We start from the raw sequence: 57,535 nt of genomic DNA, 5'->3' as shown, positions 1-57,535 counted from the left end.
TTCATCGAGCCAGGTGCGCGCCTTTTTCATGGTGTCGCAGGCTTTGATACCGAAAAGGTGCAACGTTTTACTTGAAACGGCCAAGGAATCGCCCCCTTTACAGGTGCTGGAAAAAAATGGTGACGGATTATGCCATGACCGGACGGTTTCGTCGGCCACGGTTGTCGTAACGCTGAAAAACCCTGTGGGAGCGAGCTTGCTCGCGAAGGGGGCCTGACAGTCAATTTCTATGCTGAATGACACTCCGCATTCGCGAGCAAGCTCGCTCCCACATTCGGTCCCGGTGTCCAGGCGTGCGACATAGGTGCAACGGTCAGCCACAGCCTAAGGCGCTAATATGGCAGTTCAACGCTGTCGATCGCCTGAGATTTCCGTTTTATGCAAACTGCTTACACCGTCCTGATCCTGCTGATGCTGGTCAGCGTCTCGCGCCTGGTCGGGCGGGTCATCCCGCTGCCATTGCCGCTGGTGCAAATCGCCGCCGGTGCCGTGCTCGCCTGGCCGAACCTGGGCCTGCACGTCGCCCTCGATCCCGAGCTGTTCCTGTTTCTGTTCCTGCCGCCGTTGCTGTTTTCCGATGGCTGGCGCATGCCCAAACGCGCGCTCTGGCAATTGCGCGGACCGATCCTGACTCTGGCCGTCGGCCTTGTTCTGTTCACCGTGGTCGGTGCGGGCTATTTCATTCATTGGCTGTTGCCGACGATTCCGCTGCCCGTGGCCTTCGCCCTGGCGGCGGTTCTGTCGCCGACCGACGCCGTAGCCGTTTCAGCGATTTCGCAGAACCGCTTGCCGACGCCGCTGATGCACATGCTGCAGGGCGAGGCGCTGATGAACGACGCCTCGGGTCTGGTGACGTTCAAGTTCGCCCTCGCTGCCGCGGTCACGGGGGTGTTCTCGTTGACCAATGCCAGTCTGACTTTTGTTGCGGTGGCGCTCGGTGGTCTGGCCGTTGGCGTTGCGCTGAGCTGGCTGGTCGGTCGCCTGCGGGCGTGGATGATCGCGCGTGGCTGGGACGACCCGGCGACCCACGTGGTGTTCATGTTGCTGCTGCCGTTCGCCGCTTACGTGTTGGCGGAACGTTTGGGCGCTTCAGGGATTCTTTCAGCGGTGGCGGCGGGGATGATGCAGAGCTGGCTCGATCTGTTGCCACGCCAGACCAGTACACGATTGCTCAACCGCAGCGTTTGGTCGCTGCTCGAATTTGCTTTCAACGGCTTGATCTTCTTGCTGCTCGGCCTGCAATTGCCGGACATCATCAAAGCGGTGGTCAGCCATGAACCGACGTTGTGGCCTACCCTGTTTTACCGTTGCCTGGATGTACTGGCGATTTTCATTGCGCTGGTCCTGCTGCGGTTTGTCTGGGTGCAAAGCATCTGGCGTTTGTCGGTGTTGTTGCGACGATTGCGCGGCAAGGGTGAGCTGACGCAGGTGCCGACGGCCCGCTCTTGCTGGTTGCTCACGGTGGGCGGCGTACGCGGGGCGGTGACGCTGGCGGGCGTGATGTCGGTGCCGATGCTGATCGGCACCGAGGCTTTTCCTGAACGCGACTTGCTGATCTTCATCGCTGCCGGAGTGATCCTGCTGTCGCTGGTCTCGGCCTGCATTGCACTGCCGTTGTTGCTGCGCGGTATCGAAAAAAGCCCCGACGACAAGCGTCGTCAGGAAGTGCGTGATGCCTGGCGCAAGACTGCCGAGGCGGCGATCCATTCGCTGGAAACTGAAGAGGTTGTGCCACAGGATGCTGCGCAAGCGGCGTTGGCAGCGGAGCTCAAGGCACGGATCATGTCCGAATATCGCCATCAACTCGACGTCTTCAATGATTCCGCCGAAGCCCAGGCGCTGGCGTTCCAGATGGATCTGCTTGAACGGCGTTTGCGGTTGAAAGCACTGCGCGCGCAGCGTCTTGAGCTTTACAGCCTGAGCCGTCAGCACCAGATCGGCGATGACGTGTTGCGAGAAGTGCTCGGGGAGCTGGATTTGAGCGAGGCCAATCTGGGGCAGGTCAAATAGCCGTTTGAACGCTTGCAGCAGGGCCGCTGCTGCAAGCGTTCGCTGATCACTGCTGTCGGGTGATGAAGTCGCGAATGCGTTCAGCCGCTTCGACACATTCGGCCAATGGCGCAACCAACGCCATGCGCACGCGGCCTGCTCCCGGATTGACGCCATCGACATCGCGAGACAGATACGAGCCCGGCACCACGGTCACGTGCTCCTGCTCGAACAGATCCCGGCAGAACGCCGCGTCATCGCCTTTTACATTCGGCCACAGATAGAAGCTGCCATCCGGGCGCTGCACGTCCAGCACCGGGCTGAGGATCTCCAGCACCGCATCGAACTTCTCGCGATACAGCGCGCGGTTGGCGCGCACGTGCTCTTCGTCATTCCATGCAGCGACGCTGGCCAGTTGGGTTTGCACCGGCATCGCGCAACCGTGGTAGGTGCGATAGAGCAGGAAGCCTTTGAGGATGTCGGCATCGCCGGCAACGAAGCCTGAACGCAGGCCCGGCAGGTTGGAGCGCTTGGACAGGCTGTGAAACACCACGCAGCGCTTGAAATCCTTGCGGCCCAGTTCGACACAGGCGCTGAGCAAGCCCGGCGGCGGGGTTTGCTCGTCGAAGTACAGTTCGCTGTAGCACTCGTCGGCGGCGATCACGAAGTCGTACTGATCGGCGAGGGCGATCAGCTTCTTCAGGGTTTCCACCGGAATCAGTGCGCCGGTCGGGTTGCCGGGCGAGCACAGGAACAGTATCTGGCAGCGCTTCCAGATGTCTGGCGAAACGGCATCGAAGTCCGGGTTGAAGCCATTTTCATCAAGGCACGGCAGATAGTGCGGTTTGGCCCCGGCGAGAAACGCCGCGCCTTCGTAGATCTGATAAAACGGGTTGGGGCTGACCACCAGCGCATCGTCGCCACGGTTGACCACGGTCTGGGTGAAGGCGAACAGCGCTTCACGTGTGCCGTTGACCGGCAGCACATTGCGCGCCGGATCGATCCAGCCGCTCGGCACGCCGAAACGTCGCTCGCACCAGCCGGCGATGGCTTCGCGCAGGGCCGGGATGCCGAGGGTGGTCGGGTACACCGCCATCTGATCCAGATTGTTGGCCAGGGCTTCGGCGACAAAACCCGGCGAACGGTGTTTCGGCTCGCCGATCGACAGGGCGATCGGGCGTTTGTCCGGGTTCGGCGTGACGCTGCCGAGCAGGGCGCGGAGCTTTTCGAACGGGTAAGGCTGGAGCTGGTTCAGAGCGTTGTTCATGGGGGCCTCGGTCAATGTCGGATGGCCAGGCGCAATATCAGGCTGGAACGAGCCCTGTGGGAGCGAGCCTGCTCGCGAAGAGGGTGGTCCATCCAACATTGGTGTGCTGAATGACCGCTTCGCGAGCAGGCTCGCTCCCACAGGGTTTCATTGTCAGGCTGTCATTGGCGCTGGTCGCTCCGACAGGGAAAATTCATTGATTCAAATACTGATCCGCGAAAGCTTGATGTCCGGTTCCTGACTGACGCTCAGCTGTTCGACGATCGCATCCTGCAAGCGGCTGCACAGCAGCGGATCGGACAGCGGCTGGTTGTGCGCGTCGGTGATGAAGAACACGTCTTCCACGCGCTCGCCCAGGGTCGCAATCTTGGCGTTCTGCAGCGACAGGTCGAACTCGAGGAAAATCCCCCCGACCCGCGCCAGCAGGCCCGGCCGGTCGGGGGCCGTCAGTTCCAGCACGGTCACCGGACGCTGGGCGTCGTTGTGGATCGTCACTTGCGGCGCAAAGGCGAAATGCTTGAGCTGGCGCGGTACGCGGCGCTGGATGATCGTCGGGTAATCGTCCGGATTGCGCAGGGCCTCGGTGAGGCCTTCACGGATCTGCTTGATCCGCGCCGGGTTGTCGCCGATCGATTCGCCTTCGTTGTCGAGCACGATGTAGGTGTCGAGGGTGAACTGGCTGCTCGAGGTGATCACCCGGGCGTCATGAATGTTCAGGTTGAGCTGGTCCATCGCCGCCACGGTCACGGCGAAGAAGTCATGTTGGTCCGGGGCATAAATGAAGATTTGCGTGCCGCCCTCGAACTCGCGCTGGGTGGTTTCCTTGATCAGCACCAGCGGCCCGCCATCGACCGGTTGCTGCAGGATCGCGTCGCTATGCCAGGCGACGTCGCCGGCGGTATGACGCAGGAAATAGTCATCGCCCAGTTGCGCCCACAGTTGCTCGACATCATCCGGGTCGGTGCCGCCACGCACCAGAATGTCCAGCGCGGCGCTTTGCGTCTGACGGATCTGCTCTTCGCGATCCACCGGATTTTCCAGACCCCGGCGCAGGGCTCGTTTGGTTTCGGTGTAGAGCTGGCGCAACAGGCTGGCGCGCCATGAATTCCACAGTGTCGGGTTGGTCGCGTTGATGTCGGCCACGGTCAGCACATAGAGGTAGTCGAGGCGGGTTTCGTCGCCGACCGCCTGGGCGAAATCGTGGATCACCTGCGGGTCGGACAGATCCTTGCGCTGTGCAGTGGTCGACATCACCAGGTGGTTCTGCACCAGCCAGACGATCAGGCGGCTGTCCCACACCGGCAACTGGTGGCGCTGGCAGAACGCTTCGGCATCGACCGCGCCGATCTCCGAGTGATCGCCATGCCGACCCTTGCCGATGTCGTGGTACAGGCCGGCCATGTAGATCAGTTCGGGCTTGGGCAACTTGGCCATGAGTTTGGCAGCCAGCGGAAATTTCTCCGAGACCTGGGTGTACTGAAGTTTGCGCAGGTGCTTGATCAGATTCAGCGTGTGCGCATCGACCGTATAGATGTGGAACAGGTCATGCTGCATCTGCCCGACGATAAAGCCGAATTCCGGCAGATAACGGCCGAGAATGCCGTAACGGTTCATCCGCCGCAGATTGCGGTGGATGCCGATCTTGCACTTGAACAGCTCGATGAACAGGCTGGTGTTGCGGATATCGTTGCGGAAGTTGTCGTCGATCAGGTGACGATGTTCACGCAGCAGACGAATGGTGTCGGCGCGCACGCCTTTGATTTCCGGCTGCTGGGCCATCAGCACGAAAATCTCCAGCATGGCGAACGGCGTGCGGCGGAACACGTTGTCGTTACGCGCTTCGATGTAGCCGTCGTGCAGCTGGAAGCGTGAGTTGATCGGTTGCGGCGGTGCTTCATCTTCCGGGGCGAGGATGACTTCCTCGAAATGCTGAATGATCAGGTCGCTGAGTTGGGCGATGCTCATCACCGTGCGGAAGTACTGCTGCATGAAGTTTTCGACGGCCTGTTTGGCGTCGTCACCTTCGAAACCGAGCAGGCCGGCAATGGTGCGCTGGTGATCGAACAGCAAACGGTCTTCCGAGCGCCCGGCGAGCATGTGCAAGGCATAACGCACCTTCCAGAGGAATTCCTGGGAGGAAGCGAGCAGGGCGTTTTCGCTCTCGACCAGAAAGCCTTCGCCAGCGAGGGCGCGCAGGTTCAAAGTGCCGTACTGACGGCGGGCCACCCACAGAATTGTCTGAATATCGCGCAGGCCACCGGGCGAACCTTTGACGTTCGGTTCGAGGTTGTATTCGGTGTCGTTGTATTTGTGGTGACGGGCCTTTTGCTCGGCACGTTTGGCCAGGAAGAATTCCTTGGCCGGCCACATGTGCGCGGTACTGGTCACCTCGATCATGCGCTGGCGCAGACGCTCGGGGCCGCAGATGGTGCGACTTTCCATCAGGTTGGTGACAACGGTCAGGTCGGCGCGGGCCTCTTCGGCACATTCGTCGACCGAGCGTACGCTCTGACCGACTTCCAGGCCGATGTCCCACAGCAGCGTAAGAAAACGCTCGATGGAATCGCGGAAAACTTCGTGGTCAGCGCTGTCGAGCAGTATCAGCAGATCAATGTCGGAGTAGGGATGCAGCTCGCCGCGCCCATAGCCGCCTACTGCCACCAGGGCGATGTCGGCGTCTTCGCTCCAGTTGAAATGCTCCCAGGCCTTTTGCAGGATGTTGTCGACAAACCAGGCGCGGTCCTCGATCAGGCGGCGGATGTCGCGGCCATTGCGAAAACGCGTATCGAGGACCTCGCGGGCCTGGCGGATCGCCTTCTTGAACGCCGCGATGGGACTCGCTTTGAGGGCCAGTTCAGCCTGGAACTGGCCGCGGTCGAAGAGTTCGGGATCCACCTGCGGCATCGATTGGCTTTCCTTCTATAGGCTGGGAGCGTTTTGTGAATCAGGCCGAGACGCGCGGGATGGTGTCATCGCTGCGCAAAGTGAAGATCTCGTAGCCGGTATCGGTGACCAGCAGGGTATGTTCCCACTGGGCCGAGAGCTTGCGGTCCTTGGTGATTGCAGTCCAGCCGTCGCCCAGTACCTTGGTGTCGGCCTTGCCCTGGTTGATCATCGGCTCGATGGTGAAGGTCATGCCGGCCTTCAGTTCCATGCCGGTGCCGGCGCGACCGTAGTGCAGGATCTGCGGTTCTTCGTGGAAGACCTTGCCGATACCGTGGCCACAGAACTCGCGCACCACCGAAAAACCATTCTTTTCTGCATGCTTCTGGATCACTTCACCGATGTCACCGAGGCGGCAGCCGGGTTTGACGATCTCGATGGCCTTGTACATGCATTCCTGGGTGACTTGCGACAGGCGCTCGGCCCAGACTGGCACTTCGCCGACGTGGAACATGCGGCTGGTGTCGCCGTGGTAGCCGTCTTTGATCACGGTAACGTCGATGTTCAGGGTGTCGCCGTTTTTCAGCGGCTTGTCATTCGGGATGCCGTGACAGACCACATGGTTGATCGACGTGCAAATCGACTTCGGGTAACCCTTGTAGTTGAGCGGGGCAGGGATGGCTTGCTGCACATTGACGATGTAATCGTGGCAGATCTGATTGAGCTGATCGGTGGTCACGCCCGGTTTGACATGTTCGGCAATCATTTCCAGCACATCGGCGGCCAGTTTGCCGGCGACACGCATGCCAGCGATGTCCTCGGGGGTTTTGAGGTTGACGGTCATACAGGCTCTCTCTGCGCTCGGCGGCGCTTACGGATACGAAACGGGTGGCAGGTGTATATTTGCGACCCTGAAAAACGCGATTCTAACAGACGGGAGGCGCAAATCCGCGCCTGCATGTCTGGCTTCTCTCTATACAATGGAGTCCGTCAGGCCGATTCCAAGGGGGCCGCGCCCATGTCGCGGGTGCGAATACAGATTCCGGGTTCCGTTTCTGCGCACCCTGTGGTATAAAATGCGCCGCTTTCCGGGGATGCCCCGAAAAGCTTAAATCCACACACGTGTCGACACGATGACCTGGGTGCCTTGGGCTTTATGCCTCTGGTTGGTCATTGGGATACGTGGAGGCCAAACCCGACTTATCAAGGAACTATCATGTCCCAAGTCAACATGCGCGATATGCTGAAGGCCGGTGTGCACTTCGGTCACCAAACCCGTTACTGGAATCCGAAAATGGGCAAGTACATTTTCGGCGCGCGTAACAAGATTCACATCATCAACCTTGAAAAAACCCTGCCAATGTTCAACGAAGCTCTGACTTTCGTAGAGCGTCTGGCCCAGGGCAAAAACAAGATTCTGTTCGTCGGCACCAAGCGTTCCGCTGGCAAGATCGTTGCTGAAGAAGCAGCACGTTGCGGTTCGCCGTACGTCGATCACCGCTGGTTGGGCGGCATGCTGACCAACTTCAAGACCATTCGTGCTTCCATCAAGCGTCTGCGTGACCTTGAAGTCCAAGCCGAAGACGGTACTTTCGCCAAGCTGACCAAGAAAGAAGCGCTGATGCGCTCCCGTGATCTTGAGAAGCTGGATCGTTCGCTGGGCGGCATCAAGGACATGGGCGGTCTGCCAGACGCACTGTTCGTGATCGACGTTGACCACGAGCGCATCGCGATCACCGAAGCCAACAAGCTGGGCATCCCGGTCATCGGCGTTGTCGATACCAACAGCAGCCCGGAAGGCGTTGACTACATCATCCCAGGCAACGATGACGCAATCCGCGCTATCCAGCTGTACATGGGTTCGATGGCTGACGCAGTGATCCGTGGTCGCAACAATGTTGCTGGCGGTACTGTTGAATTCGCAGCTGAAGAAACTCAGGCTGCAGCTGAGTAATCGACGCCCCTGGCGTTGACTCAGTAAGCAAAAAGGGGGCTTGGCCCCCTTTTTGCCACCTCGAAAACCATTTGTCGGCGCCCACGTCCGTATTTGTAATGTGCGGCAGCCAACATGGGTGGTTCGGGAAGAATTGAGCGCCCGTTCAATCGGGTGGAATGGTTGAAAACCTATCCAAGAGGAATTTGAAAATGGCAGCAATTACTGCAGCGTTGGTCAAAGAACTGCGCGAGCGTACCGGCGAAGGCATGATGGATTGCAAGAAAGCCCTGGAAAAGGCTGACGGCGACATCGAAAAAGCCATTGATGACATGCGTGCTTCGGGCGCGATCAAGGCTGCGAAAAAAGCCGGCAACGTTGCCGCTGAAGGCGCAATCGCCATCAAATCGAATGACAAGGCAGCCGTGCTGCTGGAAGTCAACTCGCAGACCGACTTCCTGGCCCTGCAAGACGACTTCAAGAACTTCGTTGCTGCCAGCGTAGAAAAAGCTTTCGACGAAAAACTGACCGACGCAGCTCCGCTGATCGCCGCTCAGGAATCGGCTCGTGAAGCTCTGGTTGCCAAAGTCGGCGAGAACGTCAACATCCGTCGTCTGGTTCGCGTAGAGGGTGACGTTGTCGGCACCTACCTGCACGGTAACAAGATCGGTGTTGCTGTTGTCCTGAAAGGCGGTGACGTCGAGCTGGCCAAAGACATCGCTATGCACGTTGCTGCAAGCAACCCTGAGTTCCTGCTGCCTTCGCAAGTCTCCGACGAAGCGATCGAGCGTGAGAAAGCTGTGTTCCTGCAGCTGAACGAAGAGAAGATCAAAGGCAAGCCGGAAAACATTGTTGAGAACATGGTCAAGGGCCGTATCAGCAAGTTCCTGGCAGAAGCAAGCCTGGTCGAGCAGGCCTTCGTCAAGAACCCTGAAGTCAAGGTTGGCGAGCTGGCCAAGAAAGCCGGTGCTGAAATCGTTTCCTTCACTTACTTCAAAGTAGGCGAAGGCATCGAGAAGCCGGTCGACAACTTCGCGGAAGAAGTTGCTGCCCAGCTGGCTGCCGCCAAGCAATAAGACGGTTTTTCAACTGTCGCCCGAAAGAGGCTGCCCGCTTACGCGCGCAGCCTCTTTTCAGATGGGTTACCAATTTTTATTTGGTTTCCACCCGGAACTGACTTACAAAGCCATGTTCCGATGGCGCTGCAGCAGCGCCAAGCTAGAGTGAACGCCAGCTGTAAACAGCTCGCAAAGAATTTTAAATACGCCGCAGGAGAGATTCGCAATGGCTCAGCAGGGCAGTGGTTATCAGGCTCGCTATAAACGCATTCTACTCAAGCTTAGCGGCGAGGCCCTGATGGGCTCGGAAGAGTTCGGGATCGATCCTAAAGTGCTGGACCGCATGGCGCTGGAAGTCGGCCAACTCGTGGGTATCGGCGTCCAGGTCGGTCTGGTGATCGGCGGTGGCAACCTGTTCCGTGGCGAGGCCCTGAGCAAAGCCGGTATGGATCGGGTCACGGGCGACCACATGGGCATGCTGGCCACTGTGATGAACGCTCTGGCCATGCGCGATGCGCTGGAACGTGCCAATATCTCGGCCATCGTCATGTCGGCCATTTCCATGGTTGGTGTGACCGATCACTACGATCGCCGCAAAGCCATGCGCCACCTGAACTCCAAAGACGTCGTGATCTTCGCCGCCGGTACCGGCAATCCGTTCTTCACCACGGATTCGGCAGCCTGCCTGCGTGCAATCGAAATCGACGCCGACGTTGTGCTCAAGGCCACCAAGGTTGATGGCGTCTACACCGCAGACCCGTTCAAAGACCCGCATGCCGAGAAGTTCGATCATCTGACTTATGATGAAGTACTGGATCGCAAGCTGGGTGTAATGGATCTGACTGCTATCTGCCTGTGCCGCGATCACAAGATGCCGCTGCGCGTATTCAACATGAACAAGCCCGGCGCCCTGCTGAACATTGTGCACGGCGGCGCTGAAGGAACCCTGATCGAGGAAGTTCAACAATGATCAACGAAATCAAGAAAGACGCTGAGCAGCGCATGCAGAAGTCGGTTGAGTCCCTGACTCACAACTTCGGCCGTATTCGCACCGGCCAAGCGCACCCAAGCATCCTGGAAGGCGTGATGGTGCCGTATTACGGCGCTGACACTCCGATCAAGCAAGTCGCCAACATCACCGTCAAAGACGCCCGCACCCTGCAGGTTGTCGCGTTCGAGCGCAACATGCTCGGTGCTGTCGACAAAGCGATCGGCAGTGCAGGTCTGAACTTGAACCCGACCAACCTGGGTGAACTGTTGCTGATCAGCATGCCGGCCCTGACCGAAGAAACCCGTCGCGGCTTCACCAAACAGGCGCGTGATGTGGCTGAAGATGCTCGTGTTGCCGTGCGCAATATTCGTCGCGATGCCAACAGCTCGCTGAAGGATCTGGTTAAAGAGAAAGAAATCAGCGAAGACGAAGAGCGTCGCGCTACTGGCGAAATCGACGATCTGACCAAGAAGTACGTGGCTCAAATCGACGCGAACCTGGCGCAAAAAGAAAAAGACCTGATGGCCGTATAAGGGTCGAGCTTTAAATGGACAAGACCAAGCAGACTGCGCCGTCCGCGGTGCCGCGCCATGTCGCGATCATCATGGATGGCAATAATCGCTGGGCGAAAAAACGCTTCATGCCGGGTGTCGCCGGGCATAAAGCGGGCGTGGATGCTGTGCGGGCGGTGATCGAGGTGTGCGCTGAGGCCAAGGTCGAAGTCCTGACCCTGTTCGCCTTCTCCAGTGAAAACTGGCAGCGCCCCGCCGATGAGGTCAGTGCCTTGATGGATCTGTTCTTCAAGGCGCTGCGTCGTGAGGCCAAGCGTCTCAACGACAACAACATCAGCCTGCGCATCATTGGCGATCGCTCGCGCTTCCATCCTGAGCTTCAGGCGGCGATGCGCGAAGCCGAAGCCATGACTGTCGGCGCCAACCGCTTTGTCCTGCAGATCGCCGCCAATTATGGCGGCCAGTGGGATATCGCCCAGGCCGCGCAACGTCTCGCACGGGAAGTCCAGGCCGGGCACCTGCGCCCGGAGGACATAACCCCGGATCTGCTGCAGACCTGTCTGGCCACCGGCGATCTGCCGTTGCCCGATCTGTGCATCCGCACCGGTGGCGAGCATCGCATCAGCAACTTCCTGCTGTGGCAGCTGGCCTACGCCGAGCTGTACTTCTCCGACCTGTTCTGGCCGGACTTCAAACACGAAGCCATGCGCACCGCGCTGGCCGATTTCGCTTCACGCCAGCGTCGTTTCGGTAAAACGAGCGAACAGGTCGAAGCTGGAGCCCGGGTTTAATGCTTAAACAACGAATCATCACCGCACTGATCCTGCTGCCGATTGCCTTGTGCGGGTTTTTCTTGCTCAAGGGTGCAGGCTTCGCGCTGTTCATTGGTCTGGTAGTCAGCCTTGGTGCCTGGGAATGGGCGCGTCTGGCGGGCTTTACCGCGCAATCGTTCCGTGTCGGTTTTGCTGCTGTAGTCGCCCTGATGCTGTTCGTCATGTATGTGCTGCCGGGGCTTGCTCCCTGGGTGCTCGGTGCATCGGTGATCTGGTGGGCGATTGCCACATATCTGGTGCTGACGTATCCACGCTCCAGCGCGCATTGGTCCACGGCGGCGACCAAGCTGCTCATTGGTCTGCTGATCCTGCTGCCTGCGTGGCAGGGCCTGGTGCAGATCAAACAGTATCCGCTGGGTAACTGGTTGATCATGGCGGTGATGGTGCTGGTCTGGGGCGCGGACATCGGCGCTTATTTCTCCGGGCGCAAATTCGGCAAGCGCAAGCTCGCGCCGCAAGTCAGCCCGGGTAAAAGCTGGGAAGGCGTCTACGGCGGTCTGGCGCTGAGTCTGGTGATTACCGCGATTGTCGGCCTGGTGCGCGACTGGACCGTGGCCGAACTGCTCAAAGGCTTGATCGGCGCTGCTGTGATCGTCTTCATTTCCGTGGTCGGTGACCTCACCGAAAGCATGTTCAAGCGCCAATCCGGCATCAAGGACAGCAGTAACCTGCTACCCGGCCATGGCGGTGTGCTGGATCGCATCGACAGTCTGACCGCCGCCATTCCGGTATTCGCTGTATTGCTCTGGATGGCCGCACCGTGAGCCGTCCCCAGCAGATTACGGTGTTGGGTGCGACCGGTTCGATCGGTCTGAGCACCCTGGATGTGATTGCCCGTCATCCTGAGCGTTATCAGGTTTTCGCCTTGAGTGGCTTCTCTCGGCTCAGCGAATTGCTCGCATTGTGCGTGCGGCATGTGCCGCAATTTGCCGTGGTACCCGAAGGTGCCGCAGCGCGCGGGTTGCAGGATGACCTGCGTGCAGCCGGCTTGCCGACTCGCGTGCTGGTAGGTGAGGAGGGCCTGTGTCAGGTTGCCTCCGCGCCTGAAGTCGATGCGGTGATGGCGGCCATTGTCGGTGCGGCCGGGCTGCGTCCGACACTGGCGGCGGTCGAGGCGGGCAAGAAGATACTGCTGGCGAACAAGGAAGCGCTGGTGATGTCCGGCGCTCTGTTCATGCAGGCCGTGCGCAAAAGCGGCTCGGTGCTGCTGCCGATCGACAGTGAGCACAACGCTATTTTTCAATGCATGCCCGCAGACTTCGCGCGCGGCTTGAGCTCGGTGGGTGTGCGGCGGATTTTGCTGACAGCCTCTGGCGGCCCATTCCGGCAGACGCCGCTGGCCGAACTGGCGCATGTTTCGCCGGAACAGGCGTGCGCGCATCCGAACTGGTCCATGGGGCGCAAGATCTCCGTGGATTCGGCGAGCATGATGAACAAGGGGCTGGAGCTGATCGAGGCCTGCTGGTTGTTCGATGCCAAACCGGCTCAGGTCGAAGTGGTGATTCATCCGCAGAGTGTGATCCACTCTCTGGTCGATTACGTCGATGGCTCGGTGCTGGCGCAGTTGGGTAACCCGGACATGCGCACGCCGATCGCCAACGCCCTGGCCTGGCCGGAGCGCATCGATTCCGGCGTACCGCCACTGGATCTGTTTGCCATTGCGCGACTGGATTTCGAGGCGCCCGATGAAAGTCGCTTCCCCTGCCTGCGTTTGGCCCGGCAGGCGGCGGAAGCCGGTGACAGCGCGCCGGCGATGCTCAACGCGGCCAATGAAGTGGCCGTGGCAGCCTTTCTCGACGGACGGGTTCGCTACCTGGAAATCGCGAGTATCATCGAGGAAGTCCTGAATCTGGAGCCGGTGGTCGCGCTGAACGATCTCGACGCCGTGTTTACGGCGGACGCGAAAGCACGAATGCTGGCCGAGCAATGGTTGAGTCGGCACGGCCGATAGTTTTGCAACACAATGGCGACACGCGACACTGAACAGGATTGCGGAGAAAGTAGATGAGCGCGCTCTATATGATTGCCGGCACCCTGATCGCTTTGGGTGTGCTGGTCACCTTCCATGAATTCGGCCACTTCTGGGTCGCGCGTCGTTGTGGCGTCAAGGTTCTGCGTTTTTCCGTAGGCTTCGGCATGCCGCTGCTGCGCTGGCATGACAGGCAAGGCACCGAGTTCGTAGTCGCCGCGATTCCGCTGGGCGGCTACGTCAAGATGCTCGACGAGCGCGAAGGCGAAGTGCCGGTCGATCAGCTGGATCAGTCGTTCAACCGCAAGTCGGTGCGCCAGCGTATCGCTATTGTCGCTGCCGGCCCGATTGCCAACTTCCTGTTGGCGCTGGTGTTCTTCTGGGTGTTGGCGATGCTCGGCAGCGAGCAGGTGCGCCCGGTCATCGGCGCGGTCGAGTCTGGCAGCATTGCTGCAAAGGCTGGTCTGAATGCTGGTCAGGAGATTGTTTCGATCGATGGTGAACCCACGTCGGGCTGGGCTGCAGTCAATTTGCAGCTGGTTCGTCGTCTTGGTGAAAGCGGCGCCATTCAATTGGTGGTGCGCGACCAGGGCTCGAGCGCTGAGTCGCCGCGCACGCTGGCACTGGATAACTGGCTCAAAGGTGCCGACGAGCCGGATCCGATTCGCTCGCTGGGTATTCGTCCGTGGCGTCCGGCCTTGCCGCCGGTGCTTGCCGAGCTCGACCCGAAAGGCCCGGCCCAGGCAGCCGGGCTGAAAACCGGCGATCGCTTGCTGGCGCTGGATGGTCAGCCGCTGAGTGACTGGCAGCAAGTGGTCGATACCGTTCGTACGCGTCCTGATACCAAAATCATGCTGCGTATCGAGCGCGACAGTGCTCAAATCGACGTGCCTGTGACCCTGGCGGCGCGCGGTGAGAGCAAGTCGCCAAGCGGTTATCTGGGCGCTGGCGTCAAAGCCATCGACTGGCCGCCGGAAATGATCCGCGAAGTCAGTTATGGTCCGCTGGCCGCGATTGGCGAGGGTGCCCGTCGCACTTGGACCATGAGCATTCTGACCCTCGATTCACTGAAGAAAATGCTGTTCGGCGAGCTCTCGGTAAAAAACTTGAGTGGACCGATAACCATTGCTAAAGTGGCGGGCGCTTCTGCCCAGTCGGGCGTCGCTGATTTCCTGAATTTCCTTGCTTATCTGAGTATTAGCCTGGGCGTTCTGAATTTGCTGCCCATTCCTGTACTGGATGGGGGGCATTTGTTGTTTTATCTGATCGAGTGGGTGCGTGGTCGCCCCTTGTCGGATCGGGTGCAAGGTTGGGGGATACAGATCGGTATCAGTTTGGTGGTCGGGGTGATGTTGCTTGCTCTGGTCAACGATCTGGGTCGACTGTAACGCTTCGCTGAATTGCGAATCTGCCGCATTTTGCGGCAGTTTGTTTATTGCCAGTTGGAATAAGAAAGGACTTCATGAAACGTCTGCTGCTAACTGCGGTTCTCACCGTATTGATGATCGCCGAAGTTCACGCCGAGTCCTTCACTATCTCTGATATTCGCGTCAATGGCCTCCAGCGGGTCTCCGCGGGTAGCGTCTTTGGTGCCTTGCCGTTGAACGTCGGCGAGCAGGCGGATGATCGTCGCCTGGTGGAATCCACTCGTGCGTTGTTCAAAACCGGTTTCTTTCAAGATATCCAGCTGGGCCGCGAAGGCAACGTTCTGGTCATCACTGTGGTTGAGCGTCCATCGGTCGCCAGTATCGAAATCGAGGGCAACAAAGCGATTTCCACAGAAGACCTGATGAAAGGCCTCAAGCAATCCGGTCTGGCCGAAGGCGAAATCTTCCAGCGCGCTACCCTCGAGGGTGTGCGTAACGAACTGCAGCGTCAGTACGTCGCCCAGGGTCGCTACTCGGCTACCGTCGATACCGAAGTGGTCTCGCAGCCACGTAACCGCGTGGGTCTGAAGGTGAAGATCAACGAAGGTACGGTTGCCGCCATTCAGCACATCAACGTGGTAGGTAATACGGTTTTCCCTGAGGAAGACCTGACCGACCTGTTCGAACTGAAAACCACCAACTGGCTGTCGTTCTTCAAGAACGATGACAAATATGCCCGTGAAAAACTCTCCGGTGACCTGGAGCGTCTGCGTTCCTACTACCTGGACCGTGGCTACATCAACATGGACATCGCTTCGACCCAGGTGTCCATCACCCCGGACAAGAAGCACGTCTACATCACCGTCAATGTCACCGAAGGCGAGAAGTACACCGTTCGCGATGTCAAACTCAGCGGTGACCTGAAGGTTCCTGAAGACCAGATCAAGTCGCTGTTGCTGGTGCAGAAAGGCCAGGTGTTCTCGCGCAAGTTGATGACCACTACTTCCGAGCTGATCACCCGTCGTCTGGGTAACGAGGGTTACACCTTCGCCAACGTCAACGGCGTGCCTCAGCCGCACGATGACGACCACACCGTGGACATCCTCTTCGCTGTCGACCCGGGCAAGCGCGCCTACGTCAACCGCATCAACTTCCGTGGCAACACCAAGTCCGAGGACGAAGTACTGCGTCGTGAGATGCGCCAGATGGAAGGCGGCTGGGCTTCGACCTACCTGATCGACCAGTCCAAGACCCGTCTGGAACGTCTGGGCTTCTTCAAGGAAGTCAACGTTGAAACCCCGGCCGTGCCAGGTGTCGACGATCAGGTTGACGTGAACTACGCCGTTGAAGAACAGGCTTCCGGTTCGATCACTGCCAGCGTCGGTTTCGCCCAGAGTGCCGGTCTGATCCTCGGTGGCTCGATCACCCAGAACAACTTCCTCGGTACCGGTAACCGTGTCAGCATCGGCCTGACCCGCAGCGAATACCAGAGCCGCTACAACTTCGGCTACGTTGACCCCTACTGGACCGCCGATGGCGTGAGCCTGGGTTACAACGCGTTCTATCGCACCACCGACTACGATGAGCTCGATGCCGATATTTCCAGCTATGCGGTAGACAGTCTCGGTGCAGGCGTGAACGTCGGGTACCCGATCAGCGAGACTTCGCGTCTGACCTTCGGTGCCTCGGTTCAGCAGGACAAGATCAATACCGGTCGCTATACCGTTGACGAGATTTTCGACTTCGTTAAAAAGGAAGGCGATAACTACCTGAACTTCAAGGCATCTGCCGGCTGGTCCGAGTCGACCCTGAACAAGGGTGTATTGCCAACCCGTGGCCGTTCCCAGAGCCTGACCCTGGAAACCACCATTCCAGGCAGCGACCTGTCGTTCTTCAAACTTGATTACCGTGGTCAGTTGTTCCAGCCGATTACTGAGAATTACACCATGCGCCTGCACACCGAGCTCGGTTATGGCGACGGTTACGGTTCGACCGACGGCTTGCCGTTCTATGAAAACTACTATGCAGGTGGTTTCAACTCGGTACGCGGCTTCAAGGACAGCACCCTTGGCCCGCGCAGTACGCCGAGTCGTGGTACCAACCCGGGCACTATCGCGGACCCGGATCAGGATCCACTGCCGTTCGGTGGTAACGTCCTGATCCAGGGCGGTGTGGAAGTTCTGTTCCCGCTGCCATTCGTCAAGGATCAGCGTTCCCTGCGTACTTCGGTCTTCTGGGATGTCGGTAACGTGTTTGACTCGCAGTGCAAGGACACTACGAACGCCAACGGTTCCTCCTCCAACACCAAGTGCAACGACATCAGTCTGAGCAACATGGCCAGTTCCGTAGGTGTGGGTGTGACCTGGGTCACCGCACTGGGTCCTTTGAGCTTTGCGCTGGCGATGCCGATCAAGAAGCCGGATGAAGCTGAAACTCAAGTGTTCCAATTCTCCCTCGGCCAGACCTTCTAAGCGTCTGACCCAAGATAACGACAATGGATTTTGTAGGAGTGCATCGTGCGTAAGTTGACTCAATTGGTTCTCCTGGCCTCCGTACTGGTGGCAGGTCCGGCGTTCGCCGACATGAAAATTGCTGTTCTGAACTATCAGATGGCTTTGCTCGAATCTGATGCGGCGAAGAAGTACGCCGTTGACGCCGAGAAGAAGTTCGGTCCGCAGCTGACCAAGCTGAAAACCCTGGAGAGCAGCGCCAAGGGCATTCAGGACCGTCTGATGGCCGGTGGCGACAAGATGCAGCAGGGCGAGCGTGAGCGTCTGGAGCTGGAATTCAAGCAAAAGGCCCGCGACTTCCAGTTCCAGTCCAAGGAGCTGAACGAAGCCAAAGCCGTTGCTGACCGCGAAATGCTCAAGCAGCTGAAGCCGAAGCTGGACAGCGCTGTGGAAGAAGTCATCAAGAAAGGTGGTTTTGACCTGGTGTTCGAGCGTGGCGCAGTCATCGATGTCAAACCTCAGTACGACATCACGCGCCAGGTAATCGAGCGCATGAATCAGCTGAAGTAACCCATGACCGTGACTATCAGGCTCGGCCAGTTGGCCGAGCACCTCGGCGCCACCCTGCGTGGCGACCCCGAGAGGCAAATTACTGGGCTAGCCACTTTGCAAGAGGCTGGCCCAGCTCAGTTGAGCTTTCTGGCAAATCCCCAATACCGCAAATACCTGGCCGGTTCGCAGGCGGCTGCGTTACTGCTCAAAGAAGCCGATGCCGAAGGTTTTGCCGGTAACGCGCTGGTGGTGGCGGATCCTTACCTGGCGTATGCGCGTCTTTCGCACCTGTTCGATCCAAAGCCAAAAGCCGCTGCGGGTATTCATCCGACGGCAGTGATTGCGGCGGATGCGTTGGTTGATCCAACCGCCAGCATCGGCCCGTTCGTGGTGATCGAAACCGGTGCACGTGTTGCTGCACAGGTGACGCTGGGCGCGCATTGCGTGGTCGGCGCTCGTAGCGAGATCGGTGAGGGCGGCTGGCTGGCTCCTCGCGTGACGCTGTATCACGACGTACGCATCGGCAAGCGCGTAGTCATTCAGTCCGGTGCGGTGATTGGCGGTGAGGGCTTCGGCTTCGCCAACGAAAAAGGTATCTGGCAGAAAATCGCCCAGATCGGTGGCGTGACCATTGGCGACGATGTCGAGATCGGTGTGAACACCGCCATCGACCGTGGCGCTCTGGCGGACACCGTGATCGGCAATGGTGTGAAGCTCGACAACCAGATTCAGATCGCACACAACGTTCAGGTCGGTGATCACACCGCCATGGCCGCGTGTGTCGGCATTTCCGGCAGCACCAAAATCGGCAAGCACTGCATGCTCGCCGGCGGTGTCGGTCTGGTCGGCCACATTGATATCTGCGACAACGTTTTCCTGACCGGGATGACCATGGTGACCCACTCGATTACCGAGCCGGGTGCCTATTCTTCCGGCACAGCCATGCAACCGGCGGCCGAATGGCGCAAAAGCGCGGCCCGCATCCGTCAGCTCGATGACATCGCGCGACGGTTGAAACAGCTGGAAAAGCGCGTAGGGGAAGTGACCCCTGACGGCAATGCTTCATCTGATGGCTGATACCATTTCCATATCAAGTGTGCACAGCCTCTAGACTGCCTCCTTGATTTGCTAGAGGAGTGCGCGTCAGTCGCGCTCCCAATCTTTACATAGGCTTTCCCCTGAAATGATGGACATCAACGAGATTCGCGAATACCTGCCTCACCGTTACCCGTTCCTGCTGGTGGACCGGGTGGTGGAACTGGACACTGAAGGCAAGCGAATTCGCGCCTACAAGAATGTCAGCATCAATGAACCGTTCTTCAATGGTCACTTCCCTGCGCATCCGATCATGCCGGGCGTGCTGATCATCGAAGCGATGGCTCAGGCTGCCGGGATCCTCGGTTTCAAGATGCTCGACGTCAAACCGGCCGACGGCACCCTGTATTACTTCGTCGGTTCCGACAAGCTGCGCTTCCGCCAGCCAGTCAAGCCGGGCGACCAGTTGATCCTCGAAGCGACCTTCATCAGCTGCAAGCGCAAGATCTGGAAATTCGAGTGCCAGGCTTCGGTCGATGGCAAGCCGGTCTGCTCGGCGGAAATCATCTGCGCGGAACAAAAAGTATGAGTTTGATTGACCCTCGCGCAATCATCGATCCGTCCGCCGTTCTGGCTGACGGCGTCGAGGTCGGCCCGTGGTCGATCATCGGCGCAGGTGTGGAAATCGGCGAGGGTACCGTGATCGGGCCGCATGTGATCCTCAAGGGGCCGACCCGCATTGGTAAGCACAATCGCATCTACCAGTTTTCTTCGGTAGGCGAAGACACCCCGGATCTGAAATACAAAGGCGAGGAAACCCGCCTGGTGATCGGTGACCACAACGTCATCCGCGAAGGCGTGACCATTCACCGTGGCACCGTTCAGGATCGTTCGGAAACCACCCTGGGTGATCACAACCTGATCATGGCCTATGCCCACATCGGTCACGACAGTGTCATCGGCAATCACTGCATTCTGGTCAACAACACCGCGCTGGCCGGGCATGTACACGTTGACGACTGGGCGATCCTCTCCGGTTTTACCCTGGTGCATCAGTACTGCCACATCGGCGCCCACAGCTTTTCCGGCATGGGCACGGCAATTGGCAAGGACGTACCAGCGTTCGTCACCGTATTCGGCAACCCTGCCGAAGCGCGCAGCATGAACTTCGAAGGCATGCGCCGTCGCGGTTTCAGTGAAGATGCGATCCACGCCTTGCGCCGTGCCTACAAGACCGTCTACCGCCAGGGCCTGACGGTCGAGCAGGCGCTGGCCGAGCTGGTCGAGCCGTCTGCGCAGTTCCCGGAAGTCGCCGTGTTCCGCGATTCGATCCAGGCCTCGACCCGCGGCATCACCCGCTGATCATGGCCAGTCTGCGTATTGCGCTGGTGGCGGGTGAGGCTTCCGGTGACATTCTCGGCGCCGACCTCATGCGCGCGCTCAAGGCACAACATCCGGCGATCGAGTTCATCGGTGTCGGCGGGCCGCTGATGCAGGCCGAAGGCCTGACCTCGTACTTTCCCATGGAGCGCCTGTCGGTCATGGGCCTGGTGGAAGTGCTCGGTCGGCTGCGTGAATTGCTCAAGCGCCGCAAGGACTTGATTGCCACGCTGATCGCCGCCAGGCCGGACGTGTTCATCGGCATCGACGCGCCGGATTTCAACCTCAACATCGAACTCAAGCTGCGTCAGGCCGGGATCAAGACCGTGCATTACGTCAGCCCGTCGGTGTGGGCATGGCGGCAGAAACGGGTACTGAAGATCCGCGAAGGCTGCGATCTGATGCTGACCCTGTTGCCGTTCGAAGCGAAGTTCTACGAAGAAAAAGGCGTGCCGGTACGTTTCGTTGGCCATACCCTGGCCGATACCATTCCGCTGGAGGCTGACCGCGCGGCTGCACGGGCCGAGTTGGGTTTGCCTGACGGTCCGCTGGTGGCACTGATGCCGGGCAGCCGTGGCGGTGAAGTCAGTCGCCTCGGCGCGCTGTTTCTTGATACTGCCGAACGCCTGCGAGGCATGCGTCCGGGCGTGCGTTTTGTCATTCCCTGTGCCAACCCGGAACGCCGCGGGCAACTTGAAGCGCTGCTGGTCGGCCGCGATTTGCCGGTGACATTGCTCGATGGTCAATCGCATCTGGCCCTCGCCGCCTGCAACGCGGTGTTGATCGCGTCAGGCACTGCTACCCTTGAAGCGCTGCTGTACAAGCGGCCGATGGTGGTGGCGTATCGGTTGGCGCCGCTGACGTTCTGGATTCTCAAGCGCATGGTCAAGAGCCCGTACGTGTCGCTGCCCAATTTGCTCGCCCAGCGCTTGCTGGTGCCGGAGTTGTTGCAGGATGATGCGACTGTCGAGGCATTGGCGCAGACTCTGTCGCCATTGATCGAAGGCGGAGAGGAACAGACCCGCGGTTTCGACGAGATCCACCGCACGCTGCGGCGCGATGCTTCCAATCAGGCGGCGGACGCCATCCTTAACCTGATCGGCAAACCACAATGAGCAAGACAAGCATGCAGATGGGCCTGGACTTCACTCTGGTCGCCGAAGTCGAAGAACTGGTCGCCGGTGTCGATGAGGTCGGTCGTGGCCCCTTGTGTGGCGCGGTGGTGACGGCGGCGGTGATCCTCGACCCGAACCGGCCAATCCTCGGCCTCGACGATTCGAAAAAGCTCACCGAAGCCAAGCGTGAAAAACTCTACGACGAGATCTGCGAAAAGGCCCTGAGCTGGTGCATTGCCCGCGCCGAGGTCGAAGAAATCGATGACCTGAACATTCTCCACGCCACCATGTTGGCGATGCAGCGTGCGGTCGCTGGCCTGCACGTTCAGCCGAAACTGGCGATGATCGACGGCAACCGCTGCCCGCATTTGCCGATGCGCGCCGAAGCGGTGATTCAGGGTGACGGCAAGGTTCCGGCCATCGCGGCGGCATCGATTCTCGCCAAGGTCAGCCGCGATCGCGAGATGGCGGCATTCGAATTGATCTACCCGGGCTACGGCATCGGCGGCCATAAAGGCTATCCGACGCCCGTTCATCTGGAAGCGCTGGCGCGGCTCGGCCCGACGCCGATTCATCGCCGGTCGTTCGCCCCGGTCCGCCTGGCTTACGAGGCGCGGGAAAGCCTGACGCAGGTTTAGGCGCAAGGCTGATGTTTTATTCGAGGCCCGGTACAATCCGGGCCTCGTTGTCTCTATGTAACTGGACAGGATCACTATGCCGGCTTCATTCGTTCATCTACGCCTGCACACTGAATACTCCCTGGTCGACGGGCTGGTGCGGATCAAGCCCCTGGTCAAGGCGCTGACCGCCATGAACATGCCGGCGGTCGCGGTCACCGACCAGAACAACATGTGTTCCCTGGTCAAGTTCTATAAAAACGCTATGGGCGCCGGCATCAAGCCGATCTGCGGTGCCGACCTGTGGCTGGCGAACAAGGACCCGGATGCGCCGCTGAGCCGCCTCAGCCTGCTGGTGATGAACGCTCAGGGTTATCGCAATCTCACCGAATTGATCTCCCGCGGCTTCATCGAAGGCCAGCGCAACGGCATGGTCATCGTCGAGCGCGAATGGGTGGCCGAGGCCAACGAAGGCCTGATCATGCTGTCCGCCGCCAAAGAGGGCGAGATCGGCATGGCGATGATCGGCGGCAATCCGGCGGAAGCCGAAGCGCTGGCGCGCGAGTGGATGGCGGTGTTCCCGGATCGCTTCTATCTGGAAATCCAGCGCACCAACCGCCCCAATGACGAAGAGCAACTGCACGGTGCAGTGGCGCTGGCTGACAAGCTTGGCGCACCTCTGGTGGCGACCAACGATGTGCGCTTCATCAAGCAGGAAGACTTCGCCGCCCACGAAACCCGCGTGTGCATCGGTGAAGGCCGCGCACTCGACGATCCGCGCCGCTCAAAGAATTACAGCGATCAGCAATACCTGAAAAGCGCCGAGGAAATGCTCGAGCTGTTCAGCGATATTCCCGACGCCATCGAAAACACCGTCGAGATCGCCAAGCGCTGCAACATCGAAGTGAAGCTGGGCACGCACTTCCTGCCCAACTTCCCGATCCCCGATGGCATGACCATCGACGAATATTTCCGCAAGGTGTCCTTCGAAGGTCTCGAAGAACGCCTGGCGGTGCTGCTGCCCAAGGACACCACCGAAGACTATGAAGCCAAGCGTCAGGTGTATGTCGACCGCTTGAATTTCGAGCTGGATATCATTATCCAGATGGGCTTCCCCGGTTACTTCCTGATCGTGATGGACTTTATCCAGTGGGCCAAGAACAACGGCGTACCGGTAGGTCCGGGCCGTGGGTCGGGTGCCGGTTCGCTGGTGGCTTACGTACAGAAGATCACCGACCTCGATCCGCTGGAATATGACCTGCTGTTCGAACGTTTCCTCAACCCGGAACGGGTCTCCATGCCCGACTTCGACGTCGACTTCTGCATGGACGGTCGTGACCGCGTGATCGATTACGTGGCCGAGAAATATGGTCGCAACGCGGTAAGCCAGATCATCACCTTCGGTTCCATGGCCGCCAAGGCTGTGGTGCGTGACGTGGCGCGGGTGCAGGGCAAGTCCTACGGCCTGGCGGATCGTCTGTCGAAGATGATTCCGTTCGAAGTCGGCATGACTTTGGAAAAAGCCTACGAGCAGGAAGAAATCCTCCGTGACTTCATCAAGGTCGATGAAGAAGCGGCGGAAATCTGGGAGATGGCGCGCAAGCTCGAGGGCGTGGTGCGTAACGTCGGCAAACACGCCGGTGGTGTGGTGATCGCGCCGACCAAGTTGACCGACTTCTCGCCGATCTATTGCGACGAGGCCGGCGACGGTCTGGTAACCCAGTTCGACAAGGACGACGTTGAGGCTGCCGGTCTGGTGAAGTTCGACTTCCTCGGCCTGCGTACGCTGACGATCATCGACTGGGCGCTGAAAACCATCAACCGCGACCGCGCCAAGGTCAACGAGCCACCGCTGGATATCGCCTTTATCCCGCTGGACGACAAACCGACCTACCAGTTGCTGCAAAAAGCCGAAACCACGGCGGTGTTCCAGCTTGAATCCCGCGGCATGAAAGAGCTGATCAAAAAGCTCAAGCCCGACTGCCTGGAAGATTTGATCGCACTGGTTGCTTTGTTCCGCCCAGGGCCGCTGCAATCGGGCATGGTGGACGACTTCATCAACCGTAAGCACGGGCGCGCCGAGCTGGCCTATCCGCATTCGGATTACCAGTACGACGGCCTCAAGCCGGTACTGGCGCCGACTTACGGGATCATCCTGTATCAGGAACAGGTGATGCAGATTGCCCAGGTCATGGCCGGTTACACCCTCGGCGGTGCGGACATGCTCCGTCGAGCGATGGGTAAGAAAAAGCCCGAGGAAATGGCCAAGCAGCGCGGCGGTTTCATTGAAGGTTGCGCGACCAACGGCATTGACGCCGACCTTGCCGGTAACATTTTCGACCTGGTGGAAAAATTCGCCGGTTACGGCTTCAACAAATCCCACTCCGCCGCCTATGGCCTGGTTTCGTACCAGACTGCCTGGCTGAAAGCTCACTACCCGGCGCCGTTCATGGCCGCGGTACTTTCGGCGGATATGCACAACACCGACAAGGTCGTGACCTTGATCGAGGAAGTGCGGACGATGAAGCTGCGCCTCGACGCGCCGGACGTGAACACTTCGGAGTTCAAGTTCACGGTGAACGACGACGGCCGCATCGTCTATGGCCTCGGCGCGATCAAGGGCGTCGGTGAAGGCCCGGTGGAAGCGATCACCGAAGCGCGTCAGGCCGGTCCGTTCAAGGATCTGTTCGATTTCTGCGCGCGGGTCGACCTCAAACGCATCAACAAACGCACCCTTGATGGCCTGATTCGCAGCGGTGCGCTGGATCGCCTCGGCCCGTATTTCCATGACGAGCAGAAAGCCTATCAAGCCAACATCGACCGTAACCGCGCGGTGCTACTGGCGGCGATGGAAGAAGCGATCAAAGCGGCCGAGCAGACCGCGCGTACCCACGACAGTGGTCACGCCGATCTGTTTGGCGGCTTGTTCGTCGAAGAAGATGCCGACGTATACGCGTCCCATCGCAAGGCCAAGGAGCTGACCCTCAAGGAACGACTCAAGGGTGAAAAAGATACCCTGGGCCTGTACCTGACCGGTCACCCGATCGACGAATACGAAGGCGAGATCCGCCGTTTCGCCCGTCAGCGCATCATCGACCTGAAACCGGCGCGCGATACGCAGACCGTGGCGGGGATGATCATTGCCCTGCGGGTGATGAAGAACAAGAAGGGCGACAAAATGGGCTTCATCACCCTTGATGACCGCTCCGGGCGGATCGAGGCGTCGCTGTTTGCCGATGCGTTCCATTCGGCGCAGTCACTGCTGCAGACCGACGCGATGGTGGTGGTCGAGGGCGAAGTCAGTAATGACGACTTCTCCGGCGGCCTGCGCCTGCGGGTCAAGCGGGTGATGAGCATGGAAGATGCGCGGACCAATCTGGCCGAAAGCCTGCGCCTGAAGCTGCATACTCAGGACCTGAAAGGCGATCAGCTACGCTGGTTGGGCGAACTGCTCAAGCGTCATCGCGGCGCGTGCCCGGTGACCATGGAGTACACCAGCCCGGATGCGAAGACCTTGCTGCAGTTCGGCGAGACCTGGCGGATCGACCCGGCGGATGCCTTGATTCAAGCCCTGCGTGACCAGTTCGGGCGAGACAACGTCTTCCTCCAATACCGTTGACCGGCAAGTGCCATCATTGCGCTCGCCCGCAACCTGAATTTTTAATCTCGACCTCAGCGCGCCTCTCCCTTAAGGTAGGGCGCGAATAGACAACCGGCCGGCCCAAGCTCACTTTGGACACGACCCAAGACGGACGCCTATGAACCCGAATTTTCTAGATTTCGAACAGCCGATCGCCGACCTGCAAGCCAAGATCGAAGAGTTGCGCTTGGTCGGTAATGACAATTCGCTGAATATCGGCGATGAGATCTCCCGCCTGCAGGACAAGAGCAAGACGCTGACCGAAGACATCTTCGGCAAGCTGACCAGTTGGCAGATCGCACGCCTGGCGCGTCACCCGAAACGCCCGTACACCCTCGACTACATCGAGCACATCTTCACCGAGTTCGACGAATTGCACGGCGACCGTCACTTCTCCGACGACGCTGCCATCGTTGGCGGTATCGCCCGTCTGGAAGACCAGCCGGTGATGATCATCGGTCACCAGAAAGGTCGGGAAGTGCGCGAGAAAGTCCGCCGCAACTTCGGCATGCCGCGTCCGGAAGGCTACCGCAAGGCCTGCCGTCTGATGGAGATGGCCGAACGCTTCAAGATGCCGATCCTGACCTTCATCGACACCCCGGGTGCTTACCCTGGTATCGACGCTGAAGAGCGCAACCAGAGCGAAGCGATTGCCTGGAACCTGCGCGTGATGGCGCGTCTGAAGACCCCGATCATCGCCACTGTAATTGGTGAAGGTGGTTCCGGCGGCGCACTGGCCATCGGCGTCTGCGATCAACTGAACATGCTGCAATATTCGACCTACGCGGTGATCTCGCCGGAAGGTTGCGCATCGATCCTGTGGAAAACCGCCGAGAAAGCGCCGGATGCCGCTGAAGCAATGGGCATCACCGCCGAGCGTCTGAAAGGCCTGGGCATCGTCGACAAAGTGATCAACGAGCCACTGGGCGGCGCCCACCGTGATCCGGCGGCTGCCGCCGCTTCGATCCGCGCCGAGCTGAGCTCGCAACTGGCGATGCTCAAGCAGTTCGATAACGAAGCGCTGCTCAAGCGCCGTTACGATCGCCTGATGAGCTACGGTCTCTAAAGCCGAGCGCTACCTCTTGTAGGAGCTGCCGAAGGCTGCGATCTTTTGATCTTGCTTTCCAGAATCAAAAGATCGCAGCCTTCGGCAGCTCCTACAGGGATCTCAGAGAAGCGGCCCTCTCTATGAAGTCTTCGAAGCGTGATTTGCCGTCGCAGCTTCGGCTGAACCTTGAGCCTTGGCGCAATGCCGCTCACTGGCGCGTCGCCTTTTCCGGCGGCCTCGATTCCACCGTCCTCCTGCATCTGCTCGCCACCCTGGCGAACACTGAATCCCTCCCTGCGCTCAGCGCCATTCATATCCACCACGGGCTTCAGGCTGCGGCCGATGCGTGGCCGCAACATTGCCAGGCCGTTTGCGATGCGCTGGGCGTGCCGTTGCAAGTGAAGCGGCTAACCGTAAAGGCCGGGGCGAGCCTGGAGCGGGCGGCGCGGGATGCGCGTTACGCGGCGTTCAGTTCGCTGACGCAAGCCGATGACGTACTGCTGACCGGCCAACACCGTGACGACCAAGCGGAAACGCTGCTGTTTCGGCTGTTGCGCGGAGCTGGAGTGCGTGGGCTTGGCGCAATGCCACAGCAGCGCCCGATGGGGCAGGGCACACTGGTTCGACCGTTGCTGGATGTCAGCCGCGCTGAGCTGGAAAGTTATGCACAGGCACATCAGTTGCGCTGGATCGAGGATCCGTCAAACCAGGATCGGCAGTTTTCGCGCAACTACCTGCGTCATCAAGTCATGCCGGTACTGACCGAGCGCTGGCCGCAAGCGCAGGCGAGCATGGCGCGCACGGCTGCGCATCTGCGTGAGGCGCAGGGCTTGCTCGATGAGCTGGCGCAGATCGATCTGGCACAAGCCGAAACTGCCCATGGATTCGATTGGCTCGGTCTGCCATCGCTGGCGCTGGCGCCGTTGGCTGCATTGTCTGACGCGCGCCAGCGTAATGCCCTCAGCCACTGGCTCGAACCGTTGACCCCGCTGCCAGACGCTGACCATTGGTCGGGTTGGGTCGACCTGCGCGATGCCAGCGCCGACGCTTCACCGGTCTGGCGTCTGGCCGATGGCGAGTTGCACCGCAGCGCCGGTCGCGTCTGGTGGCTCAGCGGTAAGTGGCTGCACACGCCGGTGATCGGCGCCGACTGGCAGACCCCAGCGTCAGCGCTACGCTTGGCCGATAACGGACGCGTCATGTTCAACGGTCAGGCTCCATTCGGGCCTTTGCGCATTGCCTATCGGCAGGGCGGTGAAATCATGCAACTGGCCGAGCGCGGCAGCCGTGACCTCAAGCGCCTGCTCAACGAGCGCGCAGTGCCGGCGTTCGTGCGTGGCAGATTGCCGCTGCTGTTTCGTGGCGAAGAATTGCTCGCCGTGGCGAACCTGTCGGGTCTTGATGGTCAGATGCACGAAGGCTGGGCATTGCACTGGCAGCCAACAGACGAAGATCAAGGTTTGAGCTGAAAGGAGCATTCCGGTAGACTACGCTCCCTTCTTGATACAACTTCTGTGGATTCGCCTGAATTGCAGGAGTTGCCGATTACCAAGCAGTCTTTGCTGGGCGATTCCAAAAAATGTGTAGCGAGCAACGTACCGGTGTTTCATCTGCCGGTCTGTCACAACGCGGCGGTTTTTTCGAAAGGTGCACTGTGATTAATGCAGGTGATCGGGGGCTTCGGCCTTCCTTCGCTTTCCCCGGCGGCTCGTTCCGCTTTAACGCAGACTTCTAGGGTTTTTCATGACGCGCTACATATTCGTCACGGGCGGTGTTGTTTCTTCATTGGGGAAAGGCATTGCCTCGGCTTCATTGGCGGCTATCCTGGAGGCGCGGGGGCTTAAGGTCACCATGCTGAAGCTGGATCCGTACATCAACGTCGATCCAGGCACCATGAGTCCGTTCCAGCACGGTGAAGTGTTCGTCACCCACGACGGCGCCGAGACCGATCTGGATCTGGGGCATTACGAGCGGTTCATCCGCACGACCATGACCCAGAACAACAACTTCACCACCGGCCGCGTCTACGAGCACGTGCTGCGCAAAGAGCGCCGTGGCGACTACCTGGGTGCAACCATCCAGGTGATCCCGCACATCACCGATGAAATCAAGCGCCGCATCATCAAGGGTGCCGGTGACGCTGACGTGGCGATGGTCGAAATCGGTGGCACCGTCGGTGACATCGAGTCGCAACCGTTCCTCGAAGCCATCCGCCAGTTGCGTTTCGAAGTCGGCGCCAAGCGCGCGATGCTGATGCACCTGACGCTGGTGCCGTACATCGCCACCGCTGGCGAGACCAAGACCAAACCGACCCAGCATTCCGTCAAGGAGCTGCGTTCGATCGGCCTGCAGCCAGACGTGCTGGTGTGCCGTTCCGATCACCCGATCGACGTGTCCTCGCGTCGCAAGATCGCCCAGTTCACCAACGTTGAAGAACGTGCGGTGATTGCCCTGGAAGACGCCGATACCATCTACAAGATCCCGGGCATCCTGCACTCGCAGGGTCTGGACGATTTCGTCGTCGAGCGTTTCGGTCTGCAGTGCGGCAGCGCCGACTTGTCCGAGTGGGACGCAGTGGTCGATGCCAAGCTGAACCCGGAACACGAAGTGACCATCGCCATGGTCGGCAAGTACATGGAATTGCTCGACGCCTACAAGTCGCTGATCGAAGCGATGAGTCACGCCGGCATCAGCAATCGCACCAAGGTCAACCTGCGCTACATCGATTCCGAAGACATCGAAAACCAGGGCACTGCGCTGCTCGAAGGTGTCGATGCGATTCTGGTGCCGGGCGGCTTCGGTCTGCGCGGTGTGGAAGGTAAGATCACTGCCGTTCAGTACGCTCGCGAAAACAAGGTTCCGTACCTCGGCATCTGCCTCGGCATGCAAGTGGCGGTCATCGAATTCGCCCGGAACGTGCTGGGCTGGAAAGACGCCAACTCCACCGAGTTCGATCGCGCCAGCGGCCATCCGGTTGTCGGCCTGATCACCGAGTGGGAAGACGCTACCGGCGCGGTCGAAGTGCGTACCGAAGCGTCCGATTTGGGCGGCACCATGCGCCTCGGCGCACAGGATTGCCTGCTCGAGCCGGGCTCCAAAGTGCACGATTGCTACGGTAAAGACGTGATTGTCGAGCGTCACCGTCACCGTTACGAAGTGAACAACAACCTGCTGCCGCAGATCATCGAAGCCGGCCTGAAAATCTCCGGTCGCTCCGCCGATGCTGCGCTGGTCGAAGTGGTTGAAGCGCCGGATCATCCGTGGTTCGTCGCCTGCCAGTTCCACCCTGAGTTCACCTCGACCCCACGCGACGGCCACCCGCTGTTCAGCGGTTTCGTCAAAGCCGCGTTGGCTCAACACCAGAAGAAGGCGTAACCCGATGGCACAGAAGATTATCCGCGTCGGCGACATCGAGATTGCCAACGACAAACCCATGGTGCTGTTCGGCGGCATGAACGTGCTGGAAAGCCGTGACATGGCCATGCAGGTTTGCGAAGAGTACGTGAAGGTCACCGAGAAACTCGGCATCCCATACGTGTTCAAGGCCAGCTTCGACAAGGCCAACCGGTCTTCTGTGACCTCGTATCGCGGTCCTGGCCTGGAAGAGGGCATGCGCATCTTCCAGGACATCAAACAGGCCTTCGGCGTGCCGATCATCACCGACGTCCACGAGCCGGATCAGGCCGCGGTCGTCGCTGAAGTCTGCGACATCATCCAGCTGCCGGCCTTCCTTTCGCGCCAGACCGATCTGGTCGTCGCGATGGCCAGGACCAACGCCGTGATCAACATCAAGAAAGCCCAGTTTCTCGCGCCTCAGGAAATGAAACACATCCTGAACAAGTGCGTGGAAGCCGGTAACGATCAGTTGATCCTCTGCGAGCGCGGTTCGAGCTTCGGCTACAACAACCTCGTGGTCGACATGCTCGGCTTCGGCATCATGAAGCAGTTCGAATATCCGGTATTCTTCGACGTGACCCACGCGCTGCAAATGCCTGGTGGTCGTGCCGACTCCGCCGGTGGTCGTCGTGCCCAGGTTCTGGATCTGGCCAAGGCCGGCATGAGCCAGTCGCTGGCGGGTCTGTTCCTCGAAGCGCACCCGGATCCGGACAACGCCAAATGCGACGGCCCTTGCGCCTTGCGTCTGGACAAACTGGAGCCATTCCTGGCCCAGCTCAAAGCTCTGGACGAACTGGTGAAGAGTTTTCCGACGGTAGAAACCGCGTAACGCTCGATTCTCCGGTAAAGTACCGCACGATTTGTCGCTCAGGCCCTCGGGCGTGAGCGCTGTCGTCTGCAAGTCTGCCCGCTGTACTTCGCTTGCCGACGATAAAGATTTCCTCTAGCTGCGTCGTTTTCGTCAACTTTGGAGTGTTTACAACAATGGCAAAAATCGTCGACATCAAAGGTCGTGAAGTTCTCGACTCCCGTGGCAATCCCACCGTGGAAGCGGACGTGCTTCTCGACAACGGCATCATCGGCAGCGCCTGCGCGCCGTCCGGTGCATCCACTGGCTCGCGTGAAGCACTCGAGCTGCGTGATGGCGACAAGAGCCGTTACCTGGGCAAGGGCGTGCTCAAGGCGGTAGCCAACATCAACGGTCCGATCCGCGATCTGCTGCTGGGCACTGACCCAAGCGACCAGAAAGCCCTCGACCAGGCGATGATCAAGCTCGACGGTACCGAAAACAAAGCGACCCTGGGCGCCAACGCCATCCTCGCCGTGTCCCTGGCGGCGGCCAAGGCGGCTGCGCAGGATCAGGACCTGCCGCTGTACGCGCACATTGCCAACCTCAACGGCACCCCGGGTGTGTACTCGATGCCGGTCCCGATGATGAACATCATCAACGGTGGCGAGCACGCCGATAACAACGTCGACATCCAGGAATTCATGGTGCAGCCAGTCGGCGCCAAGTCGTTCTCGGAAGGTCTGCGCATGGGCACCGAGATTTTCCACCACTTGAAAGCCGTGCTGAAGGCCCGTGGCCTGAGCACCGCCGTTGGCGACGAAGGCGGTTTCGCACCGAACCTGGCGTCCAACGAAGACGCGCTGAAAGTGATCTCCGAAGCCGTGGCCAACGCCGGTTACAAGCTGGGCACCGACGTGACTCTGGCGCTGGACTGCGCCGCGAGCGAGTTCTACGAAGACGGCAAGTACAACCTGTCCGGCGAAGGTCAGGTGTTCACCGCTGAAGGTTTCGCCGACTACCTCAAAGGTCTGACCGAGCGTTACCCGATCATCTCCATCGAAGACGGTCTGGACGAGTCCGACTGGGCTGGCTGGAAAATCCTCACCGACAAGATCGGCGAGAAGACCCAACTGGTGGGCGACGACCTGTTCGTGACCAATACCAAGATCCTGAAAGAAGGCATTGATAAAAAGATCGCCAACTCGATCCTGATCAAGTTCAACCAGATCGGCACCCTGACCGAAACCCTGGAAGCCATCCAGATGGCCAAGGCTGCCGGGTACACCGCAGTGATCTCGCACCGTTCCGGCGAAACCGAAGATTCGACCATTGCCGACCTGGCCGTGGGCACCTCGGCTGGCCAGATCAAGACCGGTTCGCTGTGCCGTTCCGACCGCGTTTCCAAGTACAACCAACTGCTGCGTATCGAAGAGCAGTTGAACGGCAAGGCCAAGTACAACGGCCGCGCCGAGTTCCGCGGTTAAGCGCAACCTGATCAAAGGACACCGGATTGTGTCGGAAAAGTCGTGACAGCGATGGATTTGCCACTAATCTGATGTCTCAAGCACAAGCCTGGATCTTTCCAGGCTTGTGCTATCAGATGCAGCAACATGATGCGTGGCTGTCTTTTTTCACTGGATACCTGATATTCGATGCGCAGTCCTTACTGGTTGTTTCTTGTTTTGCTCTTGCTGCTGGCCGGTCTGCAGTACCGCCTGTGGGTGGGCAATGGCAGTCTGGCGCAGGTCGCCGAGCTGAAACAGCAGATCGCCGATCAACATGCCGAGAACGAAGGCCTGCTGGAGCGCAACCGGGTGATGGACGCTGAGGTCAGCGAATTGAAAAAAGGCATGGAGACCGTTGAAGAGCGGGCTCGTCACGAACTGGGCATGGTCAAGGACGGCGAAACCCTTTACCAGTTGGCCCAATGATCGATTCCCTGCCGGCCTTCTGGGCCGTGATTCCTGCCGCGGGCGTCGGTGCCCGAATGGCCGCGGACCGTCCCAAGCAATATCTGCAACTGGGCGGGCGCACAATTCTCGAACACAGCCTCGGCTGTTTCCTCGATCACCCGAGCCTCAAGGGGCTGGTGGTCAGTCTTGCTGTCGATGATCCTTACTGGCCGAACCTGGCGTGTGTCAACGATCTACGCATTCAGCGGGTCGACGGCGGAGCGGAGCGTTCCGCTTCGGTGCTTAACGCCTTGCTGCATCTGCATGCGCAAGGTGCCGACGATGACGATTGGGTGCTGGTGCACGATGCGGCCCGGCCGAATCTGAGTCGCGACGATCTCGACAAGTTGCTCGCTGAACTGGCGGATGACCCGGTTGGAGGTCTATTGGCGGTTCCCGCCCGCGACACGCTTAAACGCGTTGATAAAAACGGGCGTGTGGTTGAAACGGTGGATCGCAGTGTGATCTGGCAGGCGTATACACCACAGATGTTTCGCCTCGGGGCTTTGCATCGGGCGTTGGCGGACAGTCTGGTCGCTGATGCGATTGTTACCGATGAAGCTTCGGCGATGGAGTGGGCCGGTCTGGCGCCGCGTCTGATCGAAGGGCGGGCGGATAATCTCAAAGTCACCCGACCGGAAGATCTGGAGTGGTTGCGCCAGCGTTGGGCGAATCGCCGCTGATTGCTGTGGCGCCTATTGCGCCGCCTTCGCGAGCAAGCTCGCTCCCACATTTGATTTGCGCCTGACACCAGATTTGCAGTTACTGCACGTCCACTGTGGGAGCGAGCTTGCTCGCGAAGGCGGCCGCACGAACAACCCATCACTCAGCTTCGATATTCCGGACGCTCCGCTAGCCCCACCTTCAAATAATCCACCAACTTGCGCACCTTCGGCGACAGATGCCGCTGCTGCGGATACAGCGCCCACACGGCCGTATTCGGCGGCTGATGCGCCTCCAGCAAGGACATCAGCGCGCCGCTGTGCAAATGCTCGAGCACGTAATAATCCGGCAACTGACACAACCCGACCCCCTGCAGTGCCGCATCCAGCACCGCCTGCCCACTGTTGCAACGCCAGTTTCCCTGCACCCGCTGGGAAAATTCCCGGCCGTTCTGTTCCAGTTGCCAGATATCCGAACTGCCGATCAGGCAATTGTGCCGACTCAACTCCGACAAACTGTGTGGGCGCCCGTACCGTTCAAGGTAGGAAGGCGACGCGCACAGATACATGCGCCGTGGCGCAAGGCGTGTCGCGACCAACCGGGAATCCTGCAGCCGACCGAGGCGAATCGCCAGGTCCAGTCCTTCATGCACCAGATCCAGCTGGCGATTGCTCAGCTCGATGTCGATGCGCAGCTGCGGATACAGCCCCATGAAGCGCGTCACCAGCGGCACGATGAACCGTTCGCCATAGGCTACGGCGCAGGTCATGCGCAGCATGCCTTTCGGTTCGCTGGTCAGATCGCCCACCGCGCGCAAGGCTTCCTCGCGGCCGTCCTGCAGGCGCTGGCAATGTTGCAGGAAAGTCTGCCCGGCTTCGGTCAGCGTTACGCGACGGGTGCTGCGGTAGAGCAGACGCGTCTGCAAACGCTCTTCGAGCCGTACGATTTGTCGACTGATGTGTGAGGAAGAAACCCCAAGACGCTCCGCAGCGGCGGTGAATTGGTTGCATTCGGCGACGGCGACGAACTCGTCGATGCCTTCCCAGCGGTTTTCCGACACTTGGATTATCCCTGTATGGCAATAATGTTTTGCTTTCGTCTGGATTATTCCTCAGGACGCGCTGAACTACACTGTCTGTCTGCTTTTTTATTCACTGGATTTACTGGAGAGTCAGCATGATCAAGTCGCGCGCCGCCGTTGCCTTCGAGGCCAAGAAGCCGCTGGAAATCGTAGAAGTCGATGTCGCCATGCCCAAGGCCGGTGAAGTGCTGCTGCGCGTCGTCGCTTCCGGCGTCTGCCATACGGACGCGTACACCTTGTCCGGCGCAGATCCGGAAGGCATCTTCCCGTCGATCCTCGGTCACGAAGGCGGCGCCATCGTTGAAGCGATCGGTGAGGGCGTGACTTCGGTTGCCGTCGGCGATCACGTCATCCCGCTGTACACCCCGGAATGCGGCCAGTGCAAATTCTGCAAATCGGGCAAGACCAACCTGTGCCAGGCGATTCGTGCGACTCAGGGCAAAGGCCTGATGCCGGACGGCACTTCGCGTTTTTCCTACAAGGGCGAAACGATTTTCCACTACATGGGCACGTCGACCTTCTCTGAATACACCGTGCTCCCGGAAATCTCCGTGGCGAAGATTTCCAAAGACGCGCCGCTGGAAAAGGTCTGCCTGCTCGGTTGCGGCGTCACCACCGGCATCGGCGCCGTGCTCAACACCGCCAAAGTGAAACCGGGTGACACCGTGGCTATCTTCGGTCTCGGTGGTATCGGCTTGTCGGCAGTGATCGGTGCGGTGAAAGCCAAGGCTGCGCGCATCATCGCCATCGACATCAACCCGGCCAAATTCGAAATCGCCAAGCAATTGGGTGCCACCGACTGCGTGAACCCGAAAGACTACGATCGTCCGATTCAGGAAGTGATCGTCGACATGACCGATGGCGGCGTCGACTTCTCCTTCGAGTGCATCGGCAATGTGCAACTGATGCGCGCCGCGCTTGAGTGCTGCCACAAAGGCTGGGGCGAGTCGGTCATCATCGGTGTGGCCGGTGCCGGTCAGGAAATCGCTACTCGTCCATTCCAGCTGGTCACCGGTCGCGTCTGGCGCGGTTCGGCGTTCGGCGGCGTGCGTGGCCGTACTGAATTGCCAAGCTACGTCGACATGGCCCAGAGCGGCGAAATCCCGCTGGATACCTTCATCACCCACACCATGGGCCTGGAAGATATCAACAAGGCATTCGACCTGATGCACGAAGGCAAGAGCATCCGCACCGTCATTCATTTCTAAGGAGCAGCGGCAGGCTACAAGCCACAAGCTGCAAGCAGGCGCAACTCCCTCTTGCAGCTTGAAGCTCGCAGCTTGCGGCTGAAGTGCTATGAATCTGGAAAACATTTCCTGTCAGAAAAGTTTCGGTGGCTGGCACAAGCGTTATCGCCATCGCTCCGAAGTGCTTGACTGCGACATGGTCTTTGCCGTGTACCTGCCGCCACAGGCGGAGCAGGGCGGCAAGCTGCCGGTGTTGTACTGGTTGTCGGGGCTGACCTGCACCGATGAGAATTTCATGCAGAAGGCCGGTGCGATGCGCATGGCGGCGCAGCTCGGTCTGATCATCGTCGCACCGGACACCAGCCCGCGTGGTCCCGATGTCCCGGACGATGCGGACAAGGCCTGGGACTTCGGCCTCGGTGCCGGATTTTATCTGAACGCTACGCAGGAGCCGTGGGCGCGTCACTATCGGATGCATGACTATGTCGTGCAGGAGTTGCCTGCTTTGGTTGAGGAGCATTTCCCCGCTTCCGACAAACGCAGTATCAGCGGCCACTCCATGGGCGGCCATGGCGCGTTGGTCTGCGCGCTGCGCAATCCCGGGCGCTATAAATCGGTGTCGGCGTTCTCGCCTATTACCCATCCGATCGATTGCCCGTGGGGCCAGAAAGCCTTTTCCAACTATTTGGGCGAAGACCGTTCGAAGTGGAAGGAGTGGGACGCCTGTGCGCTCATCGCCGAGGCCACGGAGAAGTTGCCGCTCCTAGTCGATCAAGGTGATCGCGACGACTTCCTCGCCACCCAACTCAAGCCCGAAGCCTTGCAACACGCAGCAAAACAAGCGAATCATCCGCTGGAGTTGCGCCTGCAACCGGGCTACGACCACAGCTATTTCTTCATCTCAAGCTTCATTGACGACCACTTGCAGCATCACGCGCGCGCTCTAGGCGCCTAATGTCTGACAAAGCAGGTAGAATCACGCCCTGACAAAAATCGGGGCGTTTTTTTTATGCGTATTGGCCACGGCTACGATGTGCACCGTTTCGCTGAAGGCGATTTCATTACTCTGGGCGGCGTGCAGATTGCACACGGCTTCGGGCTGCTCGCTCATTCCGACGGTGACGTCCTGCTGCACGCCTTGAGCGACGCCTTGCTCGGCGCGGCGGCGCTGGGTGATATCGGCAAACACTTCCCGGACACCGACCCGCAATTCAAGGGCGCCGACAGCCGCGTGCTGCTGCGTCATGTGGTCAGTCTGATCCACGCCAAGGGCTGGAAAATCGGCAACGTCGACAACACCATCGTTGCCCAGGCGCCGAAGATGGCGCCGCATATCGAATCGATGCGTGCGCTGATCGCGGCGGATCTTCAAGTTGAGTTGGATCAAGTGAACGTCAAAGCTACCACCACCGAAAAGCTTGGCTTTGTCGGTCGCGAAGAAGGCATCGCCGTGCACTCCGTTGCCTTGTTGCTGCGCGCATGAATGAACTGCAATTGCTCGGCCCGCGAGCCTATGGCGAGCCCCTCGGCACGGCGGTATTGAAAGCCATCGCCGAAGACTTCCAGGTCGATGAAGTGCTCGATATCCCGTTCAGCGGTGACGGCGAACATCTGTGGATCTGGGTGGAAAAGCGCGGCCTCAATACCGAAGAAGCGGCGCGGCGTATTGCCAAGGTCGCGGGCGTGCCGTTGCGCACCGTCAGCTATGCCGGTCTCAAGGACCGTCAGGCCCTGACCCGACAGTGGTTCAGCGTGCAACTGCCGGGCAAGGCCGATCCGGATCTGTCGGCGGCGGAAAACGACACGCTGAAGATCCTCAAGACCACGCGCCATAAACGCAAGCTGCAACGCGGTGCGCACTCGGCCAATGGCTTCACCCTGCGCCTGACCCAGTTCGCCGGCGACAAGGCTGCGCTTGAGCAGCGGCTGCAACTGATCGCCACACAAGGCATCCCCAATTATTTCGGCGCCCAGCGCTTTGGCCATGACGGCGGCAACGTTGTCGATGCGCGTTCCTGGGCCGCACGCAAGGCCTTGCCGGAACAGCGCAATGTGCGTTCGCGCTTGCTATCGACGGCGCGCAGCTTTCTGTTCAATCAGGTGCTGGCGGCGCGCGTCGCCGATGGCACCTGGAATACCGCACTGGTTGGCGATCTGTTGGCGTTTACCGACAGCCGCAGTTTTTTCCCCGCCGGTGAGGCCGAGTGCAGCGACCCGCGGCTGGCGATTCTCGACCTGCACCCGACCGGCCCGCAGTGGGGCGAAGGTGACTCGCCGGCTGCTGGCGCAGTCCATGAACTGGAGCAGGCGATCGCCGCCCGCGAAGCGGATTTGCGCGACTGGTTGATCCACGCCGGCATGAGCCATGAACGTCGCATCCTGCGGCTGCCCATTGGCGGGTTGACGTGGCATTATCCCCAACCTGACATTCTGCAACTGGAATTCGTCCTCCCGGCCGGATGCTTTGCCACCGTATTGGTGCGCGAGCTCGTTGATCTGGTGCCGGTGGGGCAGACGGACAGCCCATGCGTATTCTGATTTCTAACGACGATGGGGTAACCGCGCCCGGTCTCGCCGCGCTTTATGCTGCGCTGGCGGATTACACCGAATGCGTGGTTATCGCCCCGGAACAGGACAAAAGCGGCGCCAGCAGTTCGCTGACGCTCGACCGTCCGCTGCACCCGCAATACCTGGCCAACGGCTTTATCAGCCTCAACGGCACACCGACCGATTGCATCCACCTGGGGCTCAATGGCCTGTTGGAACGCGAGGCCGATATGGTGGTTTCCGGCATCAACCTGGGCGCCAACCTCGGTGACGACGTGCTGTATTCCGGAACCGTGGCGGCTGCGCTTGAAGGACGATTCCTCGAGCGTCCAGCCTTTGCATTCTCATTGGTCTCGCGCCAGGTGGATAACCTGCCGACGGCGGCGTACTTTGCGCGCAAGCTGGTCGAGGCCCACGCCGGGCTGGATCTGCCACCGCGCACGGTGCTCAACGTGAACATTCCCAATCTGCCTATCGATCACATCCGTGGCATCCAGCTGACCCGTCTCGGCCATCGCGCCCGCGCGGCGGCGCCGATGAAAGTGGTCGATCCGCGTGGCAAGGCCGGTTACTGGATTGCCGCCGCTGGCGACGCCGAAGACGGCGGCCCGGGCACTGATTTTCATGCCGTCATGCAGGGCTATGTGTCCATCACGCCGTTGCAGCTCGATCGCACCTTCAATGATGCGTTCAGAAGTCTCGATGGCTGGCTGGGAGGACTGAGCTGATGCGTGAGCATGACGACCGCCTGCGCAGCGGCATAGGCATGACTTCCCAGCGCACCCGCGAGCGACTGATCCAGCGTCTGTATGAAGAAGGCGTGTCGAATGCCAAAGTGCTGGAAGTGATCCGCCGCACGCCGCGTCACCTGTTCGTCGACGAGGCGTTGGCGCACCGCGCTTATGAAGACACCGCGCTGCCGATCGGCAACAACCAGACGATTTCCCAGCCTTATATGGTGGCGCGCATGAGCGAGCTGCTGCTGGAGGCCGGCCCGCTGGATAAAGTGCTGGAGATCGGCACGGGCTCTGGCTACCAGACGGCGGTGTTGTCGCAACTGGTCGAGCGGGTGTTCTCGGTCGAACGCATCAAGGTGCTGCAGGATCGCGCCAAGGAGCGTCTGGTCGAACTGAACCTGCGTAATGTGGTGTTTCGCTGGGGCGACGGCTGGGAAGGCTGGCCGGCGCTGGCGCCGTATAACGGCATCATTGTCACCGCGGTCGCGACCGATGTGCCGCAAGCACTACTCGATCAATTGGCTCCCGGTGGGCGCATGGTGATTCCAGTCGGCTCCGGTGAAGTACAACAATTGATGTTGATCGTGCGCGAGGAACATGGCTTTTCCCGACACGTTCTGGGCGCCGTTCGCTTCGTGCCTTTGCTCAACGGGCCGCTGGCGTGAGCATTTGCAAACAGGCGCTGAATTCCTTTCAACGGCGCCGGTCTTACACCGGCAGCCTGGGTTTAAACGCAGCGTAGTTGCAACTTGCAAACGTGTGCGCCTGGTGATTTCGCTTCATTAAAGGTAAAGCCGTTTCGGCCCGTTATACTTGCGACACTTCATGCCGCAACGCGGCATTCAGAATTTCAGCCACCACAAAGGGAGCGGCGGGTGAGTCTCACAGTCATTGCGCAGCGTATGGGTAACACGAGCTTTCAGCGCCTGGTGACTGGCCTTGTCTTGAGCACCTTGCTGGTCGGTTGCTCCAGCACCAAATCGAGCAACGTGCGCGTTGTCGATCGCAACAATGCGGTCGCCCAGCGTCCGACCGTCACAACCGGGCAATACGTAGTCCGTCCCGGGGATACCTTGTTTTCGATCGCCTTTCGTTACGGTTGGGACTACAAAACCCTCGCCGCGCGGAACAACATTCCTACGCCGTATACGATCCATCCGGGTCAGACAATTCGCTTCGACGGCCGAACCGGTTCAACGCCGACGGCGGTCGTGAGCAGCTCCAGTTCTTCGCCTTCTTCCTCCAGTAAAACCACGGTAATCCGGCGCCAGGCGAATGGCACAACGACGACTACAACCACCGGTTCCAAAGGGGTTGTACCGTCCGTCGCGAGCAAACCCGCGCCCGCTCCACTGCCTCCGGCAGGCCCGGCCCCAACCGGCTGGGGATGGCCATCTAATGGCGTTCTGATTGGAAAATTCTCTTCAAACGGTAGTTTGAATAAAGGAATTGATATCGCCGGGGATTTGGGACAGCCTGTTTTAGCTGCGTCTGATGGGACGGTTGTATACGCCGGGAGTGGCTTACGGGGCTACGGCGAATTGGTCATCATCAAACACAGCGAAACCTACGTCAGTGCTTACGGACATAACCGCAGGCTGTTGGTTCGGGAGGGGCAGCAGGTCAAGGTCGGACAGACAATTGCCGAAATGGGGTCAACGGGTACAGACCGGGTGAAACTGCATTTTGAGATTCGCCGCCAAGGTAAACCTGTGGATCCGCTGCAGTTCCTGCCAAGACGTTGATTTGAAGGCCAGCCTGTTCCGTCGCGTAGAGGGGACAGGCTCCAGCGTTGCCAAGGATAAAGGCGTCGCTTGAGCTTGGGGTCGAACTCACCAAAGGACTATAACAATGGCTCTCAGTAAAGAAGTGCCGGAGTTTGACATCGACGATGAGGTTCTCCTTATGGAGGCCGGCATCGATTCGGAATCTTCGATGTCGAATGATGAAGGGGCTGCTCCACCTTCCGTTCGTTCCAAATCCAGACACTCCGCTTCACTTAAACAACACAAGTACATCGACTACACGCGTGCACTTGATGCCACGCAGTTGTATCTCAACGAAATCGGCTTTTCCCCTCTGCTCTCCCCGGAAGAAGAAGTTCATTTTGCGCGCTTGTCGCAAAGTGGCGACCCGGCCGGGCGCAAGCGCATGATCGAAAGTAACCTGCGGCTGGTCGTCAAGATCGCCCGGCGTTACGTCAATCGGGGGCTGTCGCTGCTGGATCTTATCGAAGAGGGCAACCTCGGATTGATCCGCGCGGTGGAAAAGTTCGATCCCGAGCGCGGCTTCCGCTTCTCGACCTACGCCACGTGGTGGATTCGTCAGACCATCGAACGCGCGATCATGAATCAGACCAGGACCATCCGGTTGCCGATTCATGTGGTCAAGGAGCTCAACGTGTACCTGCGGGCTGCACGGGAGCTGACGCAAAAACTCGATCACGAACCTTCACCCGAAGAAATCGCCAACCTGCTGGAAAAACCGGTGGGCGAGGTCAAGCGCATGCTCGGCCTGAACGAACGGGTTTCTTCGGTTGACGTCTCGCTGGGTCCGGATTCGGATAAAACCCTGCTGGACACCCTCACTGACGATCGTCCAACCGATCCGTGCGAACTGCTGCAGGACGACGACCTGTCGCAGAGCATCGATCAATGGCTGTCGGAGCTGACCGACAAGCAGCGCGAGGTGGTGATTCGCCGCTTCGGCCTGCGCGGTCATGAGAGCAGTACGCTGGAAGACGTAGGCCTGGAGATCGGTCTGACCCGCGAACGGGTACGGCAGATCCAGGTGGAAGGCCTCAAGCGCCTTCGCGAGATCCTTGAGAAGAATGGCCTGTCGAGCGAGTCGTTGTTTCAATAAGCGTCTTGTCGACCGCCGCAAAAAGCCCCGGCTGATTTGATCAGTCGGGGCTTTTTGTTGTTCTCGGGAAGCGAATCGGAATGCCGCCAGACAAGCGGTAGGCAATTTCTGTGTTTGTAGTCTCTCGCTGTAAGCCTTTGCTTACTGTGTCGTAAGTTTTCGCTATCTTTGCCCTTCCGTGGAAGCCGATCGCGATCGGACGCTAATCGGTAACCTGCTGTATTTATGGAATATATTTTGATTGTGATGTGCTTATGACAGCGCGGACTCGCATCGAGCTCCAATTGCTCCCGCCCGGAAACTGTCTAATATTCAACCTGTGTCGACGGACAGACACACCCTTCACGGATGAGGGTAACGGACATCGCAGGAGGCGATTCATCAGGACGATGAAAAGGAATACAGGGAATAGGGAAAAAATGTGGGCGGGTCATACCGCCCCTTTTTTCGCCTGTAGAAAAGTAAAATCTGCAAAAAGCAAAAAGGCCCGCAAGGGGCCTTTCAGGTCGAACGCGGGCAGATTAGCGTTCGAGTTGTTCGATCTTGTTCGGCTTGCCATCCCACTCGGCAGAATCCGGAAGGGGATCCTTGCGCTCGGTGATGTTCGGCCAGACATCCGCCAGCTCGGCATTGAGCTCGATGAAGTTTTCCATGCCGCTTGGGATCTCGTCTTCCGAGAAGATCGCCACAGCCGGGCATTCTGGTTCACACAGCGCGCAATCGATGCACTCGTCCGGGTGAATCACCAGGAAGTTCGGGCCTTCGTAAAAGCAGTCCACCGGACAGACTTCTACGCAGTCGGTGTACTTGCACTTGATGCAGTTGTCGGTGACGACGAAGGTCATTTCTAATTTTCTCCTCAGGCGGCGGCAGCGTTGCCCCTTCACGGTTGGGGTCGCCAGGTTCGGGAGCGATACCTGCTGACCAGGCTATGAGCCAGCAGCATCCCGAACCGCGCGAGATTCTAACAGCTTGAAGCGATTTGCGTTATATCCGCTTCTTCAGTGCTTATATCCGGTTCTTCAGTGCATAGAGCATTTCGAGCGCACGACGTGGCGTCATGTCGTCGAGATCAGCTTTCGCCAATTCGTCCAGCACCGGATGCGGCAACGAGGCGAACATGTCGCTTTGCTGCGGCGTCGACGGCTTGCCCTTGGTTGCAGGTTTCGGCGCCTCGTGGGGCAGGGCGGTGTCTTCCAGGCGACTCAGATGCTCGCGCGCGCGCATGATCACTTCGCTCGGCACACCCGCCAATTGCGCCACCGCCAGGCCATAGCTCTGGCTGGCAGGCCCAGGCAGCACATGGTGCAGGAACACGATGCGCTCGTTGTGCTCTGTGGCGTTGAGATGCACGTTGGCTACCAGAGGTTCGGCTTCCGGCAGCACGGTCAGTTCAAAGTAGTGGGTGGCGAACAGGGTGTAGGCGCGCAGATGGGCCAAGCGTTCGGCCGCTGCCCACGCCAGCGACAGACCGTCGAAGGTGCTGGTGCCGCGGCCGACTTCGTCCATCAGCACCAGACTGCGCTCGGTAGCGTTGTGCAGGATATTGGCGGTTTCGCTCATCTCGACCATGAAGGTCGAACGGCCGCCGGCGAGGTCATCGCTGGAGCCGATGCGGGTGAAGATCCGGTCGACCAGCGACAACTCGCAACTGGCGGCCGGTACGAAACTGCCGATATGCGCCAGCAATACGATCAGCGCGGTCTGACGCATGTAAGTGGATTTACCGCCCATGTTCGGGCCGGTGATGACCAGCATGCGCGTGTTGTCGTCGAGGCTCAGATCGTTGGCGACGAACGGCGTGGTCAGCACTTGCTCGACCACCGGGTGACGACCCTGGGTTATGCGCATGCACGGCTCGTTGACGAAACGCGGACAATTCAGGTCGAGGTTCAGCGCACGCTCGGCGAGGTTGCTCAAGACGTCGAGTTCGGCCAAAGCGCCAGCGGTATCCTGCAACGGTGGCAACTGGCTGATGAGATCTTCCAGCAGCGCTTCGTAAAGCATCTTCTCGCGGGCGAGCGCGCGACTTTTGGCCGACAGCGCCTTGTCTTCGAATTCTTTCAGCTCCGGGGTGATGAAGCGTTCGGCACCTTTGAGCGTCTGCCGGCGGATATAGTCGGCCGGCGCCGATTCAGCCTGCTTGCTCGGCAGTTCGATGAAGTAGCCGTGGATACGGTTGTAGCCGACTTTCAGATTGGCCAGACCGGTGCGGGCTTTCTCCCGGGCTTCAAGATCGATGAGGAACTGTCCGGCGTTTTCGCTCAGCGATTGCAGCTCGTCGAGTTCGCTGTCGTAACCGGTTTTCAGCACGCCGCCGTCGCGGATCACCGCAGGCGGATTGTCGATAATGGCTTTTGCCAGCAGCGCCGCCAGTTCCGGATAGGTGCTGGTGGTGGCTGCCAGATGCTGCAGGTGCGGTGCTTCCAGATCGGTCATCGCCGCTTGCAGTTCGGGCAGCGCTCCGAGCGCATCACGCAGACGCGCCAGGTCACGCGGCCGCGCATTGCGCAAACCAATCCGCGCCAGAATGCGCTCGATGTCGCCGATTTCCTTGAGCTGCGGTTGCAATTTCTCGAAGCGGTACCCGTCGAGCAGGCAACGGATCGAGGTCTGACGCGCCAGCAACACGGTGAGATCGCGCAACGGTCGGTTCAACCATCGAGTGAGCAAGCGGCTGCCCATGGCGGTCTGGCAGCGATCGACCACCGATTGCAGGGTATTATCGCGGCCACCGGCCAGGTTGGTGTCGAGTTCCAGATTGCGCCGGCTGGCACCGTCGAGCACCACGGTGTCATCGAGACGTTCGTGACGCAGGCTGCGCAAGTGAGGCAGGGCAGTGCGCTGGGTTTCCTTGGCGTAGGCCAACAGGCAGCCAGCAGCGCCAATGGCCAGGGTCAGGTTCTCGCACCCGAAGCCCTTGAGATCCTGAGTGGAAAACTGCTGGCAGAGGCTTTTCAGCGCCGAGTCCCGCTCGAAATCCCATGGTGCACGACGGCGCACGCCACGGCGTTTTTCCGCCGGCAGGTCTTTCGGCCAGTCATCCGGGATCAGCAGTTCAACCGGATTCACCCGCTCCAACTCGGCCAGCAGGTTTTCCCAGCCTTTGATTTCGAGCACGGTGAAGTTGCCGCTGGTGATGTCCAGCACCGCGAGCCCGAACAGGCGCTCGTCGCCCAATACTGCGGCGATCAGGTTATCGCGGCGTTCATCCAGCAGCGCTTCGTCACTGACCGTCCCCGGCGTGATGATCCGCACCACTTGGCGCTCCACCGGGCCTTTGCTGGTCGCCGGGTCGCCGACCTGCTCGCAGATCACCACCGACTCGCCGAGCTTGACCAGTTTCGCCAGATACCCTTCCGCTGCGTGGTAAGGAATCCCACACATCGGAATCGCCTGCCCCGCCGACTGTCCGCGCGCGGTCAGGGTGATGTCGAGCAACTTGGCGGCTTTCTTCGCATCTTCGTAGAAGATTTCGTAGAAATCGCCCATGCGGTAGAACATCAGCTGGTCCGGGTGCTGGTTCTTCAGGCGCCAGTATTGCTGCATCATCGGAGTGTGGGAGGACAGGTCGGAGACGGCTTTATTCATCGGATTGTCGGGCAACTCGTTAGAAGATGTAGGGCAAAGCGCGGGCAGTGGCCGGGCTTTTCCGCGATGGGCGCAAGGTTACCATGGGCGCTCTGCCTGACGCAGGCGCTGCGGTCGGGTGAGCCTTTGCTTGCAGAGAAAAGTTGATCCATGCACGATTTATGCAAATCAGCATTTGTCTTCGCGAAAAACTTCAAGCACTATGCGCGTTATGCAAAAACGCAACGTTTCCTCCGTCTTAAGAGCACTGCTCGACCAGCACGGGATCTCCCCCACGGAGCTCCACCGTCGCACCGGCGTGCCTCAATCCACACTCTCGCGGATTCTCAGCGGGAAGATTGTCGATCCTTCGGATAAACATATCTCGAAGATCGCCGATTACTTCAATGTAAGTACCGATCAGTTGCGCGGGCGTGCGGACGTCGCATCAAACGCGGGCGGCGCCCGCGAAGACGTGCATGCGGAACTCAAGGACATCATGCTGTGGGACGATGACACCCCCGTCGAGGATGACGAAGTGTCCGTGCCCTTTCTACGCGAGGTTGAATTGGCTGCTGGATCAGGAAGATTCGTCATCGAAGAGAGCGAACGCTCCAGCCTGCGCTTCGGCAAGCGCAGCCTGCGCCACAACGGCGTGCAGTTCGACCAGGCCAAGTGCGTGACAGTGCGCGGCAACAGCATGTTGCCGGTGTTGCGTGATGGCGCCACTGTCGGCGTCAATGCCGGCAAGTGCGGCATTGGCGATATCATTGATGGCGACCTATATGCGATCAATCACAATGGCCAGTTGCGCGTCAAGCAACTCTATCGCCTGCCCACTGGCATCCGTCTGCGCAGCTTCAATCGCGACGAGCATCCGGATGAGGACTACAGCTTCCAGGAAATCCAGGAAGAGCAGATCGTCATACTCGGTCACGTCTTCTGGTGGGGCATGTACGCCCGCTAACCCCCTTCGACCGAACTGAAACCTGCCGCTCGGCAGGTTTTTTTTCGCCTGCAGAAATCCTCCAGTCCTTGTCCTGCGCGGCTTCCATGCATGCGTGCAAAATAAATGCATAAATAAATGCATTTACGCATTGACTGTATATGCATCCATGCATATTCTTGCCACCAAGCCGCTCGACAAAGCGGCTGGCAAGACAAGCTCTTTAGTTCCACAAGAACAGGCAGCGATGAACCGGCCTCAACGGTTCAGAGGGTTGGCAACTGACCCGGGTGTGCAGCGTAAAGCACCAGAAGCAGTTATCCGGCGGGCAGGGACCGCGGTCGGAAAAACAATCTGAATGGACTCGTACCGCGCCAGTAGCGCCGAAAAGTCAGCTTCCTTCTCGAACACAGGATTTGAAGGAAGGCGAAGGAGCGCATTACTGAAAAGCCTGGCGTGCAAGCGCCGGGCTTTTTGGAATGCCTGCCTCAAGAGAACCCGTTTGAACCCAACCCATCACTCATCAATCACCCACGGAGGCGTGACATGACAAACGAGCAACAAGCGTTGGCGGACATGCCGATCTGGCTGGTCATCCTCCTTGCCGTCGTCGGCGGGGTGTCCGGCGAAATGTGGCGCGCCGACAAGGAAGGCGCACGCGGCTGGTCGCTTCTGCGGCGTCTGGCCCTGCGCTCCGGTGCCTGCATGATCTGCGGCGTGTCGGCAATCATGCTGCTGTATGCCGCAGGATTATCGATCTGGGCCGCCGGCGCGTTCGGTTGCCTGACGGCGATGGCCGGCGCCGACGTCGCCATCGGCCTTTACGAACGCTGGGCGGCCAAGCGCATCGGCGTATGCGAAGTGCCGCCGCGCGACCACCCTTAACCCTGAATATTTCTCCGTGCCGCCATGTTGGCGGCAGGGCTGCGCGTGGACGATTGAAAAGGAGGTCATGTATGCCCACACCGATCCAGCAGCCGTCGCAACTGTTCACAGCCATCGCGACGACACTGCTCAACATTGCCGGTCTCGACCTTGATATCGGCAGTCACGATGATTTCACTGCGGCGGGCGACCAGGCGTGGGTTTTGATCGACTTTGACCGAAATGCATCCGGCGTGCGCGCCGCTGATGGGCGTATCGCTCATGTAATGACGTTGTCACTGCAAGTCATTCCGGCGCTGTCTGCGACCGCATTTGCAGCGTGCGATCTCATCGCGGTGCTGAAAAACCTGATCACCGACAACCGCTGGGGATTGCCCGGCGACCAATGCGATCTGCCCACGAATATCGATGGATTGCCTTCGTTGCTCATTCGCGGTGATCAGCAATACAAAGCCTGGACCCTGACCTTCGAGCAGACCCTCTACCTCGGTCCGACCCTGCTCGACGATCCGCTGGGCACCCCGAAATTTGCCCGCACCTGGGAAGTCAGCAATATCGACGATCCCGAGCAATACACCGCGCTTGAGGGCTGACCGATGTTCGATGCATTACTGCGTATGCAACTGGGCCCGATCATCGAACGCCTGGCGGAAATGGAAGCGGAAATCGAAGACTTGCATCGCCGTGCCGAGAGTTTCTGTCGCATCGGCATCTGCCAGTCAGTGGATGCGGCGAGCAACACTTGCCAGGTCAGCCACGGCGGATTGCTCACCCCGGCGATCAAGTTCTTCAACCCCAGCGCTGGTGCGCAAAGTGAAACGCGCATCCCGACAGTGGGCGAACAGTGCCTGCTATTCAACTACGGCAGCGGTGAAAGCGGCGCGCAGAGTGTGGCCTTGTTCGGCTTGACCAGTGACCGCTTTCCTCCCGCCTCGACTGTGCCGACGCTGACGCGTCGGGTGCATCAGGACGGCAGCGAAAGCGGTTACGACGATGCCAGCCACACCTTGCATTGGCTAAACGGCCCGGCGCAATTCAACGGATCTCGTGACGCACTGGAACTGAGCATCGGCCCGGCGCGGCTGGCCATGACTGCACAACTGATCTCCCTGCAACTGGGCGCCGTTGGCCTGAGCATCGACGCGTCGGGCGTGCACTTCAGTGGCCCCTTGGTCGATCACCAGGGCCGCGTTATCAGCCCCTGATTCAAGAGCCTTCCCATGATCGGAATCGATAGAGACAGCGGGGCCACGGTCGACGACTGGCTGCAATTTGTGCAGCGCGCGACCCGAGCCCTGACCACACCGCTGGGCACCCGGCAAAAACGACCTTTGTACGGTTCGCTGATTCCCACGCTGCTCGGGCAGAACCTCGGTGACGACATTCTGCTTCTGGCACAGAGCCACGCCGCGCAAGCGTTCTACAACCCGCGAAACGGCATCGACGATTTTCAACCGCAAGTGATTGTCGCCAGCCGTCACGGCGACGGCCTGCTGCTGCGCTTTGCCGGCACCTGGAAAAACCGTCAACAAACCTTCGAGGTGGTGACATGAGCATGCTGATCCCCGGCCAGAACCAGTTGGCCGAACCCGCGCTGATCAAGGTCGAAGCGTTCGAAGAATTGCTCGCCGAGTTCAAGGCTTTCGTCATCGAGTACGTCGGTACTCGCTCCCCGGCCAGTGCCGCGAAACTCAAGGCCAGTCTGGAAAACCAAAGCGAGTTGCTGACCCTGGCGCTGGAAGCGTTCTGCGTGCGTCTGCAAACCCACGAGCGCAGATACAACGCACGCATCAAGCAGATGTTGGCGTGGTGGGCGACCGGCAGCAATCTGGATGCGCGGCTGGCGGACATGGGGCTGGAGCGACAATTGCTCGATCCCGGCGACCCGGCCGCATTTCCGCCAGTGCCGGCGATTTACGAAAGCGACGACGACGCCCGCTTGCGCTACTACCTGGCGCCGCATGCCCCGGCTGCGGGATCGCGGATGCAGTATCGCCGCGAGGTGTTCACCCTCGGCGAGCGGCCAACGGTGCAGGTCGAATCTACTGATTCCGGCGTGGTTAACGTCACCTACACCTTCAACCCGGACGGCCTCGCTGCGCAGGTCAAGGATGGCAATGGGCGGCGCACCGCGCCGGGGGAAGTGCAGGTCACCGTGCTTTCGCGAGAAGGCGATGGCACGCCTTCCGAAGCATTGCTCGACGGCGTCCGTCAGCATTTCGCCCGCCCCGACGTTCGCCCGGAAACCGACCTCGTCACCGTCAAGGCTGCCGAGATCCAGCGCTACAAAATCCGCGTCGTCGCCAAGATCAATTCCGGCCCCGACTCGGGCCTGACCAAGGTCGCGGCGCAAGCACAATTGCAAGCGTACGCAGATAGCTGTCATCGCCTCGAAGGCCGCGTCGATCCGAGCTGGATCGACTACACGCTGCACAGCGCCGGGGCAGTACAACTGCAGATTCTCGAACCGCTGGCGCCGATAGTTACGACAGCGTTTCAGGCGCCGTATTGCACCGCGGTCGAAGTCGAGGTGCTGACGCTATGAGTGAACAAACTCAGCGGCCGACCTTGCTGCCGGCCAACAGTTCGGCCCTCGAGCGCGGACTGGATCTGGGCTTCGGCGCCTTGCTCGATCGCATCACGCCGCCGTTCCCGGAACTGATGAACCCCAGCGAAACGCCGGTGACTTTTCTGCCGTATCTGGCAGCCGATCGCGGCGTCGCCGAATGGAGTACCGATGCGCCGGAAGCGGAAAAACGCCTGACCGTCGAACTGGCGTGGCCCACCGCGCGCCAGGCCGGCACTCGCAAGGCCCTGGAAAACGCCGCCAAAGGCCTGCAACTGCGCCCGGAAATCCGCGCCTGGTACGAACAGACACCGCCCGGCGCGCCGTACAGTTTTTCCGTGCGTGCCTTCAGCGAGCAACCCTACAGCGAAGAAATCGACGCCCGTCTCGACCGACGGCTGGCCGATGCGAAAAGCGAGCGAGACATTCTCACGGTGTCGGTGGGCTTGAGTGCATTCGGCAATCACGTCATCGGCGCCGCGACATTTTGCGGCGAGCTGACCACGGTTTATCCGGTGTTCATCGAAGGCCTTGAAACCTCTGGCGAGGCGTTCCTGGCCGCTGCGTTGTACACCGTCGAAACATCCACAATTTATCCTCAGGGGGCCTGAATGGCTGACTATTACACCCTGCTCACCAACGCAGGGATTGCCTACGAAACGGCGTGCAAGGCCGCGGGCGTGCCGATCAAGTTGACTCATTTTTCTGTCGGCGACGGCAATGACAAGGTCTACAACCCGTCTGCCACCGCGACCGCGCTGGCCCGTGAAGTCTGGCGCGGACCGATCAACGCACTGTTCCAGGATGAGAAGAATCCGAGCTGGCTGCTCGCTGAAGTCACCATTCCGCCGGACGTTGGCGGCTGGTATGTGCGTGAAGCGGGACTGTGGACTGACACAGGCATTCTCTACGCCATCGTTAAATATCCGGAGTCGTTCAAACCGGTGCTGGCGACGTCGGGTTCGGGAAAAGAGTTCTACATTCGCTCGATTTTCGAGACCAGCAATGCCTCGCTGGTGACCTTGTTGATCGATGACACGGTGGTCAAGGCCACGCGTGCCTGGGTCATGAGTTATCTGGCCGAAGAACTCGGCAAGCTCGATGGCAAGCAATCGGTGCGCGTCGCTGCGACTGGCAATGTCGTACTGAAAGGCGCCCAGCAGATCGATGGTGTTGCCGTGGTTGCCGGTGACCGCGTGCTGCTGCCGAGCCAGACCCTGGCCAAGGACAACGGTCTGTGGATCGTCGCCAATGGTGACTGGGTGCGGGCAACCGATGCCAACAGCAGCGCCAAGGTCACCCCAGGCTTGACGGTGATGGTGGAGGAGGGCATGGCGAATGGAGATTCGCTCTGGCACCTGACCACCAATGCGCCGATCGCCCTCGGCACGACCCCTCTGACCTTCAAGATGCTTGCAGGGCGCACCGGGATTTCTGCCGGTACCTACAAGAGCCTGACGGTTGATGAATATGGCCGCGCGACGGCTGGGGCCAATCCGGAAACGCTGGCCGGTTTTGGTATCAAGGATTCGTACACCAAGGCTGAAGTTGAAGCGCTGATCGCCAAGGCTTCGGCGCTGCCGGTGGGATCGATTGTGGCGTTCCCGGTTGATGCGCCACCACCCGGGTTTTTGGAGCTGGATAACAGCGTCAAGAGCACCGCGACTTACCCGGACTTGAGCGCCTATTTGGGTGGCAAGTTCAACAAGGGTGATGAGGGGGTTGGCAACTTTCGATTGCCGGAAGCGCGTGGGGAGTTTTTGCGGGGTTGGGATCATGGGCGGGGGGTGGATGTCGGCCGAGAGATTGGATCGTCTCAAGGGGATGAGATCAAGGCTCACTCCCACAGCGCATTATTCGCCAATGGCGCCGTAGGTTCTGGAACCGTACTTGGAATTGTCAATTCAGCGGCTGGTGATCGCGGTGGGAGCGGTGCGGCGTACGCGGGTTCCGGAGGTGGGCAGAGCTATATTTCATCAAGCGGTGGCAGTGAAACCCGCCCCCGCAACATCGCAGTCATGTGGTGCATCAAAGCCTGGAACGCCCCGGTCAATCAGGGAACCATCGATGTCGCCGCACTGGCCAAGGAAGTTGAACGGCTTAAATCCGCCGTTCCGGTGGGCGCTGTTCTGGCCTTTCCGACCGGCATCGTCGCCCCTGGATATCTGGAGCTCGACGGCAGTGTGCAGAGCGTTGCGGCTTATCCTGATCTGGCCGCGTATCTCGGTACGAAATTCAACAAGGGCGACGAGGGCGCAGGCAACTTCCGACTGCCGGATTCGCGAGGCGAATTCTTGCGGGGTTGGGATCATGGACGCGGGGCGGATCCGGCACGCGCAATTGGCAGTTATCAGCTCGGCACTTTAACGGCGTTCGACAGTAATACTCCCGGAGGCGCCTCGGTCGACACCCTACGTTGTAGTCCTGCCCAGGCTCAAGCCGATGTTTACCGCTCGACTGATTATCCCGGCGTCGGAATAACCTATACCGCATCGGACCTCAGTGTGGGCGAATACCCTGTCGAGGGCGGTGTTACACGTCCACGCAACCTCGCCGTCATGTGGTGCATCAAAGCCTGGAATGCGCCAGTCAATCAGGGAAATATTGATATCGCCGCGTTTTCGGCTTTGGCACAACGAGCCTCTGAAACTAACCAGGGGACAGCCAAAGTCGCCACCCAGAGCCAAGTAAATTCGAGTTCGGATGACAGCGTCATCGTTACACCGAAGAAACTTCGTTTCGGCTTCGAGGCCAGTCTCGCTCCTAATGGATACATCGTGTTCCCATCATGGCTGGGAGGTTTGATGTTGCAATGGGGGCAGGCCTCCATGCAAGGAACAACGCAAACCTTCAGTTACCCCACTGCATTTCGTTCACAGGTCTACCAGATGGTGGCGACAGATGCGGGAAGCGGTGCCCATTCGCTGGGAGCAACAGCGATAACCCTGGCGTCCTTCACAGCCTACGGAAATGTGGCAACGACGAACTTTCGTTATATCGCAATAGGTGCATGACATGCGTTATTACAGTAAGGCAACCGGCAGTACTTATCTGGACAGCCTGCACAGCAATATGCCTGATGACGTAGTTCCGATTACGGAAGATCGTTACCTGGAAGTTTTTGCTAACCGGCCCTTGGGCAAGGTTTGCGGTCATGACGATGATGGGCTGCCAATCCTGATTGATCCGCCCGCTCTGACGCCTTTCGAGAGAGCAGAGCAAGAGCGCGGCTGGCGAGACGAGCAGATCAACGCGATCCTGTGGCTGCGTGAACGTCACCGTGATCAACTCGATCTGAATCAGTTACCAACCCTGACAGCTGAACAGTTCAACGAGTTGCTGACTTACATTCGCAACCTGCGCGACTGGCCACAATCTTCAGAGTTTCCGTCAGCAGGAGCGCGTCCCGTCGAACCTGCCTGGATCGTCGAACAGCCCGAATAAACGCCCCGCACTCCGCGGCGTTTTCCTGCCCGCTTAAAAACACTCAACACCCGCCAAAGCCCCTCCCTCCGAGGGGCTTTCCCGTTTATGGAGAAACGAAAAATGGCAACCCGCCAAACCTACACCGTGCTCGTCCCATTCCCCACCGGCGGTGGGCACTGGTCGAGCGTGGGTCAAGAACTGGATCTGCTCGACGTCGAGGCCAGTGCCTTGCACTTTGCCGGTCGACTTGAACCGAAAACCCCTATCACCCAGGCCAAAAAGGCCGCTGCCAAGAAGGCTGACTGAACATGGCTGAGGTTCTGAACTTCGAGCACAACGGCATTACCGTGAATGCCAGCGAATCTCCCGAGGCCATGGGTGGCCTGGGTGACAACGTCATCGGTCTGGTCGGCACCGCGCCGAAGGCTGATCCGCTGATTCCGCGCAACGCACCGTTTCGCATCAACAGTTTCACCACCCATGCACTGCTCGATCCGACCGGGTCGGAAGAGGGCACTCTGTATCACGCGGTCTACCAGATCCTCAAAGTGGTGAAAGTGCCGGTGTACGTAGTCATCGTCGAGGCCGGCGCGACGCCGGCCGACACGGTCAACAATGTCATCGGCGGCGTCGAGCCGGCGACTGGTCGCAAGCTTGGTCTGGCGGCGCTCGGCAGTGTCCCGGAAGACCTGACCATCATCGGCGCACCGGGCTTCACCGGCACCAAAGCGGTGGCCAGCGAGTTCGCCGCGTTCGGCAAGCGCATCAAGGCCCGCGTCGTGCTGGACGGCAAGGATGTGTCGGTGGCCGATCAGGTGCTGTACAGCCAGGAACTCGGCGGCGCCGACCTCGGTTTCGACCGTTGCCTGGTGGTGCACAACATGCCGGCGGTGTATTCGAAAGCAGCGAAGAAAAACGTCTTCCTGTCGCCGTCCAGTCTGGCGATTGCCGCACTGGCCAAGGTCAAGCAGTGGGAGAGCCCGGGCAACCAGGTGACCTTCGCCGAAGACGTTTCGCGGGTCGTCGAATACAACATTCTCGACACTTCCACCGAAGGCGATCTGCTCAACCGTTACGGCGTCAGCTACTACGCCCGCACCGTGCTCGGCGGCTTCTCGCTGCTGGGTAACCGCTCGATCACCGGCAAGTTCATCAGCTACGTCGGACTCGAAGACGCGATCAGCCGCAAGCTGGTCAAGGCCGGTCAGAAAGCCATGGCCAAGAACCTCACCAAGTCCTTCATGGATCAAGAGGTCAAGCGCATCAACGACTGGCTGCAGACCCTGGTTGCCGACGAAACCATTCCTGGCGGCAGCGTGTACCTGCACCCGGAACTCAACAGCGTCGAGAAGTACAAGAACGGCACCTGGTACGTGGTCATCGACTACGGCCGCTACGCGCCGAACGAACACATGGTTTATCAACTCAACGCCCGCGATGAAATCATCGAGCAGTTCCTGGAGGACGTTCTCTAATGTTTACCAACCGCGTAAGACAGGCCATCGCGGCCACCCTGCAAGGCTTGCCGTTGTCGGCGACCGTTGAGGAATTCACCCCGCCGAAAATCGAATTCGACATGGAAGAGATGCGCGGCGGGCGCTTCATCGTCGAGGAAATGGCCAAGGGCGGCAAAGCGCTCGGCGCCAAGCTGACCCTGCAAGGCCTCGGTGCCGAAGTGCTGCTGGCGCTGGGCGTGAAGCTCGGCGACGACATCCTGCTGAATGTGCGTGAAGCCGGTCAGGATCAGGACGGCAACACCTGGTTCACCTACCACACCGTCGGCGGCCAGCTGAAATCCCTTGAGGAAACCGCGGTGAAAATGGGCGAGAAACCCAAGACCAATCTGGAACTGTCCTGCCGCACCTACAACCGCCTGGAAAACGGCGTGCCGGTGATCGACATCGACGTGCGCACGCAGAAGTTCGTGCTCAACGGCGTCGACATCCTCGGTGATGCACGGCGTGCGGTGTTGATGCCGTAAGCCTCGGTTTACCGGCAAATCACAAAACCCTGTGGGAGCGAGCCTGCTCGCGAAAGCGGTCTGATGTTCAACAACGATGTTGACTGACCCGACGCCTTCGCGAGCAAGCTCGCTCCCACAGTGGATCTAACGAATCACCAAGGAATTCATACATGCCGTGGATGCCACCCCAACACGAATTGCTGTCGCCAATCACCGGCGACGACGGTGCGCAGATCGAAACGATCCAGCTCAAACCGCTGCTCTACGCCGCACAGAAGGAAGCGCTGGAACGCGCCGGCGACGATGAAGACGATCAGTTCTTCGAGCTGGCGCTGCTCGCCACCGGCCTGTCGGTGAAAGAGCTCGATCAACTCAAACGTCCGGACTACGTGAGCATCGCCCAGTACGTCCATGAGATGTCGACCCGGCCGAGTGCGTACTTTCTTGACCAGATCGAGGACGCGGAGAAATCCGACGATCCCGACCAGGTGCAATTGCTGCAACCGCTCGCCGTCACCGGCCGCACCGTCGACTCGCTGAGCCTGGAAATGCCCGTGCTGCGCGCCACCAAAGTGATGAAGAAACTGAAAACGGCCAAGGAACGCGCCGAATTCATCACCGCTCACTGCACCGGCCTGATGATCCCCGATCTGGCCCATCTGACCGTCCCCGACTGGACGCAATTGCAGGTGCGCATCGACGATTTTTTAAACCAGCCGGCGGCCTACTTTCGGAACGTGACATCGAAGTAATCCTCGATATCGTTCCGCTCATTTACCCGGTAAGTGAGGCGGAGATTCTGGAATGGGACGCCGAAAAGGCGTTGCGCCGCTACGACATAGCGATCACTCGCCTTGGCGTGAAACAGGAGTAGAGCGGCAATGGCAGAGAGCAGATATGCGCTCACGTACGCCGGTGAGAGCAGCGATGCAACGGACGGATTTTCGTTGCCCGACAACCTCGGCAAACCGCTGCAGGATTTGAACGTGACACTGGCTCTGGCAAGCGTGGATATTCGTTTGCTGACCCAGGAACACATCAAACTGCGCGAGTTGTTGGTGAGCCAGCAATCGTTATTCAAGGTCGTGGCGGCGGCCCCGGCAGCCAACAGTGAGACGAAGTCAAAGCTCAGGGCAGAGGTTGAGCAGCGCTCACCACCAAAAGCCATGCAAGCAGCGATGGCGCAGCAGACCTCACTGTCTGAACTCAATCGAGTGGTGAAACTGGATAAGGATGAGCTCGCAGCGCTGTCACAGGAAACCCTGCGGATGGCCAGCGAGAAACAGGTTGCTCCCAGTGGTGCAACCGCCGTCGATTTGCTGCAAGTACAATTGGCTGCGGCCAGGTCCGGAGTTGGCGAAGGACTTGAACCCGAACGTAAAGTTGCCGCGTTGACCGACTTCGCCCGCGACGCAGCGATCAACGCATCAGCATTCGGCGTTGATGTGAAAACAGCCAGCGAGATGCTGCTGGCCTGGCAGTCAGCGATGAACCTCGATCGTGGCAAAAGTCAGAGCCTGGCCGATGCGACCAACTATCTGGGGCACAGCACGCTGGACGCCAAAACTGCGGACATCGGCTCTGTCGTGCAGAACGTGGGTGAAAAAGCTGTTGCCGGGGGGCTTACGCCCGAGCAGGTCGCGGCATTGGCCGCAGCGTTTTTGAACAGTGGTGTCGACAGATCCGCAGCGGGAGCCGGGCTCACTGGTTTGATCACCCTCCTTGCCAAAGCGGACACGGCCACGGATGAGCAGCGCACTGCCTGGACTTCGCTAGGCGACGGACTGGGGCCAGAGGCTGTCGCTACAGGGATGAAGACCGATGCGTCGGCGACCATTGTCAAGGTAATGGAAGCCTTCAAGGGCAAGAAGCCTGAAGAGAAGGAGGCGTTGACCAAGACTCTTTTCGCTGGCAACGACGCCATTCTTGAACTGCTGAAAAAACCTGAGGATGTGACCAAGGCGTTCGGTCTGCTGACTGTGCCGAATCCCGAAGCTGCGACGAAGCTCGATTACGCCGGGTCAGTCGGCAAAGACGCCGAGCAATTGGGAAGTACCTCGCAAGGACGCTTCAATGCGCTGGACGCCAGTGGTACGCGGTTGTCTACCGCCGTTGGCGGAGCCATGACCAACGCGTTCGATGGTGTGGTCGTCTCACTGGATGCTGTCGCCAGTGGCATGGCCCGTTTTGCCGAGGAGCAGCCCAGGGCGACGGCGGCCCTGCTCATGCTGGGCGGCGTTATTGCCTTGTCCCGGGGTGCGCAAATCAAAGCAGCCACGGTCTCGGTCATTCGCGGTGCGGCGACAAAATTGCTGACGACGGCAG

General features: G+C 59.6%; 53 protein-coding genes (2 of these 53 cut by a window edge). 46 read left to right on the top strand and 7 right to left on the bottom strand.

Annotated features, from left to right (window positions below; all coding sequences use genetic code 11):
• On the bottom strand, positions 1–84 hold the start of the coding sequence (locus AC0Z4S_RS11680) for an ArsC family reductase (RefSeq protein WP_093104271.1). Its footprint begins 279 nt before the window's first position; the window shows 84 of its 363 coding nt (coding positions 1–84); it begins with the start codon at positions 82–84; the stop codon falls past the left edge of the window.
• A 294-nt stretch (positions 85–378) separates the two neighbouring features.
• On the opposite strand from AC0Z4S_RS11680, the gene AC0Z4S_RS11675 reads away from it, so the two are divergent.
• Positions 379–2,010: a Na+/H+ antiporter gene (locus AC0Z4S_RS11675; RefSeq protein WP_485623086.1), complete on the top strand. Its 1,632-nt coding sequence runs from the start codon at positions 379–381 to the stop codon at positions 2,008–2,010.
• A gap of 46 nt (positions 2,011–2,056) precedes the next feature.
• On the opposite strand, the gene dapC is transcribed toward AC0Z4S_RS11675, so the two are convergent.
• From dapC to map, 3 genes are all read right to left on the bottom strand, one after another.
• The gene (gene dapC, locus AC0Z4S_RS11670; protein WP_485623085.1) at positions 2,057–3,256 is read right to left on the bottom strand and encodes a succinyldiaminopimelate transaminase; all 1,200 of its coding nucleotides are present in this window, start codon (positions 3,254–3,256) and stop codon (positions 2,057–2,059) included.
• A 201-nt stretch (positions 3,257–3,457) separates the two neighbouring features.
• The gene (locus AC0Z4S_RS11665; RefSeq protein ID WP_485623084.1) at positions 3,458–6,160 is read right to left on the bottom strand and encodes a [protein-PII] uridylyltransferase; all 2,703 of its coding nucleotides are present in this window, start codon (positions 6,158–6,160) and stop codon (positions 3,458–3,460) included.
• A 40-nt stretch (positions 6,161–6,200) separates the two neighbouring features.
• Entirely contained in the window at positions 6,201–6,983 is a 783-nt protein-coding gene (gene map / locus AC0Z4S_RS11660) for a type I methionyl aminopeptidase (RefSeq protein WP_016771477.1), read from the bottom strand.
• Positions 6,984–7,355: 372 nt separating this feature from the next.
• On the opposite strand from map, the gene rpsB reads away from it, so the two are divergent.
• From rpsB to ispD, 23 genes are all read left to right on the top strand, one after another.
• A complete protein-coding gene (gene rpsB, locus AC0Z4S_RS11655; protein ID WP_003222119.1) occupies positions 7,356–8,093 on the top strand; it encodes a 30S ribosomal protein S2 in 738 nt (245 codons plus the stop codon).
• Between the two features lie 191 nt (positions 8,094–8,284).
• Positions 8,285–9,148, top strand: coding sequence for a translation elongation factor Ts (gene tsf / locus AC0Z4S_RS11650; protein ID WP_016771476.1), 864 nt, complete (start codon positions 8,285–8,287; stop codon positions 9,146–9,148).
• 208 nt (positions 9,149–9,356) lie between these two features.
• The gene (gene pyrH / locus AC0Z4S_RS11645) at positions 9,357–10,100 is read left to right on the top strand and encodes a UMP kinase (RefSeq protein WP_011332683.1); all 744 of its coding nucleotides are present in this window, start codon (positions 9,357–9,359) and stop codon (positions 10,098–10,100) included.
• Entirely contained in the window at positions 10,097–10,654 is a 558-nt protein-coding gene (frr, locus tag AC0Z4S_RS11640) for a ribosome recycling factor (RefSeq protein WP_310050041.1), read from the top strand. The genes pyrH and frr overlap by 4 nt, the downstream gene beginning before the upstream one ends.
• Before the next feature lie 14 nt (positions 10,655–10,668).
• The gene (uppS, locus tag AC0Z4S_RS11635) at positions 10,669–11,424 is read left to right on the top strand and encodes a polyprenyl diphosphate synthase (protein ID WP_039762463.1); all 756 of its coding nucleotides are present in this window, start codon (positions 10,669–10,671) and stop codon (positions 11,422–11,424) included.
• Positions 11,424–12,230 (top strand): phosphatidate cytidylyltransferase, encoded by an 807-nt coding sequence (locus AC0Z4S_RS11630; RefSeq protein WP_016771474.1) that lies wholly within the window; start codon positions 11,424–11,426, stop codon positions 12,228–12,230. Before uppS ends, AC0Z4S_RS11630 begins: the two co-directional genes overlap by 1 nt.
• Positions 12,227–13,417, top strand: a complete 1,191-nt coding sequence (gene ispC / locus AC0Z4S_RS11625; protein WP_485623082.1) for a 1-deoxy-D-xylulose-5-phosphate reductoisomerase — start codon at positions 12,227–12,229, stop codon at positions 13,415–13,417. Before AC0Z4S_RS11630 ends, ispC begins: the two co-directional genes overlap by 4 nt.
• 53 nt (positions 13,418–13,470) lie before the next feature.
• The gene (rseP, locus tag AC0Z4S_RS11620) at positions 13,471–14,823 is read left to right on the top strand and encodes a sigma E protease regulator RseP (protein ID WP_485623081.1); all 1,353 of its coding nucleotides are present in this window, start codon (positions 13,471–13,473) and stop codon (positions 14,821–14,823) included.
• Between the two features lie 74 nt (positions 14,824–14,897).
• On the top strand, positions 14,898–17,273 hold the full coding sequence (gene bamA, locus AC0Z4S_RS11615) for an outer membrane protein assembly factor BamA (RefSeq protein WP_253499578.1): 2,376 nt from the start codon (positions 14,898–14,900) through the stop codon (positions 17,271–17,273).
• Positions 17,274–17,318: 45 nt separating this feature from the next.
• Entirely contained in the window at positions 17,319–17,822 is a 504-nt protein-coding gene (locus AC0Z4S_RS11610) for an OmpH/Skp family outer membrane protein (protein WP_003222140.1), read from the top strand.
• Between the two features lie 3 nt (positions 17,823–17,825).
• A complete protein-coding gene (lpxD, locus tag AC0Z4S_RS11605) occupies positions 17,826–18,881 on the top strand; it encodes a UDP-3-O-(3-hydroxymyristoyl)glucosamine N-acyltransferase (RefSeq protein WP_485623080.1) in 1,056 nt (351 codons plus the stop codon).
• A gap of 106 nt (positions 18,882–18,987) precedes the next feature.
• Positions 18,988–19,428 (top strand): 3-hydroxyacyl-ACP dehydratase FabZ, encoded by a 441-nt coding sequence (fabZ, locus tag AC0Z4S_RS11600; RefSeq protein WP_016771469.1) that lies wholly within the window; start codon positions 18,988–18,990, stop codon positions 19,426–19,428.
• Positions 19,425–20,201, top strand: a complete 777-nt coding sequence (gene lpxA, locus AC0Z4S_RS11595; protein ID WP_064364255.1) for an acyl-ACP--UDP-N-acetylglucosamine O-acyltransferase — start codon at positions 19,425–19,427, stop codon at positions 20,199–20,201. The genes fabZ and lpxA overlap by 4 nt, the downstream gene beginning before the upstream one ends.
• A gap of 2 nt (positions 20,202–20,203) precedes the next feature.
• Positions 20,204–21,334 carry a lipid-A-disaccharide synthase gene (lpxB, locus tag AC0Z4S_RS11590; protein ID WP_485623078.1) on the top strand — a complete coding sequence of 377 codons (1,131 nt, stop codon included), beginning with the start codon at positions 20,204–20,206 and terminating at the stop codon, positions 21,332–21,334.
• A gap of 11 nt (positions 21,335–21,345) precedes the next feature.
• Positions 21,346–21,972, top strand: a complete 627-nt coding sequence (rnhB, locus tag AC0Z4S_RS11585) for a ribonuclease HII (protein ID WP_042606986.1) — start codon at positions 21,346–21,348, stop codon at positions 21,970–21,972.
• A 76-nt stretch (positions 21,973–22,048) separates the two neighbouring features.
• On the top strand, positions 22,049–25,570 hold the full coding sequence (dnaE, locus tag AC0Z4S_RS11580) for a DNA polymerase III subunit alpha (RefSeq protein ID WP_056783220.1): 3,522 nt from the start codon (positions 22,049–22,051) through the stop codon (positions 25,568–25,570).
• Between the two features lie 139 nt (positions 25,571–25,709).
• Complete coding sequence (locus tag AC0Z4S_RS11575; protein WP_485623077.1) at positions 25,710–26,657, top strand: acetyl-CoA carboxylase carboxyltransferase subunit alpha; 948 nt, start codon at positions 25,710–25,712, stop codon at positions 26,655–26,657.
• Between the two features lie 122 nt (positions 26,658–26,779).
• Complete coding sequence (tilS, locus tag AC0Z4S_RS11570) at positions 26,780–28,108, top strand: tRNA lysidine(34) synthetase TilS (RefSeq protein WP_485623076.1); 1,329 nt, start codon at positions 26,780–26,782, stop codon at positions 28,106–28,108.
• A gap of 274 nt (positions 28,109–28,382) precedes the next feature.
• Positions 28,383–30,014 carry a CTP synthase gene (gene pyrG, locus AC0Z4S_RS11565; protein WP_016771462.1) on the top strand — a complete coding sequence of 544 codons (1,632 nt, stop codon included), beginning with the start codon at positions 28,383–28,385 and terminating at the stop codon, positions 30,012–30,014.
• 4 nt (positions 30,015–30,018) lie between these two features.
• Positions 30,019–30,864: a 3-deoxy-8-phosphooctulonate synthase gene (kdsA, locus tag AC0Z4S_RS11560; RefSeq protein WP_065615281.1), complete on the top strand. Its 846-nt coding sequence runs from the start codon at positions 30,019–30,021 to the stop codon at positions 30,862–30,864.
• A 155-nt stretch (positions 30,865–31,019) separates the two neighbouring features.
• Positions 31,020–32,309: a phosphopyruvate hydratase gene (gene eno, locus AC0Z4S_RS11555; protein WP_041478121.1), complete on the top strand. Its 1,290-nt coding sequence runs from the start codon at positions 31,020–31,022 to the stop codon at positions 32,307–32,309.
• A 168-nt stretch (positions 32,310–32,477) separates the two neighbouring features.
• The gene (gene ftsB, locus AC0Z4S_RS11550) at positions 32,478–32,756 is read left to right on the top strand and encodes a cell division protein FtsB (RefSeq protein WP_007964293.1); all 279 of its coding nucleotides are present in this window, start codon (positions 32,478–32,480) and stop codon (positions 32,754–32,756) included.
• Positions 32,753–33,460 carry a 2-C-methyl-D-erythritol 4-phosphate cytidylyltransferase gene (gene ispD / locus AC0Z4S_RS11545; protein ID WP_485623074.1) on the top strand — a complete coding sequence of 236 codons (708 nt, stop codon included), beginning with the start codon at positions 32,753–32,755 and terminating at the stop codon, positions 33,458–33,460. Before ftsB ends, ispD begins: the two co-directional genes overlap by 4 nt.
• A gap of 143 nt (positions 33,461–33,603) precedes the next feature.
• Here ispD and AC0Z4S_RS11540 read toward each other — a convergent pair whose 3' ends face one another.
• Positions 33,604–34,500 carry a LysR family transcriptional regulator gene (locus tag AC0Z4S_RS11540; protein ID WP_485623073.1) on the bottom strand — a complete coding sequence of 299 codons (897 nt, stop codon included), beginning with the start codon at positions 34,498–34,500 and terminating at the stop codon, positions 33,604–33,606.
• A gap of 116 nt (positions 34,501–34,616) precedes the next feature.
• On the opposite strand from AC0Z4S_RS11540, the gene AC0Z4S_RS11535 reads away from it, so the two are divergent.
• From AC0Z4S_RS11535 to rpoS, 8 genes are all read left to right on the top strand, one after another.
• Entirely contained in the window at positions 34,617–35,729 is a 1,113-nt protein-coding gene (locus AC0Z4S_RS11535; protein ID WP_110600129.1) for an S-(hydroxymethyl)glutathione dehydrogenase/class III alcohol dehydrogenase, read from the top strand.
• 88 nt (positions 35,730–35,817) lie between these two features.
• Positions 35,818–36,663: an S-formylglutathione hydrolase gene (gene fghA / locus AC0Z4S_RS11530; RefSeq protein ID WP_485623072.1), complete on the top strand. Its 846-nt coding sequence runs from the start codon at positions 35,818–35,820 to the stop codon at positions 36,661–36,663.
• 54 nt (positions 36,664–36,717) lie between these two features.
• The gene (gene ispF, locus AC0Z4S_RS11525; protein ID WP_253499599.1) at positions 36,718–37,191 is read left to right on the top strand and encodes a 2-C-methyl-D-erythritol 2,4-cyclodiphosphate synthase; all 474 of its coding nucleotides are present in this window, start codon (positions 36,718–36,720) and stop codon (positions 37,189–37,191) included.
• Positions 37,188–38,246, top strand: coding sequence for a tRNA pseudouridine(13) synthase TruD (truD, locus tag AC0Z4S_RS11520; RefSeq protein WP_485623071.1), 1,059 nt, complete (start codon positions 37,188–37,190; stop codon positions 38,244–38,246). Before ispF ends, truD begins: the two co-directional genes overlap by 4 nt.
• Positions 38,234–38,983 carry a 5'/3'-nucleotidase SurE gene (surE, locus tag AC0Z4S_RS11515; protein WP_042606997.1) on the top strand — a complete coding sequence of 250 codons (750 nt, stop codon included), beginning with the start codon at positions 38,234–38,236 and terminating at the stop codon, positions 38,981–38,983. The genes truD and surE overlap by 13 nt, the downstream gene beginning before the upstream one ends.
• Before the next feature lie 38 nt (positions 38,984–39,021).
• Positions 39,022–39,657, top strand: coding sequence for a protein-L-isoaspartate(D-aspartate) O-methyltransferase (locus AC0Z4S_RS11510; protein ID WP_160768345.1), 636 nt, complete (start codon positions 39,022–39,024; stop codon positions 39,655–39,657).
• Positions 39,658–39,867: 210 nt separating this feature from the next.
• A complete protein-coding gene (locus AC0Z4S_RS11505) occupies positions 39,868–40,737 on the top strand; it encodes a peptidoglycan DD-metalloendopeptidase family protein (protein ID WP_471877329.1) in 870 nt (289 codons plus the stop codon).
• 106 nt (positions 40,738–40,843) lie between these two features.
• Positions 40,844–41,854: an RNA polymerase sigma factor RpoS gene (gene rpoS / locus AC0Z4S_RS11500; RefSeq protein WP_065615277.1), complete on the top strand. Its 1,011-nt coding sequence runs from the start codon at positions 40,844–40,846 to the stop codon at positions 41,852–41,854.
• Positions 41,855–42,375: 521 nt separating this feature from the next.
• Here rpoS and fdxA read toward each other — a convergent pair.
• Together fdxA and mutS are read right to left on the bottom strand one after the other, a co-directional pair.
• Positions 42,376–42,699: a ferredoxin FdxA gene (fdxA, locus tag AC0Z4S_RS11495; protein ID WP_064364244.1), complete on the bottom strand. Its 324-nt coding sequence runs from the start codon at positions 42,697–42,699 to the stop codon at positions 42,376–42,378.
• Positions 42,700–42,862: 163 nt separating this feature from the next.
• Positions 42,863–45,445 (bottom strand): DNA mismatch repair protein MutS, encoded by a 2,583-nt coding sequence (gene mutS, locus AC0Z4S_RS11490; RefSeq protein ID WP_485623070.1) that lies wholly within the window; start codon positions 45,443–45,445, stop codon positions 42,863–42,865.
• Between the two features lie 211 nt (positions 45,446–45,656).
• Here mutS and AC0Z4S_RS11485 point away from each other — a divergent pair, with 211 nt between their 5' ends.
• From AC0Z4S_RS11485 to AC0Z4S_RS11420, 14 genes are all read left to right on the top strand, one after another.
• Positions 45,657–46,391, top strand: a complete 735-nt coding sequence (locus AC0Z4S_RS11485) for a LexA family transcriptional regulator (RefSeq protein ID WP_253505136.1) — start codon at positions 45,657–45,659, stop codon at positions 46,389–46,391.
• Positions 46,392–46,916: 525 nt separating this feature from the next.
• A complete protein-coding gene (locus tag AC0Z4S_RS11480) occupies positions 46,917–47,255 on the top strand; it encodes a phage holin family protein (protein ID WP_394506410.1) in 339 nt (112 codons plus the stop codon).
• A 71-nt stretch (positions 47,256–47,326) separates the two neighbouring features.
• Complete coding sequence (locus AC0Z4S_RS11475; protein ID WP_485623067.1) at positions 47,327–47,848, top strand: hypothetical protein; 522 nt, start codon at positions 47,327–47,329, stop codon at positions 47,846–47,848.
• 3 nt (positions 47,849–47,851) lie between these two features.
• Positions 47,852–48,460, top strand: a complete 609-nt coding sequence (locus AC0Z4S_RS11470) for a phage baseplate assembly protein V (RefSeq protein ID WP_485623066.1) — start codon at positions 47,852–47,854, stop codon at positions 48,458–48,460.
• A 15-nt stretch (positions 48,461–48,475) separates the two neighbouring features.
• Complete coding sequence (locus AC0Z4S_RS11465; RefSeq protein WP_485623064.1) at positions 48,476–48,808, top strand: phage baseplate protein; 333 nt, start codon at positions 48,476–48,478, stop codon at positions 48,806–48,808.
• A complete protein-coding gene (locus AC0Z4S_RS11460; RefSeq protein WP_485623063.1) occupies positions 48,805–49,800 on the top strand; it encodes a baseplate J/gp47 family protein in 996 nt (331 codons plus the stop codon). The genes AC0Z4S_RS11465 and AC0Z4S_RS11460 overlap by 4 nt, the downstream gene beginning before the upstream one ends.
• A complete protein-coding gene (locus AC0Z4S_RS11455) occupies positions 49,797–50,432 on the top strand; it encodes a phage tail protein I (protein WP_485623062.1) in 636 nt (211 codons plus the stop codon). Before AC0Z4S_RS11460 ends, AC0Z4S_RS11455 begins: the two co-directional genes overlap by 4 nt.
• On the top strand, positions 50,433–52,835 hold the full coding sequence (locus AC0Z4S_RS11450) for a phage tail-collar fiber domain-containing protein (RefSeq protein WP_485623061.1): 2,403 nt from the start codon (positions 50,433–50,435) through the stop codon (positions 52,833–52,835). It abuts the gene before it with no gap.
• A 1-nt stretch (position 52,836) separates the two neighbouring features.
• Positions 52,837–53,265: a tail fiber assembly protein gene (locus AC0Z4S_RS11445; protein ID WP_485623060.1), complete on the top strand. Its 429-nt coding sequence runs from the start codon at positions 52,837–52,839 to the stop codon at positions 53,263–53,265.
• Between the two features lie 102 nt (positions 53,266–53,367).
• Positions 53,368–53,553, top strand: a complete 186-nt coding sequence (locus AC0Z4S_RS11440) for a hypothetical protein (RefSeq protein ID WP_039762525.1) — start codon at positions 53,368–53,370, stop codon at positions 53,551–53,553.
• A 2-nt stretch (positions 53,554–53,555) separates the two neighbouring features.
• Positions 53,556–54,722, top strand: a complete 1,167-nt coding sequence (locus AC0Z4S_RS11435; protein ID WP_485623059.1) for a phage tail sheath protein — start codon at positions 53,556–53,558, stop codon at positions 54,720–54,722.
• Positions 54,722–55,228: a phage major tail tube protein gene (locus AC0Z4S_RS11430; RefSeq protein ID WP_039762530.1), complete on the top strand. Its 507-nt coding sequence runs from the start codon at positions 54,722–54,724 to the stop codon at positions 55,226–55,228. The genes AC0Z4S_RS11435 and AC0Z4S_RS11430 overlap by 1 nt, the downstream gene beginning before the upstream one ends.
• Positions 55,229–55,380: 152 nt before the next feature.
• The gene (locus AC0Z4S_RS11425) at positions 55,381–55,962 is read left to right on the top strand and encodes a phage tail assembly protein (protein ID WP_485623057.1); all 582 of its coding nucleotides are present in this window, start codon (positions 55,381–55,383) and stop codon (positions 55,960–55,962) included.
• A gap of 129 nt (positions 55,963–56,091) precedes the next feature.
• Positions 56,092–57,535 carry the 5' portion of a phage tail tape measure protein gene (locus tag AC0Z4S_RS11420; protein ID WP_485623056.1) on the top strand. It continues 737 nt past the right edge of the window, so only the first 1,444 of its 2,181 coding nucleotides appear in the window; it begins with the start codon at positions 56,092–56,094; its stop codon lies beyond the right edge, outside the window.

The sequence above is a fragment of the Pseudomonas sp. 1L-B-1-E-C1 genome (genome assembly GCF_057291835.1).
Note: the sequence above shows the minus strand (reverse complement) of the source record. Positions and strands in the feature narration are given on the sequence as shown.

What these genes read in the sequence shown, in the direction of transcription:
- ispF (WP_253499599.1), top strand. Translation starts at nt 36,718, where the DNA reads ATGCGTATTGGCCACGGCTACGATGTGCACCGTTTCGCTGAAGGCGAT.
- AC0Z4S_RS11475 (WP_485623067.1), top strand. Translation starts at nt 47,327, where the DNA reads ATGCCCACACCGATCCAGCAGCCGTCGCAACTGTTCACAGCCATCGCG.
- AC0Z4S_RS11675 (WP_485623086.1), top strand. Translation starts at nt 379, where the DNA reads ATGCAAACTGCTTACACCGTCCTGATCCTGCTGATGCTGGTCAGCGTC.
- surE (WP_042606997.1), top strand. Translation starts at nt 38,234, where the DNA reads ATGCGTATTCTGATTTCTAACGACGATGGGGTAACCGCGCCCGGTCTC.
- ftsB (WP_007964293.1), top strand. Translation starts at nt 32,478, where the DNA reads ATGCGCAGTCCTTACTGGTTGTTTCTTGTTTTGCTCTTGCTGCTGGCC.
- AC0Z4S_RS11575 (WP_485623077.1), top strand. Translation starts at nt 25,710, where the DNA reads ATGAACCCGAATTTTCTAGATTTCGAACAGCCGATCGCCGACCTGCAA.
- pyrG (WP_016771462.1), top strand. Translation starts at nt 28,383, where the DNA reads ATGACGCGCTACATATTCGTCACGGGCGGTGTTGTTTCTTCATTGGGG.
- pyrH (WP_011332683.1), top strand. Translation starts at nt 9,357, where the DNA reads ATGGCTCAGCAGGGCAGTGGTTATCAGGCTCGCTATAAACGCATTCTA.
- uppS (WP_039762463.1), top strand. Translation starts at nt 10,669, where the DNA reads ATGGACAAGACCAAGCAGACTGCGCCGTCCGCGGTGCCGCGCCATGTC.
- fabZ (WP_016771469.1), top strand. Translation starts at nt 18,988, where the DNA reads ATGATGGACATCAACGAGATTCGCGAATACCTGCCTCACCGTTACCCG.
- dnaE (WP_056783220.1), top strand. Translation starts at nt 22,049, where the DNA reads ATGCCGGCTTCATTCGTTCATCTACGCCTGCACACTGAATACTCCCTG.
- AC0Z4S_RS11465 (WP_485623064.1), top strand. Translation starts at nt 48,476, where the DNA reads ATGATCGGAATCGATAGAGACAGCGGGGCCACGGTCGACGACTGGCTG.
- AC0Z4S_RS11440 (WP_039762525.1), top strand. Translation starts at nt 53,368, where the DNA reads ATGGCAACCCGCCAAACCTACACCGTGCTCGTCCCATTCCCCACCGGC.
- rpsB (WP_003222119.1), top strand. Translation starts at nt 7,356, where the DNA reads ATGTCCCAAGTCAACATGCGCGATATGCTGAAGGCCGGTGTGCACTTC.
- AC0Z4S_RS11430 (WP_039762530.1), top strand. Translation starts at nt 54,722, where the DNA reads ATGTTTACCAACCGCGTAAGACAGGCCATCGCGGCCACCCTGCAAGGC.
- AC0Z4S_RS11480 (WP_394506410.1), top strand. Translation starts at nt 46,917, where the DNA reads ATGACAAACGAGCAACAAGCGTTGGCGGACATGCCGATCTGGCTGGTC.
- tsf (WP_016771476.1), top strand. Translation starts at nt 8,285, where the DNA reads ATGGCAGCAATTACTGCAGCGTTGGTCAAAGAACTGCGCGAGCGTACC.
- bamA (WP_253499578.1), top strand. Translation starts at nt 14,898, where the DNA reads ATGAAACGTCTGCTGCTAACTGCGGTTCTCACCGTATTGATGATCGCC.
- AC0Z4S_RS11510 (WP_160768345.1), top strand. Translation starts at nt 39,022, where the DNA reads ATGACTTCCCAGCGCACCCGCGAGCGACTGATCCAGCGTCTGTATGAA.
- rnhB (WP_042606986.1), top strand. Translation starts at nt 21,346, where the DNA reads ATGCAGATGGGCCTGGACTTCACTCTGGTCGCCGAAGTCGAAGAACTG.
- AC0Z4S_RS11450 (WP_485623061.1), top strand. Translation starts at nt 50,433, where the DNA reads ATGGCTGACTATTACACCCTGCTCACCAACGCAGGGATTGCCTACGAA.
- frr (WP_310050041.1), top strand. Translation starts at nt 10,097, where the DNA reads ATGATCAACGAAATCAAGAAAGACGCTGAGCAGCGCATGCAGAAGTCG.
- AC0Z4S_RS11425 (WP_485623057.1), top strand. Translation starts at nt 55,381, where the DNA reads ATGCCGTGGATGCCACCCCAACACGAATTGCTGTCGCCAATCACCGGC.
- AC0Z4S_RS11445 (WP_485623060.1), top strand. Translation starts at nt 52,837, where the DNA reads ATGCGTTATTACAGTAAGGCAACCGGCAGTACTTATCTGGACAGCCTG.
- AC0Z4S_RS11455 (WP_485623062.1), top strand. Translation starts at nt 49,797, where the DNA reads ATGAGTGAACAAACTCAGCGGCCGACCTTGCTGCCGGCCAACAGTTCG.
- eno (WP_041478121.1), top strand. Translation starts at nt 31,020, where the DNA reads ATGGCAAAAATCGTCGACATCAAAGGTCGTGAAGTTCTCGACTCCCGT.
- ispD (WP_485623074.1), top strand. Translation starts at nt 32,753, where the DNA reads ATGATCGATTCCCTGCCGGCCTTCTGGGCCGTGATTCCTGCCGCGGGC.
- AC0Z4S_RS11665 (WP_485623084.1), bottom strand. Translation starts at nt 6,160, where the DNA reads ATGCCGCAGGTGGATCCCGAACTCTTCGACCGCGGCCAGTTCCAGGCT.
- tilS (WP_485623076.1), top strand. Translation starts at nt 26,780, where the DNA reads ATGAAGTCTTCGAAGCGTGATTTGCCGTCGCAGCTTCGGCTGAACCTT.
- AC0Z4S_RS11470 (WP_485623066.1), top strand. Translation starts at nt 47,852, where the DNA reads ATGTTCGATGCATTACTGCGTATGCAACTGGGCCCGATCATCGAACGC.
- lpxB (WP_485623078.1), top strand. Translation starts at nt 20,204, where the DNA reads ATGGCCAGTCTGCGTATTGCGCTGGTGGCGGGTGAGGCTTCCGGTGAC.
- lpxA (WP_064364255.1), top strand. Translation starts at nt 19,425, where the DNA reads ATGAGTTTGATTGACCCTCGCGCAATCATCGATCCGTCCGCCGTTCTG.
- fghA (WP_485623072.1), top strand. Translation starts at nt 35,818, where the DNA reads ATGAATCTGGAAAACATTTCCTGTCAGAAAAGTTTCGGTGGCTGGCAC.
- rseP (WP_485623081.1), top strand. Translation starts at nt 13,471, where the DNA reads ATGAGCGCGCTCTATATGATTGCCGGCACCCTGATCGCTTTGGGTGTG.
- AC0Z4S_RS11460 (WP_485623063.1), top strand. Translation starts at nt 48,805, where the DNA reads ATGAGCATGCTGATCCCCGGCCAGAACCAGTTGGCCGAACCCGCGCTG.
- truD (WP_485623071.1), top strand. Translation starts at nt 37,188, where the DNA reads ATGAATGAACTGCAATTGCTCGGCCCGCGAGCCTATGGCGAGCCCCTC.
- lpxD (WP_485623080.1), top strand. Translation starts at nt 17,826, where the DNA reads ATGACCGTGACTATCAGGCTCGGCCAGTTGGCCGAGCACCTCGGCGCC.
- fdxA (WP_064364244.1), bottom strand. Translation starts at nt 42,699, where the DNA reads ATGACCTTCGTCGTCACCGACAACTGCATCAAGTGCAAGTACACCGAC.
- dapC (WP_485623085.1), bottom strand. Translation starts at nt 3,256, where the DNA reads ATGAACAACGCTCTGAACCAGCTCCAGCCTTACCCGTTCGAAAAGCTC.
- map (WP_016771477.1), bottom strand. Translation starts at nt 6,983, where the DNA reads ATGACCGTCAACCTCAAAACCCCCGAGGACATCGCTGGCATGCGTGTC.
- kdsA (WP_065615281.1), top strand. Translation starts at nt 30,019, where the DNA reads ATGGCACAGAAGATTATCCGCGTCGGCGACATCGAGATTGCCAACGAC.
- AC0Z4S_RS11485 (WP_253505136.1), top strand. Translation starts at nt 45,657, where the DNA reads ATGCAAAAACGCAACGTTTCCTCCGTCTTAAGAGCACTGCTCGACCAG.
- AC0Z4S_RS11435 (WP_485623059.1), top strand. Translation starts at nt 53,556, where the DNA reads ATGGCTGAGGTTCTGAACTTCGAGCACAACGGCATTACCGTGAATGCC.
- mutS (WP_485623070.1), bottom strand. Translation starts at nt 45,445, where the DNA reads ATGAATAAAGCCGTCTCCGACCTGTCCTCCCACACTCCGATGATGCAG.
- AC0Z4S_RS11535 (WP_110600129.1), top strand. Translation starts at nt 34,617, where the DNA reads ATGATCAAGTCGCGCGCCGCCGTTGCCTTCGAGGCCAAGAAGCCGCTG.
- rpoS (WP_065615277.1), top strand. Translation starts at nt 40,844, where the DNA reads ATGGCTCTCAGTAAAGAAGTGCCGGAGTTTGACATCGACGATGAGGTT.
- AC0Z4S_RS11630 (WP_016771474.1), top strand. Translation starts at nt 11,424, where the DNA reads ATGCTTAAACAACGAATCATCACCGCACTGATCCTGCTGCCGATTGCC.